The organism is Luteolibacter sp. LG18, from assembly GCF_036322585.1.
GTDB lineage: Bacteria > Verrucomicrobiota > Verrucomicrobiia > Verrucomicrobiales > Akkermansiaceae > Luteolibacter.
Map to the genome: position 1 here is coordinate 3,223,844 of NZ_AP024600.1, position 57,671 is coordinate 3,281,514.

Below are 57,671 nucleotides of genomic sequence, written 5' to 3' on the forward strand. Positions count from 1 at the left end.
CTTCCGCGACATCCAGAACCAGACCGGCACCGATGCCGAGGTCTACAACTACATGAACTCCGGCCACAACCAGACCGAGGCCTGGCGCACCGGCGTGATGCACGGCCCCTACGCGCTGTGTTTCACCACCGGGGCGACGCCCGCGGTGCCGGACATGAGCTTCCTGTCCTCGCTCGGCCTCACCGGCTACGTGCCCTCCACCGGCCGCGGCCGCGTGATCCTCAACGGGCTCGCCGGACGCGACACCGCCTACACCTACACCGTCGGCTACTCGAACGCCACGGCCCAGTATTGGGTGACCGCCGCCGCCTCGAACGGCGCGTGCGGTTGCTACAACATGAAGCCGGGCACCTACACGATGACGGTCTACAAGAACGAGCTCGCCGTCTACACGGAGAGCGTCACCGTCACCGCCGGGAACCCGACCACGCTGAACACCCGCACCATTTCCGGCGATCCCAGCGCGGTCACGCCGATCTGGCGCATCGGCGATTGGGACGGCACCCCGCTGGAGTTCCTCAATGGCGGGAACCTCAACGCCATGCACCCGTCCGATGTGCGGCAGTCATCGTGGGCGGCGGTCACGCACGTCATCGGGACGAACGTGGCGTCCGATTATCCGGCCTACCAGTGGAAGGACATCAACGGCACGAACACCATCACCTTCAACCTCACCGCCGCCCAGGTGGCCGCGCACACCGTGCGCGTCGGCCTCACCGCGGCGTATGAAGGCGGTCGTCCGAAGCTGACGGTGAACTCGTGGAGTTCCTCGAATCCCTCCGCCTCCAGCCAGCCGGACTCGCGCAGCCTCACCATCGGCACCTACCGCGGGAACAACGTGACCTACACCTTCAGCGTGCCCGCCAGCGCCTTCGTCACCGGTACGAACACGATCAAGATCAACCCGATCTCCGGCAGCGGCGCCACCGGCTACCTGAGCGCCGGTTACAGCATCGATTGCATCGACTTCTACTGAAGCGTCCCAGCGCCCCTGCCTTCGCAACGATGCGTGGAGGTAGGGTCGCACCGCCGGGGCGGACCGGGTCTAACAGATCCGTCCGCTGCCACGGGCGCGTCCCATCCCCTGATCTGTTGGGGCGGAGTTGGATTCGTGGACGACGTCCAGCGCCCGGTCATCTCGGCGAGATGCCCCTACCTTTGCAGCGTGCCGCGGAGGTAGGGTCGCACCGCCGGGGCGGACCGGGTCTAACAGATCCGTCCGCTGCCACGGGCGCGTCCCATCCCCTGATCTGTTGGGGCGGAGTTGGATTCGTGGGCGCCGTCCACCGCCCGGTCATCTCGGCGAGATGCCCCTACCTCCAGGGGCCATCCGCGGGGTGTGTAAATTCTCCGTCAACCGCCAGCGGTGGCTTGTGCAGGCCGGAGATGAGCCGTTGATTCGAGGAATGAGGAAGGTGAAGTCATGGGGTGTGAAGGTCATGATGGCCATCATGGTGTCGGGGGCGATGGCAGCCGCGCAGCGCGTGCCGGACGTGGCCGCGCAGGAGGCTCGGGAAAGGACCGGCCGGGAGCTGCGCGAGGCCTTGGAATCGGTGAAGGGCGTGGACTCCACTCCGGCCTCGAAGGCGATCCTCGCCGATTTCGGGACCTATGCGGAGGTCTATGATCATCGTTCGAATGTTTTCGAAAGGGCATTGGAAACCGGGAACAAGGATCTCCTGGAGTGCTGCACGGGGTATGTGGAGATAGGAAAGCTCGATGGCCTGAGGTGGATCGACGCGGACCGGGTTGCGCGCGATTTCGCAGGGGCGTGGAAGGCCTTGGCGAGGTGGCGTCATCCCCGGTCGAATTCCTTTATGGCGCAATTCCTGGCGGCGCCGGATATGCCTGAAGAGGTGGGTCCCTGGTATGGTGGTTACGGCACCCGCGGGCTGCAAGGGTGTTTCGCCCGTCTGATCATTGAGGAGAACCTCGGGAGCAAACCGGCGCTGCTCGCCCTGCTGAATGACAAGACCACCAGCGCGAGCAAGCGCCGCACCATCGTGTGGGCGATGCAGCACGATGCCTCGGCGGAGAACAAGGCCGCGCTGCAGAAGATCGCGGCGAACGATGCCGATCAGGATGTTCGCGAGGAAGCCGCGAGCTCGTTGGTGCGGATTGCCGTGACCGGCGGTGTCGCGGCGGAAATCACTCCCGGGGTTGCGGTGAAGCTGTCTCCCTCGGAACTGCAATTGCTTCTCGATAAGAATGCCGACCATCGGGCGGATCTCACCCTTGCGGAGCTTCAGACGCTTTTGAAGGATCATCCATCGGACCTCTTCAGCGATCCGCCCGAGTTCAAGCGCTTCGTTCGTCTCCTCGCCTGGTGTCAGGAGGTGATGAAACAGCCACGGGCGGAGGAACTTTTGCCCCTGATTCTGAAGGAGGTCGAAGCGCGGAACGCATTGGACCGGAAACCGGTGGGATGGGACGAGATCGCGATCTTCGGTCAAGGTGGCGACGTCGGATTACTGATCGGTTGTGTGATCGAGATCTCCGGCACGAAGGGATTCCAGAAAGTGCTGGATATCGTCGTGGCGGCGGACGATCTGCCGAAGCTGAAGGTCCTGCTGAAGCGGGTGGAGGTGCTTTCCGATCGGAAGCCGTATGATCTCCTCGTGGAGGCGAAACTCGGCGCATTCAAGTCCGGGCGTTTGAAGGAGGCGGCGGAGCGTCATCTGAAGGAACGGGAGGTGGTGAAATGAAGGGTGTCCGGTCTTTCGCTTGGCCTCGTGGGACGGTTGGCTTATCTGTTTCGAAGATGAGATTGTTGCTCCGCCCGCTCGCCCTGTGGCTGTTGGTCGCGCCCTTTTCGCAGGGCAAGGACTCGCTGAAGATGCTGGAGGCGTTTTGGAAATACGACTGCCGCCAGATGCAGGACGGTGGAAGGGATCCGGCGCCGGTCCGGCTCGATGCCTTGTTGGCGGATGAAGAGCATGGTGTGATCGAGGGCTTGCAAACGCTATCTGCGGTCCGGCGCGAGAGGGGCGTGGCCGCCATCGCCGGGCTGGAGAAGCTGAAGGCGATGCACCGGGCGAGGACTTTCAAGGTGCTGTTTCCGGATGACTGGCAGGAGGTGAAGGCCCAGGATTTCGAACAGCGGTTCTGCGATCGCATCGATGCCCTGGTGATGGAGCTCCGCGCGGAAGCACACGAGGTGCCGAAGCCGGCCGCGCCGGTCGCCCCGGCGGATCTGGCGCGGGCCGCCGCGGAGTTCGAGGCTGCGGTGAAGCAGGCGGATTTCTCGCCCTCGCCGACGCTGGACAAGCGAACGAGGGCGAGCGAGCAGGACGCGCTGCGATTGCTGATGGCGCTCAGGGAAGGGAAAGTCGCCGCGGATTCCGCGGAGGCGAAGGCGGTGGCGGCGGCGATCCGGACGGCGTTGGCCAAGCTGGATGCCGCGGTGGTGGAGAACTACCAGTGGCAGCCGGTGATGGCGAATGTCGCTCCGCCCGCGGGGACGCCCAATGCGGCCGCGGGCATGAGTCCGATGGCGATCGATGACCCCGGGCTGAGGCGGAAGTACCTGGAGGCCATCGCGGAGAACCAGGCGAAGAGCGAGAGGAATCAGCAACAGAGCAGCATGACGGGGATACGGGGCAGTCTCGTGCTCCATGTCTCGGGGCTGGAGCCGTGGGCAAGCGCCGCGGGACTTTCCAAGGAGGAACTCGCCACCCGGTTCACCGCGGAGGGCAAGAGCCGCGAGCTGCTGCGGGAGCGGCTGGGTTTGGCGAAAGGGAAGAATCCGGCGAAGAAGTGAACGGGGGCGATATGGATGCCGTCGGGATGTGAATAAGTAATATCTTTCGGGATGGCGTTCCTCCTGTTAGATGTGCGGCATGGTAGATCAGCCCCCGTCTTCCCGCCGCCTTGTGTTCGTCTTGCACGCCTACACCCACACGCCCGCGCGGATGTCTTCCGTGGAGGCCTTCATCCGGGAGGTGCTGCCGGGGGCTGAGGTGAGGGTGCCGCCGCTGCCCTTTCAATTGTTCTCGTTCGCCAGCTTGAACGCGGTGGCGCGCGAGGTGCTGGCGGCGATGGACGAGGAGGTCCGGCGGGCGGAGGAGTCCAGCGCACCGTATGAGGAAATCATCCTCGTGGGCTACAGCGCGGGCAGCCTGCTGGCCCGTAAGCTCCAGATCCTGATTCAGGGGGAGACGAAGGACGCCCCCTTCGAGGACTCGGAGGTGGAGTTCGAGGAACCCGCTCGTCCATGGGCGAACAAGGTCAGCCGGATCATCCTGCTCGCGGGCATGAACCGCGGCTGGGCGTTCAGTTCGCACATGAAGTGGAAAACCCTCGCCAAGTTCGGGGCGGGGGCGCTGCTCGGCCATTTCCTGCGTTTCGTCACGGGGAAGGAACTCATGATCTTCCAGACCCGGCGCGGCGCTCCTTTCCTCACCCAGCTCCGGCTCCAGTGGATGGCCATGGAGCGGCGGGTGCCGTCCGGGAGGAAGCCGGCGATGGTGGTGCAACTGCTCGGCTCGATCGATGACATCGTCTCACCCGAGGACAACATCGACCTCGTCACCGGCAGAAATTTCGTCTATCTCGACGTGCCTTACTCGGGCCACACGTCGATCATCGATCTGGACGAAAACAAGGATGGCAACGGCTATGGCCAGGGACGGAAAGAAGTGCTGCGCGTGGCCCTCACCGGGTCCGAGGAAAGCCTGCGCGCCGAATCGCTGGAACCGGTCGACGAGGTGCCGGTGGACGCGCTTTCCGGGAAAGAGGACAAGGTGCCGCCGCATGTCATCTTCGTGATGCACGGCATCCGGGACGAGGGGCATTGGACCCGGAAGATCGCGCGCGCCGTTCAGCGCGAGGGCAAGCGGATTCCGAAGGTTTATAGCACCGAGACCTCCACTTATGGGTATTTCGCGATGCTGCCGTTCCTGTTGTCATGGACAAGGCGCCAGAAGATGGAGTGGCTGATGGATCAGTACGTGGAGGCGAAGGCCCTGTATCCTGATTCTCCCTTTTCCTACGTGGGGCATAGCAACGGCACCTACCTGCTGGCGAAGGCGCTCACCAGCTACCGGGCCTGCCGTTTCGAGAACGTCGTCTTCGCGGGCAGCGTGGTGCGGCGTGACTACGATTGGCTGGCGGCGAAGCAACGCGGCCAGGTCGAGCGGTTGTTGAACTACGTGGCCACGGGCGATGGCGTGGTGGCGGCCTTTCCCGGGTCATTCGAGGTGTTCGGCTCCGAACTGGGCAGCGCCGGTCATAACGGATTCCGCCAATGCACGAAGGAGGGCAAGGACGGACTCTATGAAATCCGCGCGGTGAGCGGAGGCCACGGCGCGGCGATCAAGGAGGGCAACTGGGAGGCCATCGCCCACTTTATCGTCCACGGCAAGCCCGCGGCCGAGACCCGGGTGAAGGTCGAGGAGAAACGCGCGTGGTGGTGCGTGATGCTGGGAGCCGCCGCGCCATTGCCGGTGGTGGTGCTGGCGGTGCTGTTGGTGACGATCGCCCTCGTCATCTGCGAGCAACCCGCTTCGTCCGAGTGGCGAGCGGCCATTCTCGCACTGTACTTCGCGTGCCTCGGCGTGATCCTCACCAAGGCGTGAGCGGCATTTGGTGGTGGCTAGCGGGGATCCTCTTCATGCCGCTCCGTTCCGGGATTTCCGGCGGTGCGGGGTGGGCCCGCCTGATGCGGTGCACCGTGTTCCGGCGGTTGCCCGCTGTCGTTCCGCCCGAGCAGATAACCGGCGACGGTGCCGAGCAGGCCGATGACGGGAATGATCTGGTCCTTGCTGTAGCCAACCAGCACGAGGATCACGGCCATGACACATACCAGCGGCACGGTAAATGTTCTCATCAGGATGGTGGGCGCGTGTTTCCCCTTCAGGATGAGCCAGGACATCAGCCCGAAAAGCACGAGGGTGAAGGCGAGGATCGCGCCGGCGGAGGCGAGGGAGGTGGTCTGGTTCCAGGTGTTGGCTCCGGTTTCTGCCAGTTTGGTCTCGGCGGTTTGGAGCTTTTGGGCGGCTTCCTCCCGCTCCTGTTTCAGACTGTCGATCAGGGCTTTGAACTGCGCGGGGTCGGCCGTAGTATGCATTTGCACACCGGTTTCCTTCGGGGTGTCCCGGGCTGGCGGAAGATTCCGCGCGGCCTTGTCTTTTTCGAGTTTCAGCTCCGCGATCGTGGCCTTGAGCTGCTCGGCGTCGGGCGAGGGTGGAGGCGTGGTCTCGTTCATCTTCTTTCAGGGGTGGTGGTTGGGTGGGCGGTGGCTTCGAGACGGGCGAGCTCGGCTTCAAGCATGGCGATGGCCTCGTCATATTTCCGTTGCTGTTCCTCAAGGTGAGCCCGGTATGCCGCCAGCGCGCGAGCATACTCGTCCCGGGTGCCAGCCACTTCGGGAACCGTTTGAATGTTTTCCCGAAGACCGGAAGACGAGGGCCAGATCGGACGTTCCGCCGGTGGCTCGGGTTCGTGCTCGGAGGCAAGCTTGGTCGCCTTCTCCTGTTGGAGAGCTTTGATTCTCGCCCGCAGCTCGGCGGCTTGGGCCCGCGGGGATTTGGCCGGCGGGAGCGGTGTGGTTCCGGACAAGGCGGGTGGTTGGTGGGACGGTTGATGCGGGATCGCGATCACCGCCGGAGGCAGCGGGCCGGGGCCTTCACATCCGCACAGGGATAGTATTCCCGATGCGGTCAGGATAAGTGATTGTTTCATCTGAGGGGGTGTGAATGATAGAGTATGGCCTTGTGATCGTGCAATGAAGAAATGTGTATCTATCCAGGGGCTGCTGGGAATGATGCATGAGGCGTGGGGGCTTCCGGGGTGCCCGGCGCCTTCTCCGCCAACCGGGAGGGGAAGGGCGGCGTCTGCGGGAAGGACACGTCCTGACAAGCAAAGGGAGGGGGCGTGCCCCTGGCAGCGGACGGAGTTGATAGACCCGGTCGCCCCGGCGGTGCGACCCTACCTTCCCGGCGGGTGGACCTCGATGGCGAGGTCGTCGAGGTAGATCGGGGTGCCGGAGCGGTTGTCGAGGGAGAGGGTGAGATCCTTGCCGTTGAGGTCGATGGACGGCGGGGCGGGGGACCGGCGGTCGGAAAGGTCGCTCGGGCCGCGCAGCAGGTTTTCCGGCACGGTGAGCTCGATGCGGAAGGGCGACCAGCCGCCCTGCGGCAGCGGGGTGGTGGCGACCGCGGCCTCATACTGGATCATCACCGGATAGCCGCTGGCGACGAAGCGCAGGCTGCCGCGCAGCGTGTGGGCGGCGGGATCGGAGACCTGGGACCAGCCGGTGACGATGACGCGCAGGCCGGGCACGGCCTTCAGCGCCTTGCCGTGCTGGTCGAGGATGATCTGGTTCAGGAAGGCGTTGTCCTGCATGCGGATCACGTTGCGGCCGGACTTCGCGTAGAGGCGGCCCTTGCTGTGGCGGCCGATCTCGCAGACCTCGGTGCCGGGGGTGGCGAAGAAGTCCTGCCAGTAGAGCACCGAGCGGCTGATGGCGGTGGGGCTCTGGGTCAGGTCCATCGACTCGAATCCGGCGTTCCGCAGCGCGTAGACGCTGGTACGGCTCTGGTAGTAGAATACCGCGCCGGCGGTGGCGAGCCCGGCCGCGGCCAGCGCGGCGACGATCCATTTCCAGCGCGCCCTGCGTTCCGGGCCGGGCAGGCCCGCGCGCTCCGCGCCGCCGTAGCGGACCGTCTGCTGGCGCTGCACCGACCACATCGGCGCGCCGGGGCGGGGATCGAAGACGACGCGGCGCGTTTCCTCCCACTCCAGCTTGCCGGGGTCGATGGCCTCCTGGAGGGTGGCGTCGAAGCGGATCGCGCGGGCGCAGTAGCGTTCGGCCTCGGGTTCGGTGCGCAGCCGGTGTTCGAGGCGGTCGCGCTCCTCCTCGGTGAGGGATTGATCGAGGAAACGTGACACCAGCCGCTCGAGCTCCGCATCCGGCGGTCCGTCATCGGAGGGCATCCGGGTCATTCGGCGAGGGCGGATTTCCTGAGCACGCAATCGCGCAGCAGGGCGCGGAGCCGTTCCAGCTTCTTGTAAAGGGCGTCCCTTGAGATGCCGGTGGCGGCGGCTTCGGCCTGGAGGGCGCTGGGTTCGCGGGAGGCGTAGCGGAGTTCCAGCAGGCGGCGCGGCGCGGACTTCAGCGACTCGAGGCAGCTCTGGAGCGCGGAGATGCGGGCGGCGGGCTCGCGGGTTTCCTCCTGCTCCATCGCGGCCACGGTTTCGGCGAGTGACGACAGCACGTCGGGGGAGAGGGTGACCTGCGGGTGGCGGTATTTCTTCCGCACCTCGCCCTTCGCGATGCGCTTGGCGCACTCCAGGCAGAAGGCGAGGAAGGCGTCCGGGGCGGCATCGCGCGGGCCCTTCTTCCACGCCACCAGGGCGACTTCCTGGATGCAGTCGTCGATGGCGGAGCGGTCGCTGAGAAAGCTGGTGAGGTAGGCGCGGACCGAGAGCTGGCAGCCCACCCACTGGCGGGTGAAGGCGTCCGTGTCCTGGTCGGCGAGGCGGGTATCGAGCTCCGGCAGCAGGCGGCGGGTGAGGCCGGGCAGGCGGTCCAGCAAGGGCACGCGGCCACCGCTTTCCGGCGGGGCTTCCACATACGCGGGAATGAGCGGCCAGTCCCCGAGGGGCATGGCGGATTCATCGGTGGGCGTGGCGCGGAGCATGACGCGTGGTTCTCTTACAGGACGATATCGGAGGCCGGATGGCAATGCCGGAGTGAAGCGTCCGGTCCACACAGACGTGGCGGCGGGCCGGGATGTTTCAAGGATCGTGAGGTGCGCCCGGTGTTTCAAACAAGTGGCTCGGCGGGCTTTTCGCGAGGGGCGAAAAAAAATCCGTCAGATCCGCGCGGGTTCCGCCACTACCCACGCAGGGCCGCCATCGGGCACCTGCGGCCGATGGGATTCCCCCGCTAACCACCTTGGGAAAACCATCGGAAATTCCATCGCAGAACCCATGAAATCCCAAGCATCCCCAACCGCCGCGCCCGTGCGACCGGGCGTCACGCCGCTCGCGGCGATCCTCGCGCTGATCGTGTCCCCCTCGGTCCAGGCAGCGAATATTTCCTGGAACGCGGGCACCGGCCTGGCCGGTTCCTTCACCACCGGCTCGAATTGGGTCGGGGGTGTGGTGCCGGGCGCGGCGGACGTGGCGAAGATCGACAACGGCGGCATCACCCTCGGTGCCAGCACCGTGACCATCGCCGCGGGGGACGTCATCGCCGTGACCACCGTGGACCTGTGCGCCACCAACGTGAACAACAACCGGCCGGTGATCAGCCAGTCCGGCGGCACGCTCACCACCGGCACGCTGTTGCTCGGCCACGCCGCCTATGGCGGCACAAAAAGCCCGGAGTACCAGCTTTCCGGCGGCACGCTGGGGATCACCACCGCGTGGTCCTTCGGCGATGGCACGGCGATCAAGTTCACCGCCACCGGCGGCACCGTGAACTACTCGGGCGGGGCCTTCATCTTCGGCAACAACGGCGTGAACCACCCGATCACGCTCTCGAACAACGCGGCGGTCAATTACACCTCGTCCTCCCAGATCACCTTCGGCGGTGGCACGGCGGCGGGCTCCGCCACGCTCTCGATGGCCGGCACCTCCAGCTTCACCGCGAACACGGTGGGCACCATCCTGATGGGCAACGACGGCACCCGCGGCAACTCGATCACGCTCGCGGACAGCGCCACCTTCAGCGCTTCGGCCGCCACCTTCGCCATGGGCCAGTGGAACAACGGCAGCGCCACCGTGCCCGCCACCGCCGCGGGCACCATCACGCTCGGAGGAACGTCGTACTTCAACGTCGGCAACCTCAAGACCGGCGGCAACAACGCGCTCAACCCGCAGTGGGGCGTGGTGAACCTCAACGGCGGCACGCTGGAGGCCAACACCGTGCAGATCGGATCCAGCAATGCCGGCGCGGACGCCACCCACAATGTGGTCAATGCCAACGGCGGCATCGTGAAGGCGAAGGTCGCCAGCACCAATTTCTTCAACGGCGTCTTCCTCAACCTGCTCGCGGGCGGTCTCACCTTCGACACCAACGGCAAGGCGGTCACCATCGTCAACCCGATGACTGGCGCGGGCGGCCTCACCAAGAAGGGCGCGGGCACGCTCACGCTTTCCAACAGCACGCTCACCTACGCCGGAGCCACGGTGATCAACGAGGGCACGCTTGCCCTGCCCAGCGCCACCTTCCCGGACACCGCCAGCGTGACCATCGCCAGCGGCGGCAAGATCTCGCTCGGCAGCGGCCTGGAGGACCAGGTGGGATCGCTCACGATCAACGGCGTGGCGATGCCGGATGGCGTTTACGGTTCCTCCGCCTCGGGCGCTCCGCTGGCGAACCAGAGCGACGTGTATTTCGCGGGCACCGGCACGCTGCGGGTGGGCGCGCCGACCGCCGCGCCGCGCGCGCTGGTGTGGGAGGGCTTCACCACCCAGCAGTGGGTCACCGGCGATGCGGCCACCGGCTTCCTCGTCGATGGCGTGCGCACCGGATTCCATCTTTTTGACAACGTGACCTTCGCCGATGGTCCGGACGCCACCCAGCGCACCGTCGCGCTGACCGGCACGCTCCAGCCCGGCAGCATCACGGTGAACAACAGCGCGGGCAACGACTACTCGCTCACCGGCACCGGCGTCATCGGCGGTTCCACCGGCGTGGTGAAGCAGGGCGCGGGCAAGCTCACCCTCGGCGGCACCGGCAACACCTACTCCGGTGCGGTCAACGTCAACGCGGGCACGGTGGTGATGGGCAGCGACACCGCCTTCGGCCTCAGCAGCGGCATCACCATCGCCGCGGGCGGGCAGGTGGACATCAGTGGCCGCGGCCCCGGCGCGATCTACACCTACACCATCGCGGGTACCGGACCGAACGCCACCGCCGCGATCGTGAACGGCGGCGCGATGCGGCAGGGCGACGCGGGCATCAAGAACCTGATCCTCACCGCCGATGCCTCGATCGGCAATACCGGCAACCGTTTCGACATCGGCCAGGGCGGCACCGTGACCGGGAACAGCCACACGCTCACCAAGGTGGGCACGAATGACATGGGCTTCCGCGGCGATGCCTCGGGATCGCCGATCAACATCGTCGCGGCGGGCGGCACGATCTGGGCGGAAACCTCGACGGGTGCCTACGGCGGCGCGGGCGGCACGCTGCGGGTGAAGTCCGGCGCGCGCGCGGGCACCTACGGCGCACTTGGTATCGCCACCCCGGTCACCATCGAGAGCGGCGGCATGCTGCACAACCAGGGCGGCGGCGCGGGCACCTGGAGCGGGGCGTTCTCGCTGGCGGGCGAGGTCGCGATCGATTCCACCGGCGGCACGATCGCCCTCAGCGGCGCGGTGTCCGGCACCGCGAATGTCACCAAGAGCGGCGCGAACAACGTCACCGTGACCAACCCGGTGTGGGCGGGCAACACCACCGTCACCGCCGGCCCGCTCACGCTCGCCACCACCGGCCTGAGCGACACCGGCCGTGTCACGCTCAATGGCGCGACCTCGACGCTGAGCCTCACGCACGGCACCGCGGACACCGTCGGCACGCTGTTCCTCGATGGCGTGCAGCAGGCGGCGGGCACCTACGTTTCCACCACCAATACCCAGAACATCCCGGGCGCGATCGCCACCGCGCACATCGTGGGTGCCACCGGCAGCCTGGTGGTGACCACCGGTCCGGTGGTGCCGCCGTTCGACACCTGGGCGAACGCCCGCATCACCAATCCTGCCTACGCGAACCTGAAGGGGCGCCTCGACGATCCGGACGGCGATGGCATCAACAATGTCACCGAGTTCCTCTTCGGCTCCGATCCGCAGGCCGCGGGCGAACCGCTGGTGGGCATGGTCCAGGCGGGCAGCGTGATGGTGATTTACTGGAACGAGCACGGCACCGGCGAGGTCTACGTCCTCCAGGAAACCGGCACCCTCGCGGGGAATTCGTGGGCCGCGAGCGCGGTGGTGCCGGTGGTGTCCGGAGACCAGAGCGGCGTGCCGGCCAATTACGTGCGGAAGGAGGCGATGGTGCCGGTCGACAGTGGCAGGAAGTTCCTCCGCGTCCGCGCTTCCGAGAACTGAAGATTTCATAGGGTACGCATGCTCCCGTCCGCGGCCGGTTGATCGGGTAATGCACCCGGACCGCGGGCGGGCATCATCTTGGGAGGCCTATAGGACCCATGCGTCCTATAGGCCTTATAGGTATAGGTCCCATTCTTCTCCCCCGTCCCGAAAGATCTCCACGCAACCGAGCGTTCTCCCGACATCGCATGACCCCTGAAACCCACCTCGACCGCCGCGCCACGCTGAAGACCCTTGGTCTCGGCTGGCTCGCGTTCCAAGCCCCCGCGCGGTTGCTCGCGCTCACCCCCGCCGCCACTCCTTCCCGCGCGATGGAGGTCTCCACGTTCCTCCAGAATTACTGGGATGAGAAGCGGGAGATCTACATGGACAAGGAAGACAAGAAGGGCCCCACCGCGGTCTGGGCGGCGGGCATCATGTTCTCCGCGCTCGTCGGCGGCGCGCGCCATGACAAGGCGACGTTCCTGCCGCGGATGAACCGCTACTTCAAGGGACTCGATTGCTACTGGGACACCAAGGCGAAGATCGCCGGCTACGAGCCGCTGCCCACCGCGGGCGACGGCCATGACAAGTACTACGACGACAATGCCTGGATGGTGCTCACCTTCCTGGAGGCCTACGAGCTCACCGGCGAGCAGAAGTACCTGCGCCGCGCGCGGGAGACGCACGACTTCGTGCTGAGCGGCTGGGACGAGCAGGCGGGCGGCGGCATCTGGTGGCACGAGCGCCACAACGACGACGGCAAGAACACCTGCGTGAACGCCCCCGCGGCGCTGAGCTGCTTCTACCTCTCGAAATACAGCGATCCGAAGACCGCGGAGAAACTCATCGTGCAGGGCAAGAAGATCGTCGAGTGGACGGTGAAGACCCTGCAATCGCCGGACGGCCTGTTCATGGACCACATCAAGGTCACCACCGGCCGGGTGAGCCGCGCGCGCCTCACCTACAACACCGCGCTGATGCTGCGCTGCTTCCTGTGGCTGCATTCCTCCACGAACGACGCGAAGCACCTCGAGGAAGCGAAGCGCGTGGGCAAGGCCGCGGATTGGTTCCTCGACGGCGGCACCGGGGCCTACCGGGACCTGCCGAAGTGGTCGCACCTGATGGTGGAGGCGGACATCGAGATGTACCGCCACACCCGCGATGACTTCTACCTGAAGCGCGCGCGGAAGACCTGCGACGTGCACTACCAGGATTGGAAGAAGGCACCGAAGCCCGAGATCATCGACAATGCCTCCTACGCCCGCGAGCTGTGGTTGCTCGAGGACCTCGATAGCCCGGAGGGCGTGAAGTTCTGGCAGAAGGCGGACCGGGTGAAGGGGTAGGCATGAAGGTAGGGTCATCACGCCGAGATGACCGGGCGGTGGAGGTGGTTCGCGGAACCAAGTCCGCCCCATCAGACGAAGGGATGGGGCATGCCGGTGGGAGCGGACGTGGCCCTGCGACCCGGTCGCCCCGGCGGTGCGACCCTACCTCCGCGGATCGCTGCGAAGGTAGGGTCATCTCGCCGAGATGACCGGGCGGTGGAGGTCGTTCGCGGGAAGGAGGCCGCTCCATTGGACGATGAGATTGGGACGCGCCGCTGGCAGCGGACGGATCTGTTAGACCCGGTCGCCCCGGCGGTGCGACCCTACCTTTGCGGCGCGCCTCTGGAGGTAGGGTCATCTCGCCGAGATGACCGGGCGGTGGAGGTCGTCCGCGAAGCCGAGTCCGCCCCAACCGACGAAGGGATGGGGCGTGGCGGTGGGAGCGGACGCGGGTGTGAGACCCGGTCGCCCCGGCGGTGCGACCCTACCTTTGCGGCGCGCCTCTGGAGGTAGGGTCATCTCGCCGAGATGACCGGGCGGGGGAGGTCGTTCGCGAAGCCGAGTCCGCCCCAACCGACGAAGGGATGGGGCGTGCCGGTGGGAGCGGACGCGGGTGTGAGACCCGGTCGCCCCGGCGGTGCGACCCTACCTTTGCGGCGCGCCTCTGGAGGTAGGGTCATCTCGCCGAGATGACCGGGCGGGGGAGGTCGTTCGCGAAGCCGAGTCCGCCCCAACCGACGAAGGGATGGGGTGGGCCGGTGGCAGCGGACGTGTCTGTTAGACCCGGTCGCCCCGGCGGTGCGACCCTACCTTTGCGTCGCGCCTCTGGAGGTATGGTCATCTCGCCGAGATGACCGGGCGGGGGAGGTCGTTCGCGAAGCCGAGTCCGCCCCAACCGACGAAGGGATGGGACGCGCCCGTGGCAGCGGACGCGGCCATTCGACCCGGTCGCCCCGGCGGTGCGACCCTACCTTTGCAGCGCGCTGCGGAGTTCGTGGAGCTCGAAGGCGTGGATGAGCGGCGTGCCGGTTTTGGAGGAGAGGGAGAAGGAGCGCTTCTTCGGATCCGCATTGCCGGGCATGGGGATGTAGCATTGACCGTCGCTGGCGAAGACCTCCAGGCCGTTGCGGTCGCAGTAAAGGGTCATCCGCTGGCGGCCGCCGATGAGGGGCGCGGCGGCGGCGTGGCCGTTGACGATGAGCTGCTGCGTCTTCATGTCGTAGGCGATGGCGTGGCCGCGGAGTTCGATTTCGAACTGTTCGGCATCGCCGGGTTCGAACTCGACGCGCATTTCATAAAGATCCGCATCCGCGATGGTGAGGGACATGGCGGCTCCGCGCGGGAGCTTGAAGGGATAGTCGGAGTTCCCGAAATCCAGGGTCTTCACCCGCAGCTTCTCCAGTTCCTTCACCGGGGTGAAGGTGAGGCGCGGTCCATCCGGAGTGGTGACGAGGTTCAGCTCCAGCGGCAGGCTCATGGATTGGTTGAACGGCATGCCCTTCGTCTCCGTCTGCCACCAGCCGATGAAGACGCGGCGGCCGTCCGGGACATCGCTGAAGGATTGCGCGGCGTAGAAGCCCTTGCCGCGGTGGCCGGGGAGCATCGGCGTTTCCGGCTTGAAAGCCTTCCCATCGAAGGAGCCGACTTGATATTCGCTGCTGGCGGCGGTGAGCACCCACTTCTTTTTCGCGGGATCGCCATCGACGGGCAGTTCGAAGAGGTCCGGGCATTCGAAGAAACCGTCGGTCTTGCTGGCGAAGGTCCAGTGTTTCAGATCCGGCGAGGTGTGGAAGTGGATGGTGTGGACCTTGTTCAGCTCCACGTACACGGCCATCACCCATTGCTTCGTGGGTTCGTGCCAGATCACCTTCGGATCGCGGTTGCCGTGGGTGACTTGTTTGACGACGGGGTTCTCCGCGTACTTGGTGAAGGTGCGGCCATCCGTGCTCCAGGCGAGGCACTGGGTGTATTCGTCCCCGGCGGCGGTGTAGAAGAGGATGAGCGGCGGCTTGCCATCCTTGCCGAAGCCGCTGGTGTTCTTCCAGTCCACCACGGCGCTGCCGCTGTACATCATGCCGGTGTCATCCGGGAAAAGCGCGTCGCCGAGTTCCTTCCAGTGGACGAGATCCGGGCTGACGGCGTGGCCCCAGTGCATGTTCCCCCAGGTGATGCCGTAGGGATTGTGCTGGTAGAAGAGATGGTACTCGCCGTTGTAGAAGACGCAGCCGTTCGGGTCGTTCAGCCAGCCGCGGGCGGAGGAGAAATGGTACTGCGCGCGTAGTGGTTCGCTGTAGGGTTTTGGATCGGGCCGGGGTTCCCGGGATCGGACGATCCGGTCGAGGGCGGCCGGGTCCGGGGAAAGGCGGTCCACGCGCAGGTATATGTCCTTGCCCTTCCACGGGCCGAGGTCCATGGGAGCGTACCAATCGGCATCATCGGCCTCCGCGAGCTCGATGTCATTGCGGGCGACCACCTTGCCATCCACGCGGAGGGTGAAGGTGCGCTTCGGCGCGCCATTGCGGATGGGGATGAGGAGATAAGGTGCCTCACCGGAGACATTGACGGAGAGTTCATTCCACAGGCCCGGCGGCTTGGCGTCCATCTGCACGATGTGATCCACGTTGATGTGTCCCCAGCCGCCTTTCGCTTCATCGATGATGCGGAGGGTGGCGGTCTTTCCCTTGAAGCGGCGCACGTCCCAGAATCCCGGCTCCAGCGCTTCGGTGCCGCCGGGCTTGTCCTGCGTGCCGGTGGAGCCGAGGACGACCTGGCCATCGATCACGAGCTGGAGCTCGAGCTTGCCCGGCCGCTTGCCGCCGCCGATGAGGAAGGCGATATGGTTCCGCTCGATGGCGAAGGGCGGCGAGGTGAGCGTGCCGGTGGAATCATCGCCACCGTGGAAGGAATTCGCGAGGCGCGCGCCATGGAATCCGGTGACGGGCATCTGCGAGGCGAGGCTGCCGCGTGCCGGTCCGGTTCCGAAGGCGTCTCCGGTGGCGGTCCAGGGATCGTAGGACTCGCCCTCGAAATCCCCGAGGACGAGATCGTTCTCTCCATGCGAAATTTCCGCCCGGATGGGCAGAGTGGATAGACCGATGAGGATCGTGGAGAGAATGGCTCGGTTCATGGGGCGGGGGATACGTGGGGCAGCCGGTTTGATTTCATCTTGGAGGGGAGGATGGGGAAACGGAAGAGGCGAATGTGTCTTTGCAGCGCGCCTCTGGAGGTAGGGTCATCTCGCCGAGATGACCGGGCGGGGGAGGTCGTTCGTGAAACCGAGTCCGCCCCAACTGACGAAGGGATGGGGCGGGCCGGTGGGAGCGGACGTGGCCTTTTTCCCCCCGGTCGCCCCGGCGGTGCGACCCTACCTTTGCAGCGCGCCTCTGGAGGTAGGGTCATCTCGCCGAGATGACCGGGCGGGGGAGGTCGTTCGCGAAGCCGAGTCCGCCCCAACTGACGAAGGGATGGGGCGGGCCGGTGGCGGCGGACGAACCCTCTTCTCCCCGGTCGCCCCGGCGGTGCGACCCTACCTTTGCGGCGCGCCTCTGGAGGTAGGGTCATCTCGCCGAGATGACCGGGCGGGGGAGGTCGTTCGCGAAGCCGGGTCCGCCCCAACTGACGAAGGGATGGGGCGGGCCCGTGGGAGCGGACGTGACCGTTCGCCCCGGTCGCCCCGGCGGTGCGACCCTACCTTTGTGGCGCGCCTCTGGAGGTAGGGTCATCTCGCCGAGATGACCGGGCGGGGGACGTCGCTCGCGAAGCCGAGTCCGCCCCAACTGACGAAGGGATGGGGCGGGCCGGTGGCGGCGGACGAACCCTCTTCTCCCCGGTCGCCCCGGCGGTGCGAATGTGTCTTTGCAGCGCGCCTCTGGAGGTAGGGTCATCTCGCCGAGATGACCGGGCGGGGGACGTCGCTCGCGAAACCGAGTCCGCCCCAACTGACGAAGGGATGAGACGGGCTCGTGGGAGCGGACGAGGGTGTGAGACCCGGTCGCCCCGGCGGTGCGATCCTACCTCACGAAGAAGGCCCCGCTTCCGTGGAGGAAGCGGGGCCTTGCGATGGTTTCCGGGAAGGAGTTGCTCAGCGGCTCATGGAGGCGGCAGGACGAAGGTGTTCACGTCCAGGACCACCCGGCCACCGGTGGTGGAGCCGGGGAAGTAGCCGACGGCCTGGTCGCTCTTCTGGAGGTAGAGGCCGGTGCCGCGCACCGACTTGCCGAGCACCGGATCGAAGACGGTGAAGCTGAAGGTGCCGTTGCCGCGGCTGATGCTCCAGCTCAGGAGCGATCCGGGCGGGATGACGGGGACGCCGTTGTTGACCACCGGAAGGGTGTTTTCATCCGCCAGCAGGTTGCCGCCGGCGAGCTCCATGGTACCGACTCCGCTCGGGTAGAGGCCGGTGCGGTTGAAGAGGCTGCCATTGGCGAGCAGCACGGTGTCGACCCCGCCGAGGTGGGTGCCGCCGGCGTTCGGGGCCTGCGGGGGCTTGTTCCAGACGAGTTCACCGGTGACGTCGGTGGTGGGGTTCGCCCACAGCGTGAGGTCGCCGCCGAAGCCGCCCGAGGGGTTCACACTGGGGAGGTTCGAGGTGTAGAACGCGATGGCCTTGTTGTCCGTGAGGCTGGTGCTGGCGGTGAAGGAATTGCCGTCCGGCAGCAGGCCGCGGAGGTTGGTGGTGCCGCCGCCGGTGACGGCCGCGGTGGCGTAGCCGTAGCCGGGGTAGGTGGCGAGGTCCACGCTGCGGAGGCCGATGTGATAGGTGCCGGTGTCGTTGGTGCGGGGCACCTCGGAGTGCAGGGTGCCGGTGACGGCGCCGCCATTGAGCGAGAAGTCGATCACGCCGGAGGAGCTGCGGTCGAGCATGAGCAGGCCAGCGGGGGTGGCGACATTGACGGTGGGCGAGCCGGTCGGGAAGGTGACGCGGGTGCTGGTGTTCGAGCCGGTGGTGACGATGCGGATGGTGCCGGCGCCCTTCTTGGAAAGGCGGGCCTGGCCCCAGCCGATCACCTTGCCGGTGACATCGGTGAGCACGCCATTGTAGCCGCGCGGGCCGGAGGCGGCGCTGGTGGGCACCACGGTGACGGTGGCGGTGCCGGTGTCCGTGCCGTCCTGGTTCACGGTGTAGGTGAACTGGCCGGTGTAGCCATCCGGGATGATGAGCGTGCGGCCGTTCTCGATCTGGATGAGGGGATCGCTCACGGAGGAGATGTAGAGCGTGCCGGGCAGGGTGTCGTTCGCCAGCGGGTTGAGGCGGGTGGGGCCGTCGGTGGCGTTGAGCGTGTCATTGGTCTGCGGGATCAGCCCGTTGCCGGAGAGGTTCACCTCGAAGGCGGCGATTTCGGCGTCGTTGCTGATGATGTGCAGGGTGTCGCCCTGGATGCCGGGGACGGTGGGCAGGAAGGTGACGGTCACGACCACCGAGGAATCGCCGGGGATGGTGCCCGCGGGGTTTCCGGTGGCGCTGAAAGCGAGGCCGGTGGTGAAGGTGGTGTAGTAGGTCAGCGGCTCGCTGCCGAGGTTCCGCAGCGTGATGGTCTTGGTGACCGGCACGTTCACGGCGGTGGCGAAGTTCGCGGTGCTCAGGTTGTCCGCCACCACGGTGCCGGTGGGGTTTTCCACCGAGAGGTCCGCCTGCGCGGCCCAAAGCACCAGGCTGCGGATGGCGGTGGCCCCGGCACCGATGTTGCCGATGGAGGTGGCCTGGCCGGTGGCCAGATCGATCCGGTAGAGGCCGGTGGTGGCGGCGACCTGCGAGGTGAGCCAGCCCTGGCCGGTGGCGGCGGTGTTCGAGGCGGCGACGGCCACGGAGTGCGGGATGTCAAAGCCACCGATCGGGCTGATCGTCAGCGCCGGGCCGCCGAGGGTGACGGGCAGCGCGTTGGTCTGGGTGCCGGCGTTGAGCGGGTTCTGGATGTAGAGGCTGCCGGTGGTGGAGCCCAGGGTGTAGAGGGTGGTGGCCGGTCCGGTGATGGACTGGGCGTAGCTGTTGGTGTAGCCGGCGGAGCGGATGCCGGTGAGGCTGAGCGGGGCGTCCGGATTGGTGCCGGCGACCGCCGCGCCATTCAGGTCGCCATCGATCGGCACGCCGGTGGTCGGATTGATGCGGAAGTTCAGGCCGGTGCCGGTGACCACGCGCAGGCGGTCGAGGGTGGGGTTGAAATCCATGCCGTAGCCGCTGGTGGCGGGATCCGGGAAATCGATGGCGACGGCGGAGGCATTGACGTAGGCGATGCCCGAGGCGGCCCCGACCAGGGTGAGGCCGCCGGTCTGCGGATCGACGAGGTAAAGCGAGCCGGTGTTGGCGGTGGCATTGATGCCGAGGCCGTAGAGCTGGCCGGTCTGCGGGCGGCTGGAGAGGGCCACCAGGGTTTCACCGGGAGTCAGCGAGACCACGCCGACCGCCACGGTGGTGGTGGTGGTGGGCGTGGCGGGATTGAAGCGGACGAGGTTCGCGCCATCCGCGGTGAGGGTGAGGGCCGCGCCGGTGTTCGGGACCAGGGCGGAGGAGCGCACGATCAGGCCGGTGTCTCCCAGCAGGGTGGCCGCGGCGGTGACGAGGTTGATCGAGTAGAGCTTCGAGGAAACGCCGCCGGTATTGGAGACGAGGTAGCCGATGCCGGAGGCGACGGCGGTGTTGCTCGCGGGGGCGTTCACGCCCGGGGCGATGTCGAAGGACGAGCGGGAGACATCGAGCGCGACGGCGCTGAGGGTGATGCCGGCGACGAGCGTCTGGGTGCCGCTGTTCGGATTGCTCTGGATGTAGAGCGAGTTGGTGGTGTCGTTGATCGTGTAGAGCGTCGCGATGTTGCCGTTGTTCGGGACGTTGTTGGTGTAGGCGGCCGCGCCCACGGTGGTGGTGGCGCCGTTGATCGCGCCATCCGGGTTGGTGCCGGTGGTCACGGCGCCGCCGTTGTCACCGTCCACACCCGCGCCGGTGTTCGGGTTGATGCGGAAATTGAGGCTGCCTGCGACGACTCGGAGTCGGTCCACGGCGGGGTTGAAATCGATGTCCCACTTCACCGTGAGCGGATCGGGGAAGTCGGTGGCAAGGACGCCATTCGAGGTGAAGGCGATCTGCGAGGCGGTGCCGACCACGGAGGCGAAGCCGGTGGTCGGGTTCACGATGTAAAGGGTGGCGGTGTCCGTGGTGGAGTTCACGCCGAGTCCGTAGAGGAGCTGGTTCTGCGGGCGCACGTCGATGGCCACCAGGGATTCACCGGCGGTCAGGCCGGTGACGGTCACCGGGGTGGTGGGCGCGGACGGATTGAGGGTGAGGAGGGTGGAGATTTTTCCATCCTCGGTGAGGAGGTGCATGGTGTCCGCTCCCGCCTGGGCGGCGCAGAGGCCGGTGGCCGTCAGTAGCGCGAGACGCAGCAGGGAGCCGCGGGAGCGGCCGGTGGAAACCGGGGCAGGGGCCTGCCGTGGCGGGAAAGTGTGAGGGGCGGGATGGGATGACATGGTTGTGGAACGGTCTTTGAGCGTCGATCAAACTATCCACTAAATCCGGATAGAGAAGACACTTTTTCCACAAACCTTGATAGAGGTATAAGGCCGCCGACGTGGCGGTCATCTCCGGCCTCCGCACTGACACATGATGGGACGCCCGGTGGATGGCCGGGCGCCCCCTCATCGCATTGCTAATGTACCCTGAAAAAACTTTTTGGGGCGGACGCGGCGTGGGAAACTCCGTTGGGTTCCGGGGCTTCCCACGCCGGCCGTGTGGCTGGGTTTATGCCTCCCGGAGTCGCAGTTCACAGGCCACCCGCGGGCGCTTCCACTGTGGTGTGTTGGGGTACAGTTGGGCTTTGACAAGGACCCGCCGTTGTCCCGAGGATGGGGCCGTGAACCCGCTGGAACGGAAGAACCTGCCGGTGCGGCTGGCGGACGAGATCGAGCGCGCGATCCGGGCGGGCGAGTGGACGGTCCGCCTCCCGGGCCACCGCACGCTGATGAAGACGTACGCGGTGAGCGCGAAGACGTGCATCGCCGCGATCGCCCACCTGCAGGAGCGCGGGCTGGTGTCCTCCCCGGAGCAGGGGAAGCGCCACCGGATCCTGCTGGAGGGGAAGCCCGCCACCCACGGCCTGGAAACGCTGCTGATGCTCGATGACATGAGCGCGCCGAGCGGCGGCCACCGGCTCTCGCTGCAGGCCTATGCCGAGGCGTGGGAGGAAACCGGCGGCCGGGTGGTGAGCCTGCGTTTCGATTTTCCCCGCTACCGCCACCCCGGGCACCTGCTGCGGGAGGCGGTGGCGACCCACCGCGCGGACGCGCTCTACCTGCAGGTAGCCACCGCGCCTTGGGTGCGTGCGGCTGCCCGGCTGCGGCCGACCTACCTGGATGGCGGCGAGTGGGGTCCGGAGAAGAACTACACCGGCGTCGGGTTCAAGATGGGCATCACCGTCGGCGAGGTGGCCAGGGCCCTGCGGGCGCTGGGCCACGAGCGCATCGCGGTGCCGCTGGAGCTGGTGGGGCCGATCTTTGAAGCGGGCATTCGCACCCATCTGGCGGAGGCGCTGGAGCTGCGGGACGGATCATCGCGGGTGGCGGCGCTTTCGCCGGTGTTCCCGGAGGGGCTGCCGGAGGCGTGGCTGGGGTATTGGAAGAAGCTGTTTGCCTCCACGCGGCCCACGGCGGTGATCGTGACCAAGGACTTGCACTTCCTTTCGCTCCAGGGGTTCTGCACGCAGCACGGGATCGCGATCCCGCGGGATGTGTCCGTGGTGTGCCTGGAAAGCACGGACGCGCTGGCCTGGTGCAGCCCGGTGCCGACCCGCATGCGCTTCCCGATCGAGGAGGCGATCCTGTATTTCAAGAAGTGGATCCGCGGCGGTTGCCGCCCGCTCGGCACGCGGGTGCTGCCGATGGAGCAGGTGCCCGGTGCCACCGTGGCCCCGCCGAGGTGAGGCGCTGGGTGGATGCGCGAACTCCCTTGCACGGCTGGTCCGCCATTGAGGGGCTAGGGTTCAGGGGCTGGGGGCTAGGAAGAGAGGGAAGAACCAGAGTAGCGCTCTTCCTCTTCCTAGCCCCTAGCCCCTAGCCCCTCTACCGCGGACTGGATGTGCAAAGCCCTTCGCTTCTCTTCCCCCACCCACGTTCTCCCGAACGCGGCCACGGAAGAGAGGCGCCCGGCCGCGGACGGCCGGGCACCCTCATTGCATTGCTAATATGTACCCTGGAAAGGAAACGGGATCGCGGCGAAGGCACCGCCACGCACCGGACGCGCGCTTCTCCTATCTCCTTCCCGGCCACGTGGTTCAAGCGGCGAGGGTGGATTCAGACCGTACTGAAAACCAGTACGGTTGAGCGCCGCCGCACGGGTTTCCTTCCGCTTTGACACCTCCTCCCGGCGGCGGGAGAATGCCGCGTGAATCCGCTGGAGCGAAAGAACCTCTCGGTGCGCCTCGCCGATGAAATCGAGCGCGCGATCCGCGGGGGCGAGTGGACCGGCCACCTGCCCGGCCACCGCACGCTGATGCAGACCTATTCGGTGAGCGCCACGACGTGCATTGCCGCGATCGGCCACCTGGAGACGCGCGGCGTGATTTCCGCCGGGGAGCCGGGCAAGCGCCGCACCATTCTCGCCAAGCCGAGGTCCGCCTCCCGCGCGCTGGAGACGCTGCTCATGCTCCATGACATGAACGCGCCGAGCGGCGGCCATTCCATCGCCATCCGTGCCTACAGCGCGGTGTGGGAGGAAGGCGGCGGACGCGTGGTGAGCCAGCGGGTGGACTTCCCCCGCTACCAGCGCCCGGGCCGGTTGATGAAGGAGATCGTGGAGCGCCACCGCGCCGATGCGATCATCCTGCAGGTGGCCACGCTGCCGTGGATCAAGGCGGCGATGGCGCTGTGTCCGGCCTTCCTGGATGGCGGCGAGGTTTCGAAGATCAACGCCGCGGGAGTCAGCTACAGCATGGGTTCCGAGATCAAGCGGATGGCCGCGATGCTGTACTCGCTGGGCCACCGCCGGATCGCCGCGCCGATGGAACTGCTGCCGAAAAGCTTCGAGGTCTCCGTGCGCACGCGCATGTCCGAGGTGCTCGGCGGTTCGCCCGGCTCCGCCCACATCGCGGCGCTGTGTCCGGTGTTTCCCGAGATCGTCCCCGCGGCCTGGCACGGCTATTGGCGGAAACTGTTCGCCACGGTGAAGCCCACGGCGGTGATCGTGAGCAAGGACCTGTACGCGCATTCCCTGTTCGGCTTCTGCTCGCGTCACGGCATCGCCATCCCGCGGGATCTCTCGGTGGTGTGTTTGGAAAGCCCGCCCTCGCTGGAGTGGTGCGATCCGGTGCCGACGCGCATGCGTTTCCCGATCAAGGTGGCGGAAGGGATTTTCCGGAAATGGCTCCGCGGCGGTTGCCGGCAGATGCCTCACACGGTGGTGCCGCTGGAATACGTGCCCGGCGAGACCGTGGCACCGCCGCGGGGATAGGAAAGGTAGGGTCATCTCGCCGAGATGACCGGGCGGTGGACGACGTTCGCGGAAAAGGCTCCGCCCCCGCAGACGCAGGGCAGGGGACGCGCCGGTGGGAGCGGACGGGGGGGAGACCCGGTCGCCCACGGCGGTGCGACCCTACCTTTGCGCCGCGTTCCACGTTCAGAAAAATTCCCGCTCCGGTCATAAATTTCCGCCGGTCCGGCGCTATGTTCCATGGGAGCCCCCTCCCGTGCGCATGGAAAGTGAAGCGACATCCTCCGACTGGGATACCTGGCTGGCCGCCATGGTCGACCGCTTCCTGCTCTTCGCCCGTCAGCAGACGCGCTGCGGCCACGATGCCGAGGACGTGCTCCAGGAATCGCTCGTCGAGACCTGGAAACGCGCCGGCGGCCGGCCCGAGTCCGCCCTGGTCTTCGCCACCATCCGCCGCCGCGCCATCGACCTCGGCCGCCGCACCGACCGCCGCGTGAAACGCGAGCAGGCCGAGGCCCTCGACGCCCCCTTCACCCTGCCCGCCCACGATGACGACGCGCCGCTGCTCCGCGAGCTGGAGGGCGCGCTCGCCCACCTCCCCGCGCCGCAGCGCGAGGTGCTCACGCTGAAGTTCTGGGGCGGCCTCACCTTCGAACAGGTCGCCGCCACCCTGGAGATCCCGCAGGGCACCGCCGCCTCCCGCTACCGCTCCGCGCTCGAAACCCTCCGCCACTCCCTCACCCCGGCCCTGTCATGAATGCTCCCGATCCACTGGAAGCCCTGCTGGCGAAACTCACGCCCACCCCCGCCGATCCCGCCCTGATGCAGCGCCTCCGCGCGGCGAACCCGGACGCGCCCGCCAAGGTGATTCATTTTCCGCTCCGCCGCTGGCTCGCCATCGCCGCCGCCATCGCCGTGATGGCCCCGCTCGCATGGCAGTCCCGCGAAACACCCGCCGCCCCGCGCCCCATCGCCACCACGCCCGCTGCCGCCCCGCAGCCGGGATCGGCGCTGGAAAGCCGCCAGCACCTCATGGACGTCACCGACCTGGGCATCGTGACCCGCGGCGACCGCCAGCCGGAGCGCCTGATCCGCACCACCTGGATCGATGAAATTTACTACGTTCCTAGTGCCGGAACCGAGCCGGTGAAGGAAGTCCGCCTCCGCGAGGAGGTGATGCCCGTGAGCCTGACCACCTACTGATCCCCCTGGGAAAACCATCCAAACCATCATGCCATGAACACGAACCGAACCACCCTGGCCGCCCTGCTCGCGGCCCTCGCCACGGCCTCCGCGCAGGAACCCGCCCCCGCGCCGGTCGTCAAGCCCCTGCCGCCCGCCCGCCTCCATCCCGCCGAACCGCGCGAGCCCGGCGAGCCCACCCACGCCGAGGCCGCCGTGAGCGTCTTCAGCAGCGGGGGAGAGGGCGAGGGCAATGTGGTCATCGCCGTGGATGGCGACCACGTCGCAAATCCGATGCGCTGGCAATACCGGCTGGACGGGGACGATCAAGCGATGCCCCTCAGCCCGCGCGAGGGCCCCATCGGCTACCTCGGTGTCTCCACCGTGCTGCCCGGCCCGGAAGTCGCCGCCCAGCTCCCCATTCCGCCGGACACCGGGCTCGTCGTCGCGGCGCTCACCAAGGACAGCGCCGCCGACAAGGCCGGACTGGAGCGCAATGACGTGCTGGTGCGCCTGGACGACCAGATCCTCATCCATCCGCGCCAGTTCGCCGTGCTGGTGGCGAACCACAAGCCCGGCGACACCGTGAAGCTCACGCTGCTGCGGAAGGGCAAGCAACAGGAGATCACCGCCACCCTCGACAAGCGCGAGCTGCCGAAGAACCCGCCCGCGCAGGCGAGGACCTTTCGCTTCGAGGGCCGCGATGGCGGGGGCGGTCCGTCCATCACCATCGATGGCCAGCCGGTCGAACCCCTCCGCACCTTCACCAAGCGCCTCCAGGCCGGAGACGATCTCGATCCGCAGATCCGCGAGATCCGCGAGCGCGTGGAACAGCTCGCGAAGCAACGGCTGGAACTCCACTCGCCCGAAATGAGGAAACCCGCCGAGAACGCGGAAGCCCGCGTGCGCGAACTCCAGGAGCGCATCGAACAGCTCACGCGGGAGTTGGAAGCGAAGGAAAAGAAATGAAGCGCGCGCCGAAAAGGTAGGGTCGCACGCCGGAGCGGCCGGGTCTAACAGCTCCGTCCGCTCCCACGAGCCCGCCCCATCCCTTCGTGGGATGGGGCGGTTTTTTTCTCCCTGAACCGCGCTCACCGATCGGGTCTCCGTGAGCGTGGGGTGGTCCCCCGATACCCGGTCCACCCACCGGCTCCGCGAGCCCCGACCGCACTCTATCAAGGTACGGCCTGATCCCGGCCCGCCCGCTTGAAAGGCAGTCGCGGCGGGGGGATAGGGGATCGCATGCCAGATCCGGGGGGCTCCGTTTGCCCCACCACGCCGGGTCTGGACCGTTCATTCGCATCGCCCCACCAGACCCATGAAACCCAGGCTCCTCCGCGCTTGTCTCCCCGGCCTCTCCCTCATCGTCCTGACCACCGCCACCGTCCGCGCCGACAATGACGGTACCTGGCAGGGCACCGCCACCACCGGTACGTGGCAGGACACCACGAAGTGGGTGTCCGGCCTCCCCGCCTACGGTGGTTTTAGTACCGCCACCTTCGGCAGCAACATCACCGCCACCACCACCATCGACCAGGACTTGCCCGGCCTTCAGATCGGCAACCTCGTCTTCAGCGACAACGGTGCCTCCGGCTCCGCGTGGACGCTTTCCGGGGCCAATGCCATCACCCTCGGCAACGGCCTGACGCCCGGCCAATCCTCCACCGTCACCACCACCACCGCGGCCACCATCGGTACCGTGCTCGCGGGCCTCAACGGCCTGACGAAGAACGGCGCGGCCACGCTCACGCTCACGAATTCGAACAGCTACGGCGGCGGCACCCTGGTCAACGCCGGCACGCTTTCGCTCGGCACCGGCGGCACCGGCGCGAACACCTCCACCGTCACCGCCCTCGGCACCGGCACGGTCACCATCAACTCCGGGGCGACCGTCCGCCTCTGGATCCAGAACAGCAACAGCTTCACGATCGCCAACCACTGGATTCTCGATGGCGGCCGCGTGCTCGGCGAGGACGGCATTTACACGCTCTCCGGCACCATCGTGCTCGGCGCGGGCGGCGGCACCCTCGCCGCGAACTGGACCGGCAAGACGATCACCTCCACCGGGGTGATCTCCGGCGATGGTCCGCTCACCCTCGCGCTCGGGCCCTCTTCCACCGGCGGCTGGGTTTTCCTCAACGGGGCGAACACCTACACCGGCGCGACGAGCATCCCCGGCGCGGGCGTGACCGTGTCCTCGTTCAACTCGGTGTCCGGCGGCACCGCTTCGTCCAGTCTCGGCGCTCCGTCCTCCGTGGCGAACGGCACCATCGCCATCGGTGCCACCACCACCACCGGCAAGATCGATTACACCGGCAGCGGGGAAACCACCGACCGCGTGATCAACCTGAGCGGCGGCAGCGGTGGCGCGAGCGTGAACCACCTCGGCACCGGCCTGTTGAAATTCACCTCCGCCTTCACCGCCACCGGCGCGGGTGCCAAGACCCTCGGCCTGAGCGGCGGCACCAGCGGCAGCGGCGAGATCGCCGGAGCGATCGTGGACGCGGCCGCCGGCACCACCCAGCTCGCCGCCACCTTCGCCACCAATGCCACCCAGGTGACGCTCGCTTCCGTCGCGGGCATCACCACCAGCTCCATCCTCACCGGCACCGGCATCGCCGCGGGCACCACCGTGACCGCCATCGATACCGCGAACAAGAAGGTGACCCTGAGCACCCCGGCCACTGGTGCCAGCGGCGCGGTGGGGTCCACCTACAGCGCCTCGGGCGTGGTCAATCCCACCGCGATTTCGAAATCCGGCACCGGCACCTGGACGCTCTCCGGCGCGAATTCCTACAGCGGCACGACCACCGTGAACGCCGGCGTGTTGAAGTTCGCGAACCCCGCGGCGCTCTACAACAACATCCCGGCCTCCTGGACCTCGGCGAACCTCACCGTGGCCTCCGGTGCCACTGCCGCCTTCCACCTGGGCGGTGCGGGCGAGTTCACCGCCGCCAACGTCACTGCCCTTTCGGCACTCACCAATGTCGCCAGCGGCACGCCCGCCAGCCTCGGCTTCAAGAGCGGCTCGTTCATCGGCCTGGACACCACCAACGCCCCCGGCGGCACCGTCACGTTCAGCGGCGCGTTCGCCGACCATGTCGCCGGCACCACCACCGATACCCTCGGCCTGCGCAAGCTGGGCACCGGCACGCTGGTGCTCACCGGCTTCAATGCGAACACCGCCGGCACCGTGGTGGAAGCGGGCACGCTCGACCTCGCCGCGGGCGGCGGCAGCGGGGCCATCCGCGGTTTTCTCACCGTGAATGCCGGAACCACCCTCAAGGTCAGCGCGGCCAATGGCATGGGTACCAACCAGAACCAGCGCATCGGCAACACCACGCTCAACGGCACCATCGACATCCAGAACACCGGCCTGAATTCCTTCACCACGATGACGTTCACCCTCACCGGCGGCACCATCACCGGCATGGCGGGATCGAAGCTCGACCTGCGGAACAATGGCGGCGGCAATGTGTTCGTGAACACGCTGGCCTCGGCGGCCACCTCGGTCATCAGCGTGCCCACGCTCGGCACCGCGGGCAATGATCCCGTCTTCAACACCGCCTCCGGCACCACGCCCTCCGGCATAGACCTGCTGGTCAGCTCGAACATCATCAACGACGCCGGCACCGGCGGCAACAGCGCGGGCACCCACAGCGTCACCAAGAACGGCGCGGGCCATATGCGCCTCACCGGCGTGAACTCCTACACCGGTGCCACCATCGTGAACGCCGGGACCCTGGGCGGCAGCGGCTGCGCCACGTCCGCGCTCACCGTGAACGCCGCGGGCACGCTCGCTCCCGGCGCGGGCATCGGCACCTGGGCCGCCACCGCCGCCACCTTCGCGTCAGGCGCCACCTTCAAGGCGGAGATCAACAGCTCCACCGCCACCGCCGACAAGCTCGCCGCCACCGGCGCGGTGAATCTCGGCGGGGCCACGCTGTCCGTCTCCGACCTCGGCTCCGCCACCCTCGCCGCGGGCACGAAGCTCACGCTCGTCGATTACACTGGTGGCACGCTCACCGGCACGTTCGCAGGGCTGGGGGAGGGAGGAACCGTCACCGCGGGAGCGAACACCCTCATCATCCACTACTCGGATAGTAGCAAGGTGACGCTGACGGCGGCTGGCGGTGGCTACTCCGCCTGGGCCGCCGCCAACGCCGGGGGCCAGGCCGCGGAGCTCGATGCCGACGGCGACGGCGTCCCGAACGGCGTGGAGTATCTCATGGGCCTCACCGGCACCGGCTTCACCGCCAATCCCAAGCCCGTCAACGGCGTGGTCACCTGGCCGAAGGACCCCGCCGCCGCCGCCACCTACATCGTGCAGGTTTCCTCGGACCTCGCCACCTGGACCACCGCGCCCGGCGGCGTCACGGACAATGGCAGCTCCGTGAGCTACACCCTTCCTCCCGGCGATTCGAAACGCTTCGCCCGCCTCAAGGTCACCCTGCCCTGAGCGCCACCGGTTTCATCGGGTAGAACAATGCAATAGGAAGCGCCCGGCCGGTCCATAGGCCGGGCGCTTTTTCTTTCGCAGGGTAGCTGAAAGCTCCGCTTTCAGAATGTAGGGGGAAGCTCCGCTTTCCCTCTGTGGGGAGGACCTCGTTCGGCCTCACAGCCCACCGCCAACGGAGCTGGCGGATACATTTCGAAAGCGGAGCTTCCGACTACAAAAAAGCCCCCGGAGCGACGCGTGGCATCACTCCGGGGACCGGGCTGGTTTGGGTTTTTACCAGAGAATCAGTTCACTTCGCGTTGCCGGGCAGCGACCACAGGAAGTCCACCTTCAGCGTGCCAGCGAAGCGCGGGTCATCCAGGCTGATGTAGCGGTCTCCCGAGTAGTTCGGCGCGGTGTCGAGGTTCTTCGGATTGTAGTTCGCAGCGGCGTGGCAGCTCATGCAATTGCTTTGAACACCGTAGTTGTTCGCCACCGGCTGGCCGTCGTAGGTGCCGGGGATCGAGTCCGGCAGGTCGGAGGGCGTGAAGCCCGCCTCCAGCCACGGATTGTAGGCGTAGAGCGAGTTGCCCGTGTTCTTCCCGCCCACATAGGGCTGGGAGGGGACTTCCGTGGTGTAGGCGATGGACATCGCGTAGTTCGCCGCCGGGCCGGTGATCTGCGCCGGGCGGTTCTTCGCGATCTCCACCGAGCTCGGGGCCAGCGGGTTGGCCGGGGTGGGAGTCCACCAGAAGGTCTGCCACGTCCAGCGCGTGATCTCCCGGCCGGACACGTGCATCGCCTGCAGGATGGCGTAGTCGCCCTGGGCCGCGCCGTAGGACTTCAGCGCCGTGGCCTGGTCCGAGTTCAGCCGGAAATTGATCAGGCTGGATACCGGATAGGTCGTCTCCGGCGTGCGGGTGCTGCCGTCCTTGTTCGGCTTGGTGTCGATCTTGCCGTCGCCCTTGCCCTCGTTCTTCACGTCGATCCACACGGCTCCCGGCCATGTCTCCGAGCCCCACGCCTGCGGGGTGGCGGGTGGTCCCGGCCACACCGGCAGCTGGTAGTAGCGGCCGTCCACCAGGTCCTTCTGCTTGATCACCTGGAACACCGGCTTGAGCGCCAGCGCCGTGATCGGGAACACCGGGACCTCGTCCGAGCCATAGCTCAGCAGCTGGTCCAGCACGGACTTCTCCAGCAGCCCCTGCTTGATGATGTGCTCCGCGGCGGTGGGATCGTACTTCACGAAACCGAGCACCGTGGCGGTGCCCGCGGCCTTCAGGTGCGGGTCCTTGCCGTGCTTGAGCTGGCGGAATTCCTCGAGCTGCGGGCGCGCGCGGCGGGCGAGCTGGAGCAGGTTGTTCTTCGGCGTCTTCGAGGCGGCGATCACGTCCTGCGGCGTCAGCCAGGTCTCGAACACGCGCAGGTTCTGCCCGTTGTCCTTCTGGTCCGTCTCCGCCGTGAGCGAGGCCCACAGCCCCCAGCCGTGGCGGTAGATCTTCTCATAGGCCGGCGTGTTCACCGTCGGGTCCGTGACGCCGGTGTCCGCCACCCACTTCAGGATGGTGGCCTCGTTCTCGGGGAAGCTATAGCCCGGGATCTTCGGGTCCGGCAATGGAACCGGAACGAAATCGGCCATAACTTGAGATGAGGAGGCGATGAGTCCACTTATGGCAAAGGCGGACAGCATCAGCCGGGTTTTCAATGGGTTCATGGTTGCGTTTGTGTTGGGGATACAGGCTTTGGGGGAGATTGGGTCAGGTTTTCTGGAGTTTTGTTGAAAAGGCAATGTCTATTTCGCGTGGGGTGGGGTGTGGATATGTTTTATCTTTCGTTTATGCTGTTAGATAGGTGCTGTGATCCAAGGGTTTCCAAATGCCATGTCCGGAAAAGTGGACATGACCGTGTGACGGAATTTTTTCCGTGATCACCGGCGACCGCCGGGCCCGATAGACCCTGCGGGTTCTATGGAGGGCAGCCTGCCGCCGCTTATCGCGCCCCGTACTTCGCCTCCGGCTTCTTCTCGAAGCCCGCGTCGGACGGGAACACCGAGACCGCCGTGGTTTTCCCCGGCGCGCGGCGGGCGGTGCCCGGGCGTTTCACCAGCTCATCGCCGAGTTCCTCGCGCTGCCGGTCCGCGAGTGCGGAAAGGCGTGCCACCACCTCCGGACGGGCGGCGGCGAGATCGCTCCGCTCGCCCGGATCGGCATCCAGATCGTAGAGCTGCGCGGCGGGGATCTTCACCTGCGTGTAGGGCACGGCCTTGCCGTCCTTCCCCGGCGGTTTTCCCGCCAGCGAGCTGTAGCTGCGCGCGAACTCCAGCTTCCACTTGCCCGAGCGCATCGATTCCAGGTCATTGCCGTGGTAGTAGAAAAACAGCGCCTCGTGCGGCGCGCGATCGCTCTTTCCCGTGATCACATCGCCGATGTCCACGCCATCGATCTTCCGCGCCGGCAGCTCCGCTCCGGCCAGCGCCGCCACCGTCGGCAGCACGTCGATGGTCGCCAGCGGCACATCGCAGGTGCGGCCCGCCGGGATGTGGCCCGGCCAGCGCATCAGCGTCGGCTCGCGCACGCCGCCGTCCCAACTCGTGCCCTTGCCCTCCCGCAGCGGCCCGGCGCTGCCCGCGTGATCGCCATGGTTCAACCACGGCCCGTTGTCCGAGCAGAACATCACCAGCGTGCGGTCATCGATGCCGCTGCGGCGCAGTTCCCCCAGCACCTCGCCCACCGACCAATCGAGCTCCGCCACCGCGTCCCCGAACAGCCCGCGCTCCGTCTTGCCGCGGAACTTGTCCGAGACATGCAGCGGCACGTGCACCATCGAGTGCGGCAGGTAGAGAAAAAACGGCCGCTCCTTGTGGCGGCGGATGAAGTCCACCGCGCGCTCCGTGTACCATGTCGTGAGCTGGTCCTGCGCCGCATCGTCCACCGCTGGATTCACCACCGTGTTGCCCTCCAGCAGCGGCAGCGGCGGGTGCGTGTTGCCCGGCAGCGGCCGCATGTCGTTCGAATACGGCAGGCCGAAATACTCATCGAAACCCTGCTGCGGCGGCAGGAACTCCCGCGCGTCCCCCAGGTGCCATTTCCCGATGCAGGCCGTCGCGTAGCCACGGGTCCTGCACACCTCCGCGATCGTCGTTTCCTCCGGAGCCAGCCCCACCTTCGAGTGCGGGAACAGCGCGCCAGCGATTCCCACCCTGTTTGGATAACACCCCGTCATCAGCCCCGCGCGGCTCGCCGAGCACACCGCCTGCACCGAGTAGAAGCTCGTGAACCGTGTCCCCTCCGCCGCCATCCGGTCCAGGTTTGGCGTCGCGTAACCCTTCGCCCCGAACGGGCCGATGTCGCCGTAGCCCATGTCATCGATGTAGATCACGATCACGTTCGGCGGCACGGGCTTCTCCTCCGCCGCGCGGACGGAAGGAACCACCACGGCCACCAGCAACCCCAGCACGGCCCGGAACACGGAAGGACAAGCGATCATCACGAAGAAAAGGAACCTCCGCCATACGCCCCGCCGCCGCCGGTTGTTTCGCGGAACGTGGGGGAGTGGCGGCAGGCGCGGCATCCAGAGGGGGCTCTGGATTTGGAGTGCGGCGAGGCATCCTGCCCCTTACCCACATCTGCGAGGCGCCGCCTTTTGGTAGCCGCGCTGGTGACAGCGTGGGCGGGGTGGGGCCACCCACACCCTTGTGGCTCCAGTCCCCATCCAGCGACCGCCAGTTCCAAGCCCGGAGGGCGACGTAACTTAGCCGGGGCGCGCAAGCCCCCGGATCGCATCGCGGCGGAATCTTCAAGTCCCGGAAGGGACGACGCGGCCTGCGCTCTCCAGGCGGATCCGCCCGTCCTGTTTCTTCGGGTGATCCGGCACCCTTTGAACGGCGGATGCGGATGTTCATTTGGATTGTCGCTTGGCCTCCGGTTGCGTCGCCCCTCGCCGGGGCTCAGGAGGGTTGGCGCGAATCCAAAGCGAGAAACCGGATGCACAGGCTCGGGTGAATCCTCCCTGCCCACGTTGTCACCACCGCGGCCACGGTTTGCACCGGAGATGTGGGTAAAGGGGAGGAGGCATCGCCGCTTTGAGCGGAGGCGAGTCATCGCCGGGGGCAACACCTGCATTCGCCAACCCGCTCCCTCGTTCCAGAATCATCTCTTCCCTGGTTCCCGCTCCTCTTCCACAGCTCCGCTACAAATCCCGTCGATTCTCTCCGGCACCCAAAGCGGCGATGCCTCGCCGCACTCCAAATCAGAGACGCTCCTTTCGGTGAAACCGCTCCTCCGCTCCGCTCAACGCGGATCCACCGGCTGCCCTCCAGACGGCGCGGTCGATTGCACGGGAAACTCCAGCTTCCACTCTCGCAGATCGATCTTGTCCTCCAGCTTCGCCGGTATCTCCGCGTTCCAGGTCACCTGGTCGTCGAACTTCCACTGCCAGCCGTGTTCCACATGGGCCGGGCCGAGGAGCGCCAGCGCCTCGCGGTACGTCGCCGGGGTGCGGGCGTGCAGCGCGGCCGGATGGATGGCGGCGTCTCCCGTGTAGCAAACCACGCGGCCCTCCCTCATGCCCAGCCGCGGTGCCGCGCCTTGGCCGATCGCCCGGGCCTGCTCGCCGGAAAGCGGGGCCAGCCCCTCGGGATCGCGGTCGAGATCCACCACCGATGGCGTTTTCGGCCGTGGCTGGATCGTCCACGTCACCGCATCGGCCAGGTGCCGTGGCAGACCCGGGAGCGAACACTCCACCCCGTCATCGAACCACCAGCGGCACGCCCCCCCGGTCACCGCGGGATCCAGCCAGCCCGGACCGAAGATCTCCAGCGTCTCCGCGAAGGTCTTCGGCATCCGCTCCCGCTGCTTCGCTGCCAGCACCACCGGACGGCGCGTGAAATACGCCGCGAACCGTCCCTCGAGCGGGACCGGAATGAACACCGGTGCGTCCTCCGGCTTGAGCGCGCGGGCAATTTCGAACGGGCTCGTCTTCTCCGGCACGGGTCGTCGATTGCCGCCCGGAATCGTCCTGATGCGGGGCGGTGCCTCGGCGCTCCAGGTCGGGCGCTCCAACGGGTCGTCCAACGGCCGGTCCAACGAGATCGGATGTGTGCCGCCACGCACCACGACCTCATCGTCGAAATGCCACTCCAAGATCCCGACTCCGCTCAAGGGAGAAACCCATCCCGGACCGTAGGCGGCCAACGCTTCCTCCCACGTGTCCGGTTTCCGCTCGCGAAGCCGCCGATCCAGGAGCAGCGGGCTGGCGGCGGTGTAGCCGATGAATCGCCCGTTCTGCGCCCACCCCCTGCCGACATGGGGCAACAAGCTCCGGTTCAGGGAAGCCGTCCAATCCGGCTCCTCCGCCCGCACCGCGGACAAGCCGGAAAACAGCAGGGCGGAAACCGACAGGGAAACGGCAACGGCGGACACACGGATCATCGCCGCCACTCTAACAATAATCCCGCCGCCGTGTTTGTAAAATCTCCGTCAATCAAGAGATGTCCCGGAGATAGGGAAGGGCAGGGGATGCAATCCCCGGGGCGCGTGTCTTTTTCCTTCGACTCCGGTCCGTCTTGCCCTACCCATCCGGCCATCCATGAGCGAGGACACGTCCAATCCCTACTCCCCACCCGCCAGCGAGCCCCTGCCACCATTGGCCGCGGAATCAGGAGAGTTTCCCCTCGCGTCCCCGTGGACCCGGTTTCACAGCGTCGTCATCGATGGAGTGGTCAATCTGGGCGTCGTCCGCCTCATCCGCTTCGCGTTCTCCTCCGCCGGGTTCCCTCTGGTGTGGGCCGAATCGGGGGCCTACGCATCCGGGAAGAACTACCTGCTGGCCCTGTTGGGCATCATCGTGTTCTACGCCGTGCAATCGTGGCTCCTCTGCCGCAGCGGCCAGACCATCGGCAAAAAACTCACCGGCATCCGCATCGCCACCATGACCGGAGGCAAGCCTTCCGCCATCGATCTCCTGCTGAAGCGCTATGGCTTCTCGAGCCTCCTCATGTTCATTCCCATCGTCGGCGGAATCATCAGCCTGGTGGACATCCTGAGCATCTTCCGCAAGGACCGCCGCTGCCTCCACGACCAGATCGCGGGAACCCAGGTCGTCCGCGTCACGGGCTGAAACGCATTCAAAAAGGAGGCAGGGTGCCTCTGATGTGGAGTGCGGCGAGGCATCGCCGCTTTGAGCGGAGGCGAGCCATCGCCGGGTGCAACACCTGCATTCGCCAACCCGATCCCTCGTTCCAGAATCACCTCTTCTCTGGTTCCCGCTCCTCTTCAGCGGTTCCGCTGCAAGTCCCGTCGATCCTCTCCGGCACCCAAAGCGGCGATGCCTCGCCGCACTCCAAATTCAGAGCCGCCTCACACCCCCGGCACGTACGGCGCATCCAGTACCGTCACCGTGCCATCCTCGTTCGCCGTGAAAGCATTCGTCGGAAACAGGATCTCCGGCGTTTCCGGCGCCTCCTCCAGCGCCGCCAAGGCCAGGATCAGCTCCGTCAGGTGGCCGTGCGCGCGGAACACCTTCACCGCGCTGGTGCCCAGCGTGTCCACCGCCTCCTGCGGCGTGAGCCGCGGATTGCTCCAGATCGTCTCGATCCCCTGGCGCTGCATCGCGCACAGCCGCTGGAAGTTCGTGGCCGCGCTCTGCCGCACCACCCGCGGCACCAACTGGCGCATCTGCTCCTTCGTGGGTTCCTGGACGGGCGGCTTCTCGATGGGTACGAATAGTTTCATAGAATGGTCACGGTAGGGGTGAGGTAGGTCCCGCTCGTGGCATACAGGTTGATGCCGACGATGGCGCAGTAGAGCGGTTTCCCGGAGCAGTCCGGAGGAAGATCCACGCCCGGCGAGTTCGTCTCCGCGTAGGCCTCGCCATCGATGAACCACAGGTAGTACACGGCCCCGTAGTAGTTATTGTAGTAGGCCCACTCCGTCAGCTCCACGTTCGCCCCGGCGTAGACCGGCCCCACGATCTCCGGCGCATTCTGGATCACCGGAGTGAAGTCCAGGTGCAGGCTGTTCGAATCCTCCGTCGAGGTGCCGGCCGCGTTGGTGGCCTCCTCGCTCAGGAAGATGTCCGCATCGTGGAGACTCTGGTCGGACAACTCCAGCGGGCCCGTGTACAACTCCTGCGCGCCGACATAGGGTCCATAGTAGAGCCAGGTCCTGGAGACGAACTCCGCCCCGCGCCACTCCGCCGCCGTGATCAGGTTGATGTAGGCCCCGACCTGGTTCACCGGATCATCGATCGCGATGAACATCGCCCCCGGGTTCAGCAGCACCGGCGGGCCCGTGGGACCGGCCGCCCCGTCGAACACCACCGCGCCGCGGATCGCCCCGCCCCGGACCACGCCGCCATTGAGCACTCCGATCATGACCTCAGGAAAGGCGGCGGATCGGGAGGCAGATCACCTGGATCGGAGGGCCGGAGTAATAACCCACGTCCAGGTTCAGCCGTCGATTGAACGCCACGAACCGCGCCTCCGTCTTCGGCGTCGCCTGGTTCAGCGCCCCGTCATCGATCAGCAGCACGCCCGTGCCGGATGGCGCCGGCTGCGAAAGCGTGATTTCGGACGAGCCCGAGCCGATCGCTGCGTCGCTCTTGCAGCAGAGCAGATACTCCACCCCGGGGAACAGGGTATCCAGGTAGAAACTGCCCGAGGTCGTGATCTGATAGCCGGTCGTCGCGAGAGAGGTCGCCATGATGAAAAGGGGTTCGAAGTCCTGACGAATGGAACTTACGACCACCCTCCCGCCCGCGCCATGGAACACCTGGCCAACCGGACCCGCGGGAGCTACGAAATCCATCGTATCCCACGGGCCCGATCCCGCGGCACCGTCTCACCGCAGCCCGCCGGCCACGTAGAACAGCTCGCCCGTCACCCACGAGGAATCGTCGGATGCCAGGAACACCGCCGCGCTCCCGATGTCATCCGGGCGGCCGATCCGGCCCAGCGGCGTGGTCGCCTCCAGGTGCTTCCGGAATTCGCTCTCATCCGTCGCGATGCCCGCGCTGCGCGTCCCCTCCGTGTCCACCATCCCCGGATTGATCGCGTTCACCCGGATCCCGCGCCCGCCCAGCTCCTTCGAAAGCACACGCGTGATCGTGTCCACCGCGCCCTTCGTGCCGCTGTAAATGGCGGACCCCGCCGGCGCGTACGTGCTCACCACCGAGCTGATGTTGATCACGCTCCCGCCCGCCGGATTGAACTGCTTCGCCGCCTCCTGCGTCGTCAGCAGCAGCCCCAGCACGTTCAGGCCGAACTGCCGCTGGAACGACTCCGCCGTGATCTCCTCCAGCGGCGCCATCTCGTAGATCCCCGCGTTGTTCACCAGGATGTCGATCGGCCCGTGGGCCGCCACGCTCTCCGCCACCAGCCGCGTGATGTCCTCCTGCTTCGAAACATCCGCCTGCACCGCCACCGCCTTGCCTCCCGCGGCCGTGATCTCCGCCACCACCCGGTCCGCCCCCTCCCGGCTTGAGGCGTAGTTCACCACCACCGCCGCTCCCTCCGCCGCCAGCAGGCGCGCGATGGACGCCCCGATGCCCTTCGAGGCTCCGGTGACGATGGCGGTCTTCCCTTGCAATTTGCTTCCAGTGCTCGTGCTCATGTCGATGACGTTGGTTTGTGTTTTGAATCCCGTGATCCTGTTCTGTAACGAACGATACAGAACTAGCCGCTGGACTTTTCCCGGTCAAGTGACATTTTTTACCGAAAGGTATGAATGCTCCCAAGCCCGCCACCCCCATCGGCCGCCCGCGCGCCTTCGACGCCGATCAGGCGCTCGAAAAGGCCCTGCTGCTGTTCTGGGAAAAAGGCTACGAAGGCACCTCCCTTAGCGACCTCACCGCCGCCATGGGCATCAACCGCCCCAGCCTCTACGCCGCCTTCGGCAACAAGCAGGCCCTCTTCCAGAAAGTCCTCGCCCGCTACAGCGAAGGTCCCGCCGCCTACGTCAAGGCCGCCCTCGCCCTGCCCACCGCCCGCGCCACCGCCGAGGCCCTCCTGCGCGGCGCCCTCGATCTCCAATCGGACCCCGCCCACCCCCGCGGCTGCCTCGCCATCCAGAGCGCCCTCGTCTGCGGCGATGAAGCCCGCCCCGTGCGCGAGCAACTCATCGCCCAGCGCTGCGACATGCAGGCCGCCCTCGCCGCGCGCTTCACCCGCGCCCGGAAAGCCGGCGAGTTCTCCAAGGACGTCGACCCCGCCCGCCTCGCCCGCTACCTCTGCACCGTCCTCCAGGGCATGGCCGTCCAGGCCACCAGCGGCGCCACCGTCGAGGAGCTCCGCGGCATCGCCGAGCAAGCCATGTTCGCTTGGCCCGCCGATCCCCGCGCCAAGTAGCGCGAAGCCCGGCTTCGCGTGTGTCTGACGGAGCGTTTCGAAAAGGAAGCTCCCGGCATCCCACCGGCGGGGGCCATGCGTGACGGGGAAACGCCGTGAAAGGCGGGCCGGGTGAGGGACCTCAACCATCGAAATACGCCACCTCGCTGTTGGGGTTGGCATGGTTCACGTAGTCGATGTCCGCGGGCAGGAAGAACGAACGGGAGTCCCGCGGCACGAAGGTCAGCGTGCCGCCCTCCACCAGCCACGGGTACAGGCCCACCAGTTGGAAGATCTCGTCGTAGCCGTAGCCCGGCCACTTGGCGAACATCAGCGGAGTTTGCCGTCCCCCGGGTAGATTCACCACCAGCGGCATCGAGCCACGCCGGGCATGCCAGACATAGGCCTGCATCAACTTCTTGGCGGGGATGCCGCCCATGGCTCCGAAGTGCCCGCCCAGGATCGGGCGGTAGCGGACTTCGTTCACCGGCTCGTGGTTGTAATATCCGGGCACGCGCCAGAGGCCGAGGCCCAGCCGGTGCATCACCCGCGTCCGCTCGATCTCGGTGTCGGAAAGCGCCACGCGGTCCGCGTCCAGCATCGTCACCAGCGCCGCGTCCTCCAGCGCGAGGAATCTCCAGAAGCCGCCGGGGGAATAGCGGATCGAGGGGCTCTTCATCAGGTGCACCTCCCAGCCCGCCTCCACCAGATCCCCCGCCAGGAACTCCAGGTCGCTGGCCAGATAGGCCCGGAATTCCACGTCCGGATTGCGCGCGATCTGCTCCGGCCCCGCCACCAGCATCGGCTCGATGTAACTCTCCCAGGGATCGAAACGCTTGATCAACCCCATCCTCCGCGCGTGGACCAGCCGCTCCCGGGTGGGGACCGGCAGGTCGGGATCGTCCGCGCCCACGTGCTTCCAGAACACGGTGGCCGCCGCGATGTGGGGGTGGCCCTGGCTTGGCCCGGGCCTGGTCCTCCCGCTCGGGATGACACGGGCGACCCCGAACCATTCCTCGAGCTCCGCCTTCTCCGCGGCGGTCGCCGTGGCCTCGTAGTCCTCCAGCATGTCTTCGCCAAGGATCGGAAACATGTCGGCCCAGTTCATGGCCCGAACCCAGCAGAACGCCAGGAGCCGCGCAAGATGGAACCTGTTATGGCCGATTATGTGGCGTTTGATGATCCAAGGGTGATCTGTTGAAATAACAATAAGCGCGGTTCCTGAGTAATAATTTGACGCGATCAGATGTGACTGTTAGGCGTGCGATGTCTGACGCGAATGGGGAATAGTTAGAAGAATTGGTCGGAATTAACTCCCGCCTCGTGGTGGGATTGGAGCCGACGCCCCAGGCCGATCTCCATCGGAGTCAGGCAAAAACTCCAACATCCAATCGTCAAGGCATGACAGACCAACATCCACAAAACCAGGGCGGTGCTCCGGAAGCCCATCCTTCCCGCCGGGCCTTCCTGAAGAAGGGCTCCTTCGCCACCGTGCTCGTCAGCTCGCCCGGCATCCTCGGCGGCCTCATCAGCGCCGCCGGTGCCGGCGTCGGGCTCGCCATCACCACCGGGGGCGGCACCACCACGCCGAAGGACTACCGCATCAAGTGCACCGCCCCGGCGAGCAAGGACGGCACCGACGCCGGAACCGAATACATCATCCAGGCTTACGATGGCAGCGGCAACAAGGTGGGAACCCAGGTGGCCGTCAAGGCGCTGGTTCCGCACTCCAGCATCCAGAACGGGGACAAGCCGGTGGGTACCTTCACGGGGTCGGCGAGGCTCCAGATCACCCAATACGATTCCACTGGAGCGGTGGACACGGGCGCGACGCAAGGCCCCAGACAGGGCAACCCCGCCACGTTCTCGGCCGCGCTCACTCCCAACTACCACTCCCCGAACATCCAGGTGACGGTCCCGGGCTCCCAGCCCACCGTCACAACGATTTCCAATCTGCTCATCGGGGGCGTCAACTGGGAGGTGAAGATGTACACAACATTCGATACACCGACCGGAAATGGCACGGCATCCGTGACCACCAAGGTCCACTCGAAGGTCTACATCTACCCGCCTTCCGGAGTCGTGGCCAAGGTGAACGGCACCACGGTGAGCGGCACCACGCCGTTCTTCTCCGAGAAGGACGTGGATATCACCGTGGAATCGGAAGAGATGACCGGCACCACCATTCCCGATACCACCACGGGTCCCGAGACGACCGAGCCCGAGACCACCGTCGCGCCCTGATACGGGTTCGACCGGGTTGAATCAACTTGCACGGTTCCGCCCCGCGGCTACCGTGCAAGCTTGTTTTGGAACCAGATCACACTTGGAGGGAAATGATCAAAAAATCGCCGCTTGCGATATCTGCCGGATTCATCCTGATCATTGCCGGAGTCTGGCTGGTCTCCTGGCTGACCGGACCGAAAGCCGCCGGATCCGAAGGGAGGTCCGACATAACTCCCCTGGCCGCGAAGCCGGGCGCACGGCCCTCCTTGCATCAAAGTGCCGCCTCGCTGCTGGCGGGCAAGGACCGGGCGGCGGCGATCAAGAAATTCAAGCAGAACCAGTTGGAACTCGCCCGCCAGGGCAAATTGACCAGTGCCGACCTCATCGCCCGGTTCGAGGAGTTCAAAGCGGCGGGCGCATCGGCGGAAGAGCTGGAGGATCTGGCCGAGTTCTTCATGAGCGAGTGCCGCCCACTCATGAATGCCGGGGTCTATCTGGCCATGGTGGCGGATCTCGATTCCGGGCGGACCAAGACGAGGCTGCTCCAAACCGCCTACAGCGAAGCGAAGCCCTCCGACATCCCGGACCTGCTCGGGGCGCTCAAGAACTGGAATCTGGCCGACCAGCTCCAGTTCGCGGACTCCGCTTTGAGGAATGCATTCACGCCGAAAAGCGACGCGGAGGTCACCCAAATGATCCGCAGCCTCGACGATGCCTCGGCCAGCGAGGTGGAAAAGAGCCGCTACCGGATCATGCTGGCCACCTTGATGGGGGATTACATTTCCAACAACGAGGACGCCTGGAAAACCATTCCCTATGCCTCGATGGTGAAAGCCCTCGGCCTCCCGGAAGATCAGAACCTGGCTGCCTCGTACGCCGGGAAATTCCTCGCCCATGGCGATCAGGACCAGCTTTCCGCGATGTTCGCCGGGAAGGACGAACGGCAGAGGTCGTCCTTTCTAAGCACCGCCATGACCCGGGCCGGCGGACTGGATTCCACCACCGCGGCTTGGGTCAAGTCGGCCATGCTTCCCGATGATCTATTGCATAAGGCCAACCTGCCGGCGCTCGTCCAACAGATCGAGATCAAGGAAGGGCCGGAAGCCGCCCGCAAGTTCGTCCAGGATCATCTGAACGAGGAGGAAAAGGCCGCGTTCATCAAACAACAGCCATGACCCCGCTCCTCACCTCGAAGCGCGCGCGCGGGCTGTCGGCGGCCGCCATGGTCGGCATTTGCATGGGAGCCTTGGGTTCGTGCGAGCGGAAGCAGGACGCGGGCGGCGGCCCGGAGTCGACCCCGCCCGCGGACCGCGCGGAATCCCGGAAACAGGATCGCTCGGACCGGCTCGCGGCCGTGCTCCGGCAGTCCGCCAGCCCGGGCCCGGATGGCGGGCGCGCCACCATCGCCCGCACGGCGGACCTCATCGCGGAGATGATCCGCAGCCACGACGATGCCGGTCTGCGCGAGCTGCTGGAAAAATGCGACAAGGAACTCCATGTCAGCCATCAACTCGTCGGCGTGGCCCTGGCTGGCGCGCTGAAGCCGGAGGAGTGGAACGACGCTCTCGAGCGTCTGGGCGGGCTGCGGACGGTGAATGGACTGCAGTTCGCCTCGGGCCTCACCGCGAAGGCCATCCTCCTCGATCCCGGTCGCGGAGAGGCGCTGCTCCAATCGAAGGTCTTCACCGAATTCACGGAGGCCCGGATCGGCAATCCCTCCAGCGCGATCTGGGGCGCGGTCGGCTCGCTGCTGTATGCCGATGCGAAGACCGCGGATCTCCAGCGCATCATCGCCATGGCCTCGCCCCTCGATGCGGGTGGGCGCGAGTCGAGCCAAACGCCGCGCGGCTATCTCGCCAGCGGCCTCGCCGTGGAACTCCGGAAGAGCATCGCCGCGGGCGACTCCGATTCGCTGCGTGGATTCGGGACCTTGTTTCCCGAGGACATCAAGGTGAGCGCGATCGGCCAGATCCTGGGGAGCGGTGGACTCAAGTTCGACGCCGCCAATCTGCCCGTCTTCCAGGCCGTGCTGGACGACATGAAGGCGACTCCCGGATTCACACCCGGGAGCTTCTTCCGGCTCGGCGCGAACATGTCGAAGGATGCCTTCGAGAAGGTCCTGCTCAAGGATCCATCGTTGCAGGACTCCGACCAATTGAAGGAAACCGTGAAGGGCTGGGTCTCGCAGCGTCCGAAGTCCTCCGTCGAGCTTGTGCTGAAGACCGGCAGGCAGGAACTCCTCCGCCCGGCCTTCGCCGAATGGATGAACCAGGATTCCATCGAAGCCTCGCAATGGCTCGTCAAGCAGCCCGGCGGGGAGTCGACGGACCTCTGCGTGGAGGAGCTGTGCATCTATCTCGCCGGCACCGACTCGAAGTCCGAGGCGAGCGGATGGCTCTCGAAATTGCCCCCGGAGAGGCAGGACGCCCTGAAGAAGAAATACCGTTTTGAATGACCGCGTCCGACTGCTCCCATCCGCCCGATCGCCCGCGGATCCTGATCGGGATCTGCACCTGCCTGAAAAACGTGGAGAAGCGCGGCGCGGTCCGTGACACCTGGCTCTCCACCTGTCCTCCCCATGTCCGCGGGGTTTTCTTCCTGGGGGAAGCGGAGGGCGCGGCGGATGCGCCGGAGGACCAGTCCGCCGCGGACATCCGCGTGGTCCCGGGCGTGTCCGACGGCTACCACCATCTCCCGGCGAAGGTCAGGGGCTTCTTCAAACTCGCGCTCCAGGCTTACGACTTCGATTGGTTGTTCAAGTGCGATGACGACACCTATGTCGCGGCCGATCGTCTCGGGGAACTCACCCTCGGCGGCCACGACCACGTCGCCGATGCCGCTTTCTTCCACTATCGCGGAGCAGGCAGCGGCGGGGCCGGCTACCTCCTCTCCCGCAGGATGGTGGAGGAACTGGCGGCCGATGATTCCCTGCCCGCCACCGGCGCGGAGGATCTCATCCTCAGCGGCGCCGCCGCGGAACGGTGCGGACAGGTGTTGGCGAGCGATCGCCTGTGCTATCACAACCGCTCGTATCCCACCCGCGAAAACAACCTCATCACCTCCCACTGGCTGTCACCCGAAAGAATGGCCGCCGTCCACACCATCTACACCTCCGAGCCCTGGCATGTGATGGCCGTGTCCCATCCGGACTGGGCCGATGAGGTCCGGTTCTATGACAACGGGGTGATGGCCCGGAAGTCCTCGTGCGCCTCCGGCGTGTGGGATGTCGAGGACGGGGAGATCGTGGTGATGCGTTGGTTCGAGGGTCCCGAGGACCGCATGCATGTCGCGGCCACCCCAGCCCTGGAAACCGCCCAACCATGACCCACCCGATGATCCGGATCTTCCTCACCGCGGACAGGAGCGAGCTCGAGGCCGTGCCCGCCCTCCTCGCGAGCGTCATGAGAAGGACCGCCGTTCCCGTGCAGGTCCGGATCGGTTGCTTCGATTTCGCCCCGCCGTCCTTCCGCGCCCGCCACCTCGCGGTGGATTTCGTTTCCCTGCCGGCATCGGGGTTTTCCGCTGCCTCCCGTGGCACGGACGGGTGGGCCATCCTCGACCGCCTCACCTCGGATTGGGAATCGTTTCTCTTCATCAATGGGCCGCTGCTCGTGTTTGGCGATCTTGCGGAGATCCTCCACCGGAGTGCTCCTGCCGGATCGGAGACCGGTGAAGCCGGGGAAGGGGAAGGGGAAGCCCTGCCCCCCGAGCCGGGGGCCTGGTGGGTCTCCCGTGCCTCCACCCGGTGCCTCGCTCCTCTCCGCGGGATGGTTCCCTGCGGCGGGCCACCTACCGCCGGATTTTCCGACAGCCTCGTCCATTGGAAAAAAGGAGACCGTCCGTGGAAAAGGAATGGCGGCGGTGCCCCAAGCGCGGGCCTGTGGGCCAGCGAGAAGGTCTCCTGGGAATGCCTCCGCATGGGGCAGTGGGAGAAGCCCCTCGTCCTCGAGATCGAGCCGGGGAATCTAGCGCGGGCGATCGATCTCGCGGAGCGCGGTTGGAAGGTGCTCGTCGAGGACCGGGACGGCGTCTTGCAAAAAGTCGCCCCCGCGCTTCCCGATCTGAAGGTCGTGCCGGAGATCCCGCCGGAGCACGGCGATGCCGGCGGGCCACCATCGTTTGTCCGCTTCGGCTCCAGCCCCGATACGGCGGAAACGCCCGGCTTGCTCGAGGGGGGCGCACCCTGGCTCGTGCACCGGCACTGGCGGCCCCGCCACATCCTGCTCGGCGGCCCCGTCTCCGCGCGCGAGGTGCGCGGGCTCATCGCCTCTGGCTACACCCGGGCCGCCATCTTGCCGCGGAATACCTGGCAGCCGGGTGGCCAAGACCCCGGCACCCTCGACTATCGGGACATCGAACTCCCGGACGACGCGGAATCCGCAGACGAAACGTCCTTCGTGGAAAAAGGGTGGGACGCCTTCTTCGTCCACGATGGCACGCCTCTCCCGGTCGAGCGGCCGACCCACCTCACCGGTGTTCCCATCGTGCGCAGGGCGAAGGAGGAAGCCCTCGCGGAAGACGGCGTGCCGCCCGATCGACGGCTGTCCGCCCTCGCCGCCGCCTGGCGTCGGGACCTCGATCACAGCGGGCGGGTGGGGGAGACCGTCAGGCCCATCAACATCGTCCTCCACGGGGATCCCATGCTCATGATCCCGCTGGCTGTCACCATCCACAGCATCGTCCGGAGGACGCTCCATCCCGTGCATGTCCGTTGCTATTTCCGCGGCGAGCCTCCCGCGGACTTCCACGCCGCGAACCTGCTGGTGGAATTCATCGCCGTCCGCCCCGCCCGCATCGCGGAAGGCCTGCCCTCCTACGATGGCCTCGAGATCCTGCGGGATCATCCGCAGGAGTGGGACCGCTGCTGGCTCATGGACTCCGATCACCTCATGACCGCGGATCCCGCCGCCGTCTACTTCGATGACATGCGCGGATGCCAGGTCATGGCCTCCACCGTCGGCATCAAGCTCGGCACCTGTTGGGACATCCGTGACCCCAGCCGGGAACATGAGATCTTCTCGAACTGCCCCATCCTCAATCTCATCGAAACCGGCCACGCCGACACCTGGAGCAGGATCGACGAACTGCGGCGCGTGCAAAGGGTCAACGGCCACCATTCACTGGTCTCCGTCGCCGGAGGCAGCCTGCGGGTCCTGCCCGACCGCTGGGGGCGGGCCGTCTACGTCAATGACATCGACCGCGACTACACCGCGCTCCTTCCCGGCGTCGTCCGTCCCGAGAAGGACTGGTTCGAGAACTACGGGGTGCTCAGCTATTCCTACGGTCCCAAGCCATGGACCGCCGGGGCTTCCTTCCCGTCCGATCCACGCGTGCGTGAAAGGATCTGGTTCAAGGAATACTCCACCTGGGAAAAACTCCGGGACGGTGACTGGTGCCATCCGGACGGATGCTCGATCCTGCCGTGGCGGCGCTCTCCCGCCGCAGCCCCTCTTCATTCGGGTCCCCCCGTGATTCCGGATCACAGATCCCTCACCTGAAGGAACCTGCCCTTTACCCACATCTGTCGTGTTCTTCACGGTGCTCCTGGTCCCGAAGGGATCGCTCATCAACGCCTGGGGTTTGCAACCCTGATCTTATACACGTCTTTCGCGTGTCCGTGGAGTAGCGGAACTGGTGACAGTTCCGGCTGGGCAATTCCTCCCTGATCTTCCGACACCATGACTCTCGATCTTTCCCCGGGCGAATTCTGGATCCCGGAGGGATCGCAGCCGGGAACGAAGGCCTGCGGAAATCCATTTCCCATTCCGCCCGCGGAGCCGGGGCTCGCGTCCCGCTCCGGCGTGGACTCCGCCAGGCTGAACGAGAACGCCTCATCCTTCGCGGACACCCCATCCTCTGCCCGGACCGGATCTACGATCTTCGCCGTAGATCCATCCTCCGGCCGCAACGGCCCGTGCACGTCCGGATCGAGCCCGCCCGCCACGTCCAGCCAGTGCGCGAAGTGCGGATCCACCTTGCCCTCCCGCCGCAGCCGCAGGAAGTCCGTGGCGATGCGCAGGTGCTGGCCGATCATCTCCTTGAACGCGCGGAAGAAGGTCCGCACCGGGGAGGGCAGGGCACTGTCGGCGTAGCGGCCGGTGGCGTTGTTCACGGCCACGTGGCTGAAAGCCTCCAGCAACTCCTGCCGACGCAGCGCCGGGGACAGCGCGCCGAAGTCGTCGTGGAGGAAACGGCTGCGGGTCCCGGCCTCGGTATCGCGCAGCCAGCGGGTCAGCGTTTGCTCGGACACATGGCCCTCGTCCAGCAGCCAGGCGGCGAGGCCCTCGGCGTGCTCCTCGATGACGTGGTGGGGCTGCGAGTCCTCCGCCAGCGCGATGTGGATCCGTCTTTAGTTCTTCATCTTGATTCGACCCTTTAGTTTCTCATCCAAGGTCGAATCGTCGTAGCCATTCTTTTTCCATTTGTCCCAAGCGCCGATCATGAGCAAGGAATCGACGCTCATGTCGAAGAGTGATTGGAGATCATGCACGAGATGGAAGTGGTCTTGCCGGGACGGGCCACCCTTCTCGAGGAGATAGCGGAAAATCGAAGTAGGCGAAGCGCCTTCTCCAAGAAGATTGCGAGCGTGGTTGGCTGTTTCTTCGTTCATCGTTCAAAAACTACTCGGACAACGGAATAGTCTCCGGGCTTGCCGTCGGCTTCAAGGATTCGGACTTTGGTGAAACCGTATTTGGCTGCTTGGCCCCCGGTCCATGTTTTGGCTGCCGATTCTTCAAGGGTGATTCCGGAGGCTGTTAGTTCGTTGAGTTTGTCGAGGTTTGTGCCGGAATACCAGTTTCCGCCGATCCGCTCAACGCGTTCCCCATAATGGGTCATCATGGCTTTGAACATCGCCGTGCCCCGGACAGGGGAATCCTTGCCTGCCACGATTCCAAAATCAAGGGTGCCTTGATCGGAAAGGACGGCGAATATTCCCCGTTGCACCGGTCCGTGGAACCACCAGTTGAAGGATTTTTCATCGCCCGACGGGGCGGAGGTGGACGGATTCGGATCGGTTGATGCTTCGTTCGTGGCGTCACCTCTATTGAGCTTGTCTTCCGGGTCTCGAGATCTATCCAAACTGGAGTCCTGTGGACCTCCGCCGGACGGCGGATGGGGCGCTCCTGCTCCTGGGTTCTCGATGGAGAAGGAAGTCTCCTGATGCGGTCCGCCATCGGCCTCCTGGCCCACCTTGATGGCGGCGGGGAGCCAGTCTTTGACATTGTCCAAAAAGCTGCGAACATTGGCTTGCGGTCCGAATTGCGAGGTGATCGGCACGCCCTTCGTGGCTGTCGTGACGCTCTGGTCTTTTCGGGCCGCATTTTTATCAACGATGCCGAACTCGTAGAAGATCGCGTGTTCGTGCGATTTTGGTTCGCGCGTGTTGAACCAGGCAACTAATTCCTTGCCTTCGATCTCAATGGGCATGGCGTAATAGTGGATCGCCGCAGTAGTTTCCGCTTTCCGCGCGTCAGGAGCGATCGAGCCGAGATGGAGCGCCTGGACCGTGATGTCTTGAAGTTGGTGCGCGGATCGAAACGCCTTTTCGGTGTGGAGGCGGGATGCCGCCTTCCCTTTGCTTTCCGAGGTGAATTTGATCCAGTGACCGGAGTCGACATTCAGGATCATTTTTCCCTGCAACTGTGTGGCAATGTAAGCTCGGATGGTATTGCGCCAATCCTTCTGTCCGGCACCCGGCAACGCCTCCGATGAGATCCGCAGCGGCGTGATCGGCCGCGCGTCCCGCTCCGGCGTGGACTCCGCCAGACTGAACGAGAACGCCTCATCCTTCGCCCGGTCCGTATCTACTGCCTTCGCCGTAGATCCATCCTCCGGCCGCAACGGACCGTGCACGTCCGGATCCAGCCCTCCCGCCACGTCCAGCCAGTGCGCGAAGTGCGGATCCACCTTGCCCTCCCGCCGCAGGCGCAGGAAGTCCGTGGCGATGCGCAGGTGCTGCGCGATCATCTCCTTGAACGCGCGGAAAAAGGTCCGCACCGGAGAGGGCAGGGCGCTGTCGGCGTAGCGGCCGGTGGCGTTGTTCACGGCCACGTGGCTGAAGGCCTCCAGCAGCTCCTGCCGACGCAGCGCCGGGGACAGCGCGCCGAGGTCGTCGTGGAGGAAACGGCTGCGGGTCCCGGCCTCGGTATCGCGCAGCCAGCGGGTCAGCGTTTGCTCGGACACATGGCCCTCGTCCAGCAGCCAGGCGGCGAGGCCTTCGGCGTGCTCCTCGATGACGTGGTGGGGCTGCGAGTCCTCCGCCAGCGCGATGTGGAGCGTGGTCGAGCCATCCGGCTCGCGGGCATTCCAGCGCATGCCCATGATGGGAATGGTGGAAAGGTCCACATCGCGGGCCAGCCCCATGTCCTTCCCCGCCTGACGCAGCATGATGGCCACGCGGGCCCGGGCCTGGGCAATCTTTCCGGCGGAATCCCCGGCCCATTCGGCGAGGTTCTTGGATGGCAGCTCGTCCACGGCGAGGTTCCGGCCGGTGCCCTCGGCTCCTGACTGGAGCTGCTGGATGAGCGAGGCATTGGCGCGCGCGAGCTCCACGCCCCGGTCCTGCTCATGGGCGATGATGGCGGCGGCGGCCTCCTCGCGACTGGCGAAGTCCCGCACCCGCTGCCCCTCATCGTGGTAGTGGACCGTGAAGGTCCCGTCCGGCTGCGGTTCGATGCCGGGGATGCCGGCGCGCGCCGCCTCCGCCAACTGCAGGCGGTCGATCGAGGCACGGCTGTTGGCCGCGCGTTGCTCGATGGGTGTGGCCTTCCAGATCTCCTGGTGCAGGCGCGCCGCCGCGACCGGATCGGTGAGCGCCATCTGGGAAATGCTCCCCGCCTCCCGCGCCCCGATGCCCGCCAGCTCCAGCCCCTGGCGATCGCTGAAAACCTTGCGCAGCGCGGACGCGTTCGCCCCCTCGATCAGGGTGTGGCTGCCCGCGCCGAAGATGCCGTAGAGAAACGCCACGCCGAAGGCCTCCCCCAGGTGCTCGCGCTCCTGTCGCAGCAGGCTCTCCCACTCCGGACCGGGAATGTCCTTGCTCAGCGCGGAGGCGATCTGTTGCAGGCCCGGTTCGGTCAATTGCTGGACCACCCCGGCCGAGCCGCCAGCCGCGGTCATCTCCGCCAGGCGGGACTCCAGCAGGATGAGTCAGTCTTCCCGCCCATCCGGGAGCAATGGCTTGTCGACGAGCCACTCGCAGCGAGCTACCGGTGGTTGGCCGGGTTGAGCTTGTCGATTGAAAACGGGATAGAGCGTGTAATTGGGGGATGGGCGGATGCCGAGGATGCAGGCAATCAATGCATCGTCGAAGGTGTCGCCATCCTGATAGATGCCGTAGTCGGTGTTGGAGTAGGGGGTGCCATCTTCTGCGATCAACAGGTCGATGGGTTCGTCATACAATGTCCCAATGGCATAGAGCTTTTTGCCAATGGCTTTCTCTTCCTCTTCCAAATATTCAGTGGGGTATCCCACTTTTCCAGGGTCGATGATGAATCGGGAACGTGCAAATTCGATGCCAGTGGCGGGGTCGGGCGCATAATAAAAACCTCCGAACTCTCCTAGGGCCTTTTCGGCTGCTGGAAATGGGGAGGCAGCTTTCCCGTTCCAATCCTTTTGAAGGCCTGTCCAGCCACCAGATCGGAGAATTTTCTCCACTTCGTTAGGGAATCTTTTTTTCATGAAATCTATTGCGATGGTTGGCGTTCTTCAGCTTCCAGGAAGCGAATTTCAAATTTGTTGAGAGCGGGAGCACAAGAAGTGCAGGGATTGCGTATCAGGCCATCTTTTTCCCCGCCGATCCGCGTCGCGACGATGGTGGTGCCGTGTGGGTCGATTCCATTCTTTAACATATCGGAGATCATCCAAATTTCAGCGCAGCGGGAATGGAATTTACTTCGATCAGCAAGAGATACAGAATCCAAGGCGGCTTTGACGTCGGGATGTAAATCCTCGTGACGAAAGGGGGTGATGGTGGAACTGAAGCCGTGAATGGCTTTGCCATCCTTGATCAGTGTGGCCATCATGCCTCTCTCTCTCGGATTTTCCGAAGTGAATTCCCGGTGCTTGGCTCGGGCTGCTTCCAGCAGGGGCTGGATTTCCTCCCGCGTGATTCCCTGGGCCTCGGCCTTGGCATAGTCCGGTTCGCGGGAGGCTGGTTCTGTGCTGTCGGCTTTGGCCAGGGCGGGGATGCGCTGCGGTTGGTTCCACACGGAAGGTGCATCGGTGCCCTCTGGCAGGTGCTCCGGCTTGATGGCGGTGGCGAAGGCTTCGTCGGGAGTCTTCCCCGCGAGATCCATCACCGGTCCGACTTCCAGCGTGCGGACGGTGAGGCCCTCCTTGCGGGTTTGCGGTGCCCATTCCCCGAGGGCGATTGCTACGGGGCGCGTCGTACCATCGGAGAAGGTCATCCACGCGTAGCGGTGGTGCAAGGCGGATTGGCCGTTTTGGCCGAAGGGCTCGCTCTTGACCGGAACGGAGTGATCCAGCAATTCGCGCAACCGCGCGGCGGCTTCGTAGTGGAGTGAGGATGCGGTGTCGGAAGGTGCCTTAACCTGCCTGAAGCCCGGGGAGTTGTCAAACCCGACGGAGCCTTCCGGCAGCTTGACCGGACCTTGCTCCTTGAAGTCTTGGTAGAGTCGGTCGGTGACAGTCTTGCCGACGGTCTCCCAATCCTTGGCCCCCTTGGGTGCGGCATCAGCCGGGAGGGACGCCGATGCTTCCAGTAGCTTCGGGACAGAAGGCTGGAGTGAGGAGGAGTCGTCCCCGGGATGCCCGATGGAGAAGGAGGCATCCTGTGCAGGTCCGCCATCGGCCTCCTGGCCAACCTTGATGGCGGCTGGAAGTGTGTCCTTGATTCGGGAGAGGAACTCGCCTACCGTCTTGTCAGGTCCGGATTGCGGGGCGTTAGAAGTGGTGGCAGTGTCACCCTTCCCAAGCCCCTGGGCAGTCCGGGCCTCGTTTTTTTCCGCATTGTGGGTGGTTGCCCGTTCAGGATCGAACAGGCCGAATTCGTAGAACGTTACCCGTTCACCGAGGAGAGCGGTCCGTGTGTTGAACCAAGCAATTTGATGTTGGCCATCGATTTCAACGGGAAGGGCGAAATAGTCGATTTGCTTCGTGCTGCTTTTCTTTCCTTCGCTGGGCTGCATCTGGCCCAGGTGAATCGCTTGCTCTGTGATCGTGTCGAGGTGAGTGGCGGCTCTGTAGCCTTGCTCCCGGCGTAGTTTGCTAGGGGCCTCGCCTTTGCTTTCAGCATTGAAATGAATTTCGATGCCGGAATCCCTGTTGATCAACGATCTTCCCTGAAGTGATGCGGCGATGTAGTCCCGGATCTGCCGGTGCCAGTCCTTCTTCCCGCCCGGCAGCACCTCCGATGAAATCCGCAGCGGCGTGATCGGCCGCGCGTCCCGCTCCGGCGTGGATTCCGCCAGGCTGAACGAGAACGCTCCATCCCTCGCGGACACCCCATCCTCCGCCCGGGCCGGATCTACGATCTTCGCCGTAGATCCATCCTCCGGCCGCAGCGGGCCATGGATGTCCGGATCGAGCCCGCCCGCCACGTCCAGCCAGTGTGCGAAGTGCGGATCCACCTTGCCCTCCCGCCGCAGCCGCAGGAAGTCCGTGGCGATGCGCAGGTGCTGGCCGATCATCTCCTTGAACGCGCGGAAAAAGGTCCGCACGGGGGAGGGCAGGGCACTGTCGGCGTAGCGGCCGGTGGCGTTGTTCACGGCCACGTGGCTGAAGGCCTCCAGCAGCTCCTGCCGACGCAGCGCCGGGGACAGCGCGCCGAGGTCGTCGTGGAGGAAACGGCTGCGGGTCCCGGCCTCGGTATCGCGCAGCCAGCGGGTCAGCGTTTGCTCGGACACATGGCCCTCGTCCAGCAGCCAGGCGGCGAGGCCCTCGGCGTGCTCCTCGATGACGTGGTGGGGCTGCGAGTCCTCCGCCAGCGCGATGTGGAGCGTGGTCGAGCCATCCGGCTCGCGGGCGTTCCAACGCATGCCCATGATGGGAATGGTGGAAAGGTCCACATCGCGGGCCAGCCCCATGTCCTTCCCCGCCTGACGCAGCATGATGGCCACGCGGGCGCGGGCCTGGGCAATCTTTCCAGCGGAATCCCCGGCCCATTCGGCGAGGTTCTTGTGTGGCAGCTCGCCGATGACGAGGTTCCGGCCGGTGCCCTCGGCTCCCGCCTGGAGCTGCTCGATGAGCGAGGCATTGGCGCGCGCGAGCTCCACGCTCCGGTCCTGCTCATGGGCGATGATGGCGGCGGCGGCCTCCTCGCGGCTGGCGAAGTTGCCGGTCCGCTGCCCTTCATCATGGTAGTGAACGGTGAAGGTCCCGTCCGGCTGCGGTTCGATGCCGGGGATACCGGCGCGCGCCGCCTCCGCCAACTGCAGGCGGTCGATCGCGGCCCGGCTGTTGGCCGCGCGTTGCTCGATGGGCATGGCCTTCCAGACCTCCTGGTGCAGGCGCGCCGCCGCGACCGGATCGGTGAGCGCCATCTGGGAAATGCTCCCCGCCTCCCGCGCCCCGATGCCCGCCAGCTCCAGCCCCTGGCGATCGCTGAAAACCTTGCGCAGAGCGGACGCGTTCGCCCCCTCGATCAGGGTGTGGCTGCCCGCGCCGAAGATGCCGTAGAGAAACGCCACGCCGAAGGCCTCCCCCAGGTGCTCGCGCTCCTGTCGCAGCAGGCTCTCCCACTCCGGACCGGGAATGTCCTTGCTCAGCGCGGAGGCGATCTGTTGCAGGCCCGGCTCGGTCAATTGCTGCGCCACCCCGGCCGTGCCGCCCGCCGTAGGTCATGGGTGCCGGAGGGTGGTGACCTGAAATGCCTTACGACGGACCTTCCTCGCGAGGATCCGGGAGCAAAGGCTTGTCCAGCAGCCATTCGCAGCGCGCGACAGGAGGGTAGTCAGGTGAGGACTGCCGGTCGAAGACTGGATAGAGGGTGTAATTCGGGCATGGGCGGATACCGAGAATGCAGGAAATCAATGTATCGTCGAAGGTGTCGCCGTCTTGGCAGAGACCGTATTCTGAAAGTGAATAGGGAACTCCATCATCGGCGATTAAGATGTCGATTGGGTAGTCGAATATCTTGCCGATTGGATAGAGTTTCTTTCCTAATGATTCTTCTTCTTCCTCGAATGAATCGGCAGGGTATTCGAAATGTCTTGGATCGATGCTGAATTCGGATCTGGCAAACTCGATGCCAGTAATGGGGTCGGGTTTGTAGTAAAATCCCGCGAATTCTTTTAAGACGTTTTCGGCTGCGGGGAATATCTCGAAGTGGGCGGGTAACTCAAAATTGATTTGTTCGCTAGGAGTTCCGGTCCATCCGCCAGCTCGAAGAATTTTCTCCACTTCGTCAGGAAATCTTTTTTTCATGAAGTCTATTGCGGTGATTCAGTGTGTGTTTGTGCTTCTAGAAATCGGACCCCGAAATCTTCAAGGGCTTTTCTACAAGAAGAGCAAGGATTTCGGAGTTGGCCATTTTTCTTCCCGCCAATACCGGTTGCCGCGATGACGGATCCTTGCGGATCGATTCCATTTTTTAACATTTCAGAGAGTATCCAGATTTCAGCGCACCGTGAGTGATATTTGCTTTGGTCCGCTGGAGAGATTTTTTCCAGGGATTCTTTCACGCGAGGATGGAGATCTTCGTAGCGGAAGGGAGAGAGTCTTGAGCTGAATCCATGAATCACTTCGCCATCCTTGATCAGCGTGGCCATCATTCCTTTCGCCCGAGGATTCTCCGAAGTGAATTCCCGGTGCTTGGCTCGGGCTGCTTCCAGCAGGGGCTGGATTTCCTCCCGCGTGATGCCCTGGGTAGTGGCTTTCTGGTAATCTGGTTCGCGGGACGCTGGTTCCTCCCGGCCCATCTTCGGCGGGGCGGGGATGCGCTGCGGTTGGTTCCACACGGAAGGGGCATCGGAGCCCTCTGGCAGGTGCTCCGGCTTGATGGCGGTGGCGAAGGCTTCGTCGGGAGTCTTCCCCGCGAGATCCATCACCGGTCCGACTTCCAGCGAGCGGACGGTGAGGCCCTCCTTGCGGGTTTGCGGTGCCCATTCCCCGAGGGCGATTGCTACGGGGCGTGTCGTACCATCGGAGAAAGCCATCCACGCGTAGCGGTGGTGCAAGGCGGATTGGCCGTTTTGGCCGAAGGGCTCGCTCTTGACCGGAACGGAGTGATCCAGCAATTCGCGCAACCGCGCGGCGGCTTCGTAGTGGAGTGAGGATGCGGTATCGGAAGGTGCCTTAACCTGCCTGAAGCCCGGGGAGTTGTCAAACCCGACGGAGCCTTCCGGCAGCTTGACCGGACCTTGCTTCTTGAAGTCTTGGTAGAGTCGGTCGGTGACAGTTTTGCCGACGGTTTCCCAATCCTTGGCCCCCTTGGGCGCGGCATGCGCTGGAGGGGACGCCGATGCTTCCAGTAGCTTCGGGGCAGAAGGCTGGAGTGAGGAGTCGTCCCCGGGATGTCCAATGGAGAAGGACGCGTCTTGATGTGTTCCGCCATCGGCCTCCTGGCCCACCTTGATGGCGGCTGGAAGTGTGTCCTTGATTCGGGAGAGGAACTCGCCTACCGTCTCGCCAGACCCGGGCTTTGAGGCCGATTGAGGGCTTTCGCCTGATGTCGAAGCGCTCTGGAAGCCCGGGTCGCTTTTTTGCTGCCATAAGCCGAACTCGTAAAAGACAGAGTGGTCGCCATTCTTTTCTTTCATGGCGTTGAACCAGGCAATCCCGGTCTTCCCGTCGATTTCGATGGGCAATGCGTAGTAATCGACTCGCTCCGTATTGAGCCTTCCCTTTGATGTGGCGACATGGCCGAGGTAGAGGGCATCTTCGGTGATCGTCTTGATCTCAGTTGCGGCCCGGAAGGCGGGTTCTCGACGGAGTTTGCTTGGTGCCTCGCGTCGGCTTTGGGCCGTGAAGCGTATCGTGCCGTTGGTGTCTTTATTGAGCAGATCCTTGCCCTGGAGATGTTCGGCGATGTAGTTGCGGACCGCGATGTGCCAGTCCTTCTTCCCGCCCGGCAGCACCTCCGATGAAATCCTCAGCGGCGTGATCGGCCGCGCGTCCCGCTCCGGAGTCGATTCCGCCAGGCTGAACGAGACGTCCTGGCCATCGAGGTCCATCTTCGGAGGTGCCTCCCGGCTTCCGACTCTTTCCTCGTGATTGTGCTCCGGCTTGATGCCTGCCTGAAAGCGCTCAAGCTCGGACTTGATTCGGAGGGATGATGAGCTAGCATCCCCCTGTGTCGACGTGTCGGCCAAGACTCCAAGTCCGGTTTCCGGATGCGGCTCTTGGAGAGTTACCACGTCGGCACTTTTTTGTTTTCTCTGCAAAGCGTCCGCTAGTGGAAGAACCTCGACTCCGATCGTTAGAACCTCGGAAGAGTAGGCTTGATCTGCCGTTTGTTTTTCGGGACGGGCCTTTTCAGACATCCGATCGATGGTCAGCAGCACATTGCGCCGTGTGCCATCTGGGAAATCCGCCCACGCATAGCGGCGATGCACCTCTTGAACAGTGGGGTCTCCTTTTCCTTCGGGTTCCACCGCACTCAGTTTCGAGTTCCTGAGGAGCTCGGGCAGGTTGGCCGCGGCGATGAAATGGAGGCGTGCCGGTTCACCGTCCTTGAACGAGCGGAGCTTGTGGGCGGTTTTGGATTTGCTCCAGGCGATGGCTCCCTCGGGCGTCTCGATGAGCTTCGGCCAACCCGCGCTGATGGCGTCGAAGTTTCGCGTGAACCACGTCCTGAGCTCGGATGGCTTTTCCGGCGCATCCGGGTGGGATTCCTGGAGCCGGACGGGCAGGGGAGCTTCGGTGATCGGCCGGGTGCCGGGGCCGAGCGGCGGTATGGCGAAGGAGTAGGGCGTGGTTCCATTCGCTCCCTGCGTTTCATCTACTGCCTTCGCCGTAGGTCCATCCTCCGGCCGCAGCGGCCCGTGCACGTCCGGATCGAGACCGCCCGCCACGTCCAGCCAGTGCGCGAAGTGCGGATCCACCTTGCCCTCCCGCCGCAGGCGCAGGAAGTCCGTGGCGATGCGCAGGTGCTGGCCGATCATCTCCTTGAACGCCCGGAAGAAGGTCCGCACGGGGGAGGGCAGGGCACTGTCGGCGTAGCGGCCGGTGGCGTTGTTCACGGCCACGTGGCTGAAGGCCTCCAGCAGCTCCTGCCGACGCAGCGCCGGGGACAGCGCGCCGAGGTCGTCGTGGAGGAAACGGCTGCGGGTCCCGGCCTCGGTATCGCGCAGCCAGCGGGTCAGCGTTTGCTCGGACACATGGCCCTCGTCCAGCAGCCAGGCGGCGAGGCCTTCGGCGTGCTCCTCGATGACGTGGTGGGGCTGCGCGCCCTCCGCCAGGGCGATGTGGAGCGTGGTCGAGCCGTCCGGCTGGCGGGCGTTCCAACGCATGCCCATGATGGGAATGGTGGAAAGGTCCACATCGCGGGCGAGCCCCATGTCCTTCCCCGCCTGACGCAGCATGATGGCCACGCGGGCGCGGGCCTGGGTGATCTTTCCGGCGGAATCCCCGGCCCATTCGGCGAGGTTCTTGGATGGCAGCTCGCCCACGGCGAGGTTCCGGCCGGTGCCCTCGGCTCCTGACTGGAGCTGCTGGATGAGCGAGGCATTGGCGCGCGCGAGCTCCACGCTCCGGTCCTGCTCATGGGCGATGATGGCGGCGGCGGCCTCCTCGCGGCTGGCGAAGTTGCCGGTCCGCTGCCCC

40 protein-coding genes (2 of these 40 running past the window's edge) are annotated in these 57,671 nt (G+C 65.7%); 19 read left to right on the top strand and 21 right to left on the bottom strand.

The window, feature by feature from the left end; translation table 11 throughout:
- From llg_RS13145 to llg_RS13160, 4 genes are all read left to right on the top strand, one after another.
- Nucleotides 1-976, top strand: the 3' portion of a protein-coding gene (locus llg_RS13145; protein WP_338285129.1) for a rhamnogalacturonan lyase B N-terminal domain-containing protein. The gene continues 656 nt to the left of window position 1, outside the view; 976 of the gene's 1,632 nt are visible here — the last part of the coding sequence; its start codon lies off the left edge, out of view; it ends in the stop codon at nt 974-976.
- Between the two features lie 430 nt (nt 977-1,406).
- On the top strand, nt 1,407-2,705 hold the full coding sequence (locus llg_RS13150) for a hypothetical protein (RefSeq protein WP_338285130.1): 1,299 nt from the start codon (nt 1,407-1,409) through the stop codon (nt 2,703-2,705).
- 56 nt (nt 2,706-2,761) lie between these two features.
- Nucleotides 2,762-3,760 (top strand): hypothetical protein, encoded by a 999-nt coding sequence (locus tag llg_RS13155; protein ID WP_338285131.1) that lies wholly within the window; start codon nt 2,762-2,764, stop codon nt 3,758-3,760.
- Nucleotides 3,761-3,872: 112 nt separating this feature from the next.
- Nucleotides 3,873-5,576: a hypothetical protein gene (locus llg_RS13160; RefSeq protein WP_338285132.1), complete on the top strand. Its 1,704-nt coding sequence runs from the start codon at nt 3,873-3,875 to the stop codon at nt 5,574-5,576.
- A gap of 17 nt (nt 5,577-5,593) precedes the next feature.
- On the opposite strand, the gene llg_RS13165 is transcribed toward llg_RS13160, so the two are convergent.
- From llg_RS13165 to llg_RS13180, 4 genes are all read right to left on the bottom strand, one after another.
- The gene (locus llg_RS13165; protein WP_338285133.1) at nt 5,594-6,205 is read right to left on the bottom strand and encodes a hypothetical protein; all 612 of its coding nucleotides are present in this window, start codon (nt 6,203-6,205) and stop codon (nt 5,594-5,596) included.
- On the bottom strand, nt 6,202-6,681 hold the full coding sequence (locus tag llg_RS13170; protein ID WP_338285134.1) for a hypothetical protein: 480 nt from the start codon (nt 6,679-6,681) through the stop codon (nt 6,202-6,204). The genes llg_RS13165 and llg_RS13170 overlap by 4 nt, the downstream gene beginning before the upstream one ends.
- A gap of 246 nt (nt 6,682-6,927) precedes the next feature.
- Nucleotides 6,928-7,944 carry a hypothetical protein gene (locus tag llg_RS13175; RefSeq protein WP_338285135.1) on the bottom strand — a complete coding sequence of 339 codons (1,017 nt, stop codon included), beginning with the start codon at nt 7,942-7,944 and terminating at the stop codon, nt 6,928-6,930.
- Nucleotides 7,941-8,642 carry a hypothetical protein gene (locus llg_RS13180; protein ID WP_338285136.1) on the bottom strand — a complete coding sequence of 234 codons (702 nt, stop codon included), beginning with the start codon at nt 8,640-8,642 and terminating at the stop codon, nt 7,941-7,943. The genes llg_RS13175 and llg_RS13180 overlap by 4 nt, the downstream gene beginning before the upstream one ends.
- 292 nt (nt 8,643-8,934) lie before the next feature.
- On the opposite strand from llg_RS13180, the gene llg_RS13185 reads away from it, so the two are divergent.
- Both llg_RS13185 and llg_RS13190 read left to right on the top strand, forming a co-directional pair.
- A complete protein-coding gene (locus tag llg_RS13185) occupies nt 8,935-12,060 on the top strand; it encodes an autotransporter-associated beta strand repeat-containing protein (protein ID WP_338285137.1) in 3,126 nt (1,041 codons plus the stop codon).
- 188 nt (nt 12,061-12,248) lie between these two features.
- The gene (locus llg_RS13190) at nt 12,249-13,385 is read left to right on the top strand and encodes a glycoside hydrolase family 76 protein (RefSeq protein WP_338285138.1); all 1,137 of its coding nucleotides are present in this window, start codon (nt 12,249-12,251) and stop codon (nt 13,383-13,385) included.
- A gap of 949 nt (nt 13,386-14,334) precedes the next feature.
- Here the strand turns inward: llg_RS13190 and llg_RS13195 are convergent.
- Together llg_RS13195 and llg_RS13200 are read right to left on the bottom strand one after the other, a co-directional pair.
- A complete protein-coding gene (locus llg_RS13195; RefSeq protein ID WP_338285139.1) occupies nt 14,335-16,494 on the bottom strand; it encodes a glycoside hydrolase family 32 protein in 2,160 nt (719 codons plus the stop codon).
- Nucleotides 16,495-17,456: 962 nt separating this feature from the next.
- Complete coding sequence (locus tag llg_RS13200; RefSeq protein ID WP_338285140.1) at nt 17,457-20,825, bottom strand: DUF4394 domain-containing protein; 3,369 nt, start codon at nt 20,823-20,825, stop codon at nt 17,457-17,459.
- 383 nt (nt 20,826-21,208) lie between these two features.
- Here llg_RS13200 and llg_RS13205 point away from each other — a divergent pair, with 383 nt between their 5' ends.
- The 6 genes from llg_RS13205 (at nt 21,209) to llg_RS13230 (ending at nt 29,419) form a co-directional block, all read left to right on the top strand.
- Nucleotides 21,209-22,273, top strand: coding sequence for a substrate-binding domain-containing protein (locus tag llg_RS13205; RefSeq protein WP_338285141.1), 1,065 nt, complete (start codon nt 21,209-21,211; stop codon nt 22,271-22,273).
- Between the two features lie 461 nt (nt 22,274-22,734).
- On the top strand, nt 22,735-23,799 hold the full coding sequence (locus tag llg_RS13210; protein WP_338285142.1) for a substrate-binding domain-containing protein: 1,065 nt from the start codon (nt 22,735-22,737) through the stop codon (nt 23,797-23,799).
- Nucleotides 23,800-24,040: 241 nt separating this feature from the next.
- The gene (locus llg_RS13215) at nt 24,041-24,535 is read left to right on the top strand and encodes an RNA polymerase sigma factor (RefSeq protein ID WP_338290183.1); all 495 of its coding nucleotides are present in this window, start codon (nt 24,041-24,043) and stop codon (nt 24,533-24,535) included.
- Nucleotides 24,532-24,981: a hypothetical protein gene (locus llg_RS13220; protein WP_338285143.1), complete on the top strand. Its 450-nt coding sequence runs from the start codon at nt 24,532-24,534 to the stop codon at nt 24,979-24,981. Before llg_RS13215 ends, llg_RS13220 begins: the two co-directional genes overlap by 4 nt.
- Nucleotides 24,982-25,014: 33 nt before the next feature.
- Nucleotides 25,015-25,929 carry a PDZ domain-containing protein gene (locus tag llg_RS13225; protein WP_338285144.1) on the top strand — a complete coding sequence of 305 codons (915 nt, stop codon included), beginning with the start codon at nt 25,015-25,017 and terminating at the stop codon, nt 25,927-25,929.
- Between the two features lie 349 nt (nt 25,930-26,278).
- A complete protein-coding gene (locus tag llg_RS13230; protein WP_338285145.1) occupies nt 26,279-29,419 on the top strand; it encodes an autotransporter-associated beta strand repeat-containing protein in 3,141 nt (1,046 codons plus the stop codon).
- Between the two features lie 289 nt (nt 29,420-29,708).
- On the opposite strand, the gene llg_RS13235 is transcribed toward llg_RS13230, so the two are convergent.
- From llg_RS13235 to llg_RS13245, 3 genes are all read right to left on the bottom strand, one after another.
- Nucleotides 29,709-31,112 (bottom strand): hypothetical protein, encoded by a 1,404-nt coding sequence (locus tag llg_RS13235; RefSeq protein ID WP_338285146.1) that lies wholly within the window; start codon nt 31,110-31,112, stop codon nt 29,709-29,711.
- 275 nt (nt 31,113-31,387) lie between these two features.
- Entirely contained in the window at nt 31,388-32,884 is a 1,497-nt protein-coding gene (locus tag llg_RS13240) for a sulfatase (protein ID WP_338285147.1), read from the bottom strand.
- Between the two features lie 803 nt (nt 32,885-33,687).
- Nucleotides 33,688-34,827, bottom strand: coding sequence for a hypothetical protein (locus llg_RS13245; protein ID WP_338285148.1), 1,140 nt, complete (start codon nt 34,825-34,827; stop codon nt 33,688-33,690).
- Nucleotides 34,828-34,984: 157 nt separating this feature from the next.
- On the opposite strand from llg_RS13245, the gene llg_RS13250 reads away from it, so the two are divergent.
- Nucleotides 34,985-35,515, top strand: coding sequence for an RDD family protein (locus llg_RS13250; protein ID WP_338285149.1), 531 nt, complete (start codon nt 34,985-34,987; stop codon nt 35,513-35,515).
- Between the two features lie 239 nt (nt 35,516-35,754).
- On the opposite strand, the gene llg_RS13255 is transcribed toward llg_RS13250, so the two are convergent.
- The 4 genes from llg_RS13255 to llg_RS13270 form a co-directional block, all read right to left on the bottom strand.
- Nucleotides 35,755-36,129: a hypothetical protein gene (locus llg_RS13255; RefSeq protein WP_338285150.1), complete on the bottom strand. Its 375-nt coding sequence runs from the start codon at nt 36,127-36,129 to the stop codon at nt 35,755-35,757.
- A complete protein-coding gene (locus tag llg_RS13260; protein ID WP_338285151.1) occupies nt 36,126-36,770 on the bottom strand; it encodes a hypothetical protein in 645 nt (214 codons plus the stop codon). Before llg_RS13260 ends, llg_RS13255 begins: the two co-directional genes overlap by 4 nt.
- 4 nt (nt 36,771-36,774) lie before the next feature.
- Nucleotides 36,775-37,098: a hypothetical protein gene (locus llg_RS13265; RefSeq protein WP_338285152.1), complete on the bottom strand. Its 324-nt coding sequence runs from the start codon at nt 37,096-37,098 to the stop codon at nt 36,775-36,777.
- 138 nt (nt 37,099-37,236) lie between these two features.
- On the bottom strand, nt 37,237-38,007 hold the full coding sequence (locus llg_RS13270) for a glucose 1-dehydrogenase (RefSeq protein WP_338285153.1): 771 nt from the start codon (nt 38,005-38,007) through the stop codon (nt 37,237-37,239).
- Nucleotides 38,008-38,117: 110 nt separating this feature from the next.
- Between llg_RS13270 and llg_RS13275 the strand changes: the two genes are divergently transcribed.
- On the top strand, nt 38,118-38,741 hold the full coding sequence (locus tag llg_RS13275; protein ID WP_338285154.1) for a TetR/AcrR family transcriptional regulator: 624 nt from the start codon (nt 38,118-38,120) through the stop codon (nt 38,739-38,741).
- 121 nt (nt 38,742-38,862) lie between these two features.
- On the opposite strand, the gene llg_RS13280 is transcribed toward llg_RS13275, so the two are convergent.
- Nucleotides 38,863-39,813: a hypothetical protein gene (locus llg_RS13280; protein WP_338285155.1), complete on the bottom strand. Its 951-nt coding sequence runs from the start codon at nt 39,811-39,813 to the stop codon at nt 38,863-38,865.
- Between the two features lie 308 nt (nt 39,814-40,121).
- Between llg_RS13280 and llg_RS13285 the strand changes: the two genes are divergently transcribed.
- The 5 genes from llg_RS13285 (at nt 40,122) to llg_RS13305 (ending at nt 46,444) form a co-directional block, all read left to right on the top strand.
- Complete coding sequence (locus tag llg_RS13285) at nt 40,122-40,964, top strand: hypothetical protein (protein ID WP_338285156.1); 843 nt, start codon at nt 40,122-40,124, stop codon at nt 40,962-40,964.
- Nucleotides 40,965-41,056: 92 nt separating this feature from the next.
- Nucleotides 41,057-42,121 carry a hypothetical protein gene (locus llg_RS13290; RefSeq protein WP_338285157.1) on the top strand — a complete coding sequence of 355 codons (1,065 nt, stop codon included), beginning with the start codon at nt 41,057-41,059 and terminating at the stop codon, nt 42,119-42,121.
- Nucleotides 42,118-43,401: a hypothetical protein gene (locus llg_RS13295; RefSeq protein ID WP_338285158.1), complete on the top strand. Its 1,284-nt coding sequence runs from the start codon at nt 42,118-42,120 to the stop codon at nt 43,399-43,401. The genes llg_RS13290 and llg_RS13295 overlap by 4 nt, the downstream gene beginning before the upstream one ends.
- Nucleotides 43,398-44,270, top strand: a complete 873-nt coding sequence (locus llg_RS13300; RefSeq protein ID WP_338285159.1) for a hypothetical protein — start codon at nt 43,398-43,400, stop codon at nt 44,268-44,270. The genes llg_RS13295 and llg_RS13300 overlap by 4 nt, the downstream gene beginning before the upstream one ends.
- A gap of 8 nt (nt 44,271-44,278) precedes the next feature.
- The gene (locus llg_RS13305) at nt 44,279-46,444 is read left to right on the top strand and encodes a hypothetical protein (RefSeq protein ID WP_338285160.1); all 2,166 of its coding nucleotides are present in this window, start codon (nt 44,279-44,281) and stop codon (nt 46,442-46,444) included.
- Between the two features lie 68 nt (nt 46,445-46,512).
- On the opposite strand, the gene llg_RS13310 is transcribed toward llg_RS13305, so the two are convergent.
- From llg_RS13310 to llg_RS13340, 7 genes are all read right to left on the bottom strand, one after another.
- Nucleotides 46,513-47,196: a hypothetical protein gene (locus llg_RS13310; RefSeq protein WP_338285161.1), complete on the bottom strand. Its 684-nt coding sequence runs from the start codon at nt 47,194-47,196 to the stop codon at nt 46,513-46,515.
- Between the two features lie 99 nt (nt 47,197-47,295).
- Nucleotides 47,296-47,556, bottom strand: a complete 261-nt coding sequence (locus llg_RS13315) for a hypothetical protein (protein ID WP_338285162.1) — start codon at nt 47,554-47,556, stop codon at nt 47,296-47,298.
- Nucleotides 47,553-50,066 carry a hypothetical protein gene (locus llg_RS13320; protein ID WP_338285163.1) on the bottom strand — a complete coding sequence of 838 codons (2,514 nt, stop codon included), beginning with the start codon at nt 50,064-50,066 and terminating at the stop codon, nt 47,553-47,555. The genes llg_RS13315 and llg_RS13320 overlap by 4 nt, the downstream gene beginning before the upstream one ends.
- Nucleotides 50,067-50,096: 30 nt before the next feature.
- Nucleotides 50,097-50,627, bottom strand: coding sequence for an SUKH-3 domain-containing protein (locus llg_RS13325; RefSeq protein WP_338285164.1), 531 nt, complete (start codon nt 50,625-50,627; stop codon nt 50,097-50,099).
- 5 nt (nt 50,628-50,632) lie between these two features.
- The gene (locus llg_RS13330) at nt 50,633-53,722 is read right to left on the bottom strand and encodes a hypothetical protein (RefSeq protein WP_338285165.1); all 3,090 of its coding nucleotides are present in this window, start codon (nt 53,720-53,722) and stop codon (nt 50,633-50,635) included.
- Nucleotides 53,723-53,780: 58 nt separating this feature from the next.
- Complete coding sequence (locus llg_RS13335) at nt 53,781-54,332, bottom strand: SUKH-3 domain-containing protein (protein WP_338285166.1); 552 nt, start codon at nt 54,330-54,332, stop codon at nt 53,781-53,783.
- 5 nt (nt 54,333-54,337) lie between these two features.
- Nucleotides 54,338-57,671 carry the 3' portion of a hypothetical protein gene (locus tag llg_RS13340; protein ID WP_338285167.1) on the bottom strand. Its footprint extends 2,465 nt past the window's final position, so 3,334 of the gene's 5,799 nt are visible here — the last part of the coding sequence; its start codon lies off the right edge, out of view; the stop codon is at nt 54,338-54,340.

What these genes read in the sequence shown, in the direction of transcription:
- llg_RS13150 (WP_338285130.1), top strand. Translation starts at nt 1,407, where the DNA reads ATGAGGAAGGTGAAGTCATGGGGTGTGAAGGTCATGATGGCCATCATG.
- llg_RS13155 (WP_338285131.1), top strand. Translation starts at nt 2,762, where the DNA reads ATGAGATTGTTGCTCCGCCCGCTCGCCCTGTGGCTGTTGGTCGCGCCC.
- llg_RS13165 (WP_338285133.1), bottom strand. Translation starts at nt 6,205, where the DNA reads ATGAACGAGACCACGCCTCCACCCTCGCCCGACGCCGAGCAGCTCAAG.
- llg_RS13170 (WP_338285134.1), bottom strand. Translation starts at nt 6,681, where the DNA reads ATGAAACAATCACTTATCCTGACCGCATCGGGAATACTATCCCTGTGC.
- llg_RS13175 (WP_338285135.1), bottom strand. Translation starts at nt 7,944, where the DNA reads ATGACCCGGATGCCCTCCGATGACGGACCGCCGGATGCGGAGCTCGAG.
- llg_RS13180 (WP_338285136.1), bottom strand. Translation starts at nt 8,642, where the DNA reads ATGCTCCGCGCCACGCCCACCGATGAATCCGCCATGCCCCTCGGGGAC.
- llg_RS13185 (WP_338285137.1), top strand. Translation starts at nt 8,935, where the DNA reads ATGAAATCCCAAGCATCCCCAACCGCCGCGCCCGTGCGACCGGGCGTC.
- llg_RS13190 (WP_338285138.1), top strand. Translation starts at nt 12,249, where the DNA reads ATGACCCCTGAAACCCACCTCGACCGCCGCGCCACGCTGAAGACCCTT.
- llg_RS13195 (WP_338285139.1), bottom strand. Translation starts at nt 16,494, where the DNA reads ATGAACCGAGCCATTCTCTCCACGATCCTCATCGGTCTATCCACTCTG.
- llg_RS13200 (WP_338285140.1), bottom strand. Translation starts at nt 20,825, where the DNA reads ATGTCATCCCATCCCGCCCCTCACACTTTCCCGCCACGGCAGGCCCCT.
- llg_RS13215 (WP_338290183.1), top strand. Translation starts at nt 24,041, where the DNA reads ATGGAAAGTGAAGCGACATCCTCCGACTGGGATACCTGGCTGGCCGCC.
- llg_RS13220 (WP_338285143.1), top strand. Translation starts at nt 24,532, where the DNA reads ATGAATGCTCCCGATCCACTGGAAGCCCTGCTGGCGAAACTCACGCCC.
- llg_RS13225 (WP_338285144.1), top strand. Translation starts at nt 25,015, where the DNA reads ATGAACACGAACCGAACCACCCTGGCCGCCCTGCTCGCGGCCCTCGCC.
- llg_RS13230 (WP_338285145.1), top strand. Translation starts at nt 26,279, where the DNA reads ATGAAACCCAGGCTCCTCCGCGCTTGTCTCCCCGGCCTCTCCCTCATC.
- llg_RS13235 (WP_338285146.1), bottom strand. Translation starts at nt 31,112, where the DNA reads ATGAACCCATTGAAAACCCGGCTGATGCTGTCCGCCTTTGCCATAAGT.
- llg_RS13240 (WP_338285147.1), bottom strand. Translation starts at nt 32,884, where the DNA reads ATGATCGCTTGTCCTTCCGTGTTCCGGGCCGTGCTGGGGTTGCTGGTG.
- llg_RS13245 (WP_338285148.1), bottom strand. Translation starts at nt 34,827, where the DNA reads ATGATCCGTGTGTCCGCCGTTGCCGTTTCCCTGTCGGTTTCCGCCCTG.
- llg_RS13250 (WP_338285149.1), top strand. Translation starts at nt 34,985, where the DNA reads ATGAGCGAGGACACGTCCAATCCCTACTCCCCACCCGCCAGCGAGCCC.
- llg_RS13255 (WP_338285150.1), bottom strand. Translation starts at nt 36,129, where the DNA reads ATGAAACTATTCGTACCCATCGAGAAGCCGCCCGTCCAGGAACCCACG.
- llg_RS13260 (WP_338285151.1), bottom strand. Translation starts at nt 36,770, where the DNA reads ATGATCGGAGTGCTCAATGGCGGCGTGGTCCGGGGCGGGGCGATCCGC.
- llg_RS13265 (WP_338285152.1), bottom strand. Translation starts at nt 37,098, where the DNA reads ATGGCGACCTCTCTCGCGACGACCGGCTATCAGATCACGACCTCGGGC.
- llg_RS13270 (WP_338285153.1), bottom strand. Translation starts at nt 38,007, where the DNA reads ATGAGCACGAGCACTGGAAGCAAATTGCAAGGGAAGACCGCCATCGTC.
- llg_RS13275 (WP_338285154.1), top strand. Translation starts at nt 38,118, where the DNA reads ATGAATGCTCCCAAGCCCGCCACCCCCATCGGCCGCCCGCGCGCCTTC.
- llg_RS13280 (WP_338285155.1), bottom strand. Translation starts at nt 39,813, where the DNA reads ATGTTTCCGATCCTTGGCGAAGACATGCTGGAGGACTACGAGGCCACG.
- llg_RS13285 (WP_338285156.1), top strand. Translation starts at nt 40,122, where the DNA reads ATGACAGACCAACATCCACAAAACCAGGGCGGTGCTCCGGAAGCCCAT.
- llg_RS13290 (WP_338285157.1), top strand. Translation starts at nt 41,057, where the DNA reads ATGATCAAAAAATCGCCGCTTGCGATATCTGCCGGATTCATCCTGATC.
- llg_RS13295 (WP_338285158.1), top strand. Translation starts at nt 42,118, where the DNA reads ATGACCCCGCTCCTCACCTCGAAGCGCGCGCGCGGGCTGTCGGCGGCC.
- llg_RS13300 (WP_338285159.1), top strand. Translation starts at nt 43,398, where the DNA reads ATGACCGCGTCCGACTGCTCCCATCCGCCCGATCGCCCGCGGATCCTG.
- llg_RS13305 (WP_338285160.1), top strand. Translation starts at nt 44,279, where the DNA reads ATGATCCGGATCTTCCTCACCGCGGACAGGAGCGAGCTCGAGGCCGTG.
- llg_RS13315 (WP_338285162.1), bottom strand. Translation starts at nt 47,556, where the DNA reads ATGAACGAAGAAACAGCCAACCACGCTCGCAATCTTCTTGGAGAAGGC.
- llg_RS13320 (WP_338285163.1), bottom strand. Translation starts at nt 50,066, where the DNA reads ATGACCGCGGCTGGCGGCTCGGCCGGGGTGGTCCAGCAATTGACCGAA.
- llg_RS13325 (WP_338285164.1), bottom strand. Translation starts at nt 50,627, where the DNA reads ATGAAAAAAAGATTCCCTAACGAAGTGGAGAAAATTCTCCGATCTGGT.
- llg_RS13335 (WP_338285166.1), bottom strand. Translation starts at nt 54,332, where the DNA reads ATGAAAAAAAGATTTCCTGACGAAGTGGAGAAAATTCTTCGAGCTGGC.